Annotated in this window: 43 protein-coding genes; 29 read left to right on the top strand and 14 right to left on the bottom strand. The window is 68.8% G+C overall.

Annotation, left to right across the window (positions count from 1 at the left end):
- Nucleotides 1-3: 3 nt before the first annotated feature.
- The 3 genes from VGF12_RS01605 to VGF12_RS01595 form a co-directional block, all read right to left on the bottom strand.
- Nucleotides 4-1,095 carry a sn-glycerol-3-phosphate ABC transporter ATP-binding protein UgpC gene (locus VGF12_RS01605; RefSeq protein ID WP_331174297.1) on the bottom strand — a complete coding sequence of 364 codons (1,092 nt, stop codon included), beginning with the start codon at nucleotides 1,093-1,095 and terminating at the stop codon, nucleotides 4-6.
- A 16-nt stretch (nucleotides 1,096-1,111) separates the two neighbouring features.
- The gene (locus tag VGF12_RS01600) at nucleotides 1,112-2,035 is read right to left on the bottom strand and encodes an arabinan endo-1,5-alpha-L-arabinosidase (protein WP_331174296.1); all 924 of its coding nucleotides are present in this window, start codon (nucleotides 2,033-2,035) and stop codon (nucleotides 1,112-1,114) included.
- A gap of 130 nt (nucleotides 2,036-2,165) precedes the next feature.
- The gene (locus VGF12_RS01595) at nucleotides 2,166-3,095 is read right to left on the bottom strand and encodes a dihydrodipicolinate synthase family protein (protein ID WP_331174295.1); all 930 of its coding nucleotides are present in this window, start codon (nucleotides 3,093-3,095) and stop codon (nucleotides 2,166-2,168) included.
- Between the two features lie 218 nt (nucleotides 3,096-3,313).
- Here VGF12_RS01595 and VGF12_RS01590 point away from each other — a divergent pair, with 218 nt between their 5' ends.
- The 4 genes from VGF12_RS01590 to VGF12_RS01575 are packed head-to-tail and all read left to right on the top strand — an operon-like array spanning nucleotide 3,314 to nucleotide 7,775.
- The gene (locus VGF12_RS01590) at nucleotides 3,314-4,081 is read left to right on the top strand and encodes an SDR family oxidoreductase (RefSeq protein ID WP_331174294.1); all 768 of its coding nucleotides are present in this window, start codon (nucleotides 3,314-3,316) and stop codon (nucleotides 4,079-4,081) included.
- Nucleotides 4,078-5,145: an aldose epimerase family protein gene (locus VGF12_RS01585; RefSeq protein WP_331174293.1), complete on the top strand. Its 1,068-nt coding sequence runs from the start codon at nucleotides 4,078-4,080 to the stop codon at nucleotides 5,143-5,145. Before VGF12_RS01590 ends, VGF12_RS01585 begins: the two co-directional genes overlap by 4 nt.
- A gap of 3 nt (nucleotides 5,146-5,148) precedes the next feature.
- Nucleotides 5,149-6,066: an SMP-30/gluconolactonase/LRE family protein gene (locus VGF12_RS01580; protein ID WP_331174292.1), complete on the top strand. Its 918-nt coding sequence runs from the start codon at nucleotides 5,149-5,151 to the stop codon at nucleotides 6,064-6,066.
- 41 nt (nucleotides 6,067-6,107) lie between these two features.
- Nucleotides 6,108-7,775: a serine hydrolase domain-containing protein gene (locus VGF12_RS01575; RefSeq protein WP_331174291.1), complete on the top strand. Its 1,668-nt coding sequence runs from the start codon at nucleotides 6,108-6,110 to the stop codon at nucleotides 7,773-7,775.
- A 12-nt stretch (nucleotides 7,776-7,787) separates the two neighbouring features.
- Here the strand turns inward: VGF12_RS01575 and VGF12_RS01570 are convergent, their stop codons facing one another.
- Nucleotides 7,788-9,152: a kelch repeat-containing protein gene (locus tag VGF12_RS01570; RefSeq protein WP_331174290.1), complete on the bottom strand. Its 1,365-nt coding sequence runs from the start codon at nucleotides 9,150-9,152 to the stop codon at nucleotides 7,788-7,790.
- A gap of 86 nt (nucleotides 9,153-9,238) precedes the next feature.
- On the opposite strand from VGF12_RS01570, the gene VGF12_RS01565 reads away from it, so the two are divergent.
- Nucleotides 9,239-10,147: a LysR family transcriptional regulator gene (locus VGF12_RS01565; RefSeq protein ID WP_331174289.1), complete on the top strand. Its 909-nt coding sequence runs from the start codon at nucleotides 9,239-9,241 to the stop codon at nucleotides 10,145-10,147.
- Nucleotides 10,148-10,370: 223 nt separating this feature from the next.
- On the opposite strand, the gene VGF12_RS01560 is transcribed toward VGF12_RS01565, so the two are convergent.
- Genes VGF12_RS01560 through VGF12_RS01530 form a run of 7 tightly spaced genes read right to left on the bottom strand, consistent with a single transcriptional unit; the run spans nucleotide 10,371 to nucleotide 19,328 of the window.
- The gene (locus tag VGF12_RS01560) at nucleotides 10,371-11,834 is read right to left on the bottom strand and encodes an NAD-dependent succinate-semialdehyde dehydrogenase (RefSeq protein ID WP_331174288.1); all 1,464 of its coding nucleotides are present in this window, start codon (nucleotides 11,832-11,834) and stop codon (nucleotides 10,371-10,373) included.
- Nucleotides 11,835-11,842: 8 nt separating this feature from the next.
- Complete coding sequence (locus VGF12_RS01555) at nucleotides 11,843-12,919, bottom strand: tartrate dehydrogenase (protein WP_331174287.1); 1,077 nt, start codon at nucleotides 12,917-12,919, stop codon at nucleotides 11,843-11,845.
- 17 nt (nucleotides 12,920-12,936) lie between these two features.
- Nucleotides 12,937-14,568 carry an ABC transporter ATP-binding protein gene (locus VGF12_RS01550; protein WP_331174286.1) on the bottom strand — a complete coding sequence of 544 codons (1,632 nt, stop codon included), beginning with the start codon at nucleotides 14,566-14,568 and terminating at the stop codon, nucleotides 12,937-12,939.
- Entirely contained in the window at nucleotides 14,568-15,416 is an 849-nt protein-coding gene (locus VGF12_RS01545; protein WP_331174285.1) for an ABC transporter permease, read from the bottom strand. Before VGF12_RS01545 ends, VGF12_RS01550 begins: the two co-directional genes overlap by 1 nt.
- 14 nt (nucleotides 15,417-15,430) lie before the next feature.
- Nucleotides 15,431-16,387, bottom strand: coding sequence for an ABC transporter permease (locus tag VGF12_RS01540; RefSeq protein ID WP_331174284.1), 957 nt, complete (start codon nucleotides 16,385-16,387; stop codon nucleotides 15,431-15,433).
- A gap of 4 nt (nucleotides 16,388-16,391) precedes the next feature.
- Entirely contained in the window at nucleotides 16,392-18,011 is a 1,620-nt protein-coding gene (locus tag VGF12_RS01535; RefSeq protein WP_331174283.1) for an ABC transporter substrate-binding protein, read from the bottom strand.
- A gap of 27 nt (nucleotides 18,012-18,038) precedes the next feature.
- Complete coding sequence (locus VGF12_RS01530; RefSeq protein ID WP_331174282.1) at nucleotides 18,039-19,328, bottom strand: FAD-binding oxidoreductase; 1,290 nt, start codon at nucleotides 19,326-19,328, stop codon at nucleotides 18,039-18,041.
- A gap of 470 nt (nucleotides 19,329-19,798) precedes the next feature.
- Between VGF12_RS01530 and VGF12_RS01525 the strand changes: the two genes are divergently transcribed.
- The 8 genes from VGF12_RS01525 to VGF12_RS01490 all read left to right on the top strand — a co-directional run bounded on the left by VGF12_RS01525 (nucleotide 19,799) and on the right by VGF12_RS01490 (nucleotide 26,553).
- A complete protein-coding gene (locus VGF12_RS01525; protein WP_331174300.1) occupies nucleotides 19,799-20,677 on the top strand; it encodes a GNAT family N-acetyltransferase in 879 nt (292 codons plus the stop codon).
- A 144-nt stretch (nucleotides 20,678-20,821) separates the two neighbouring features.
- Nucleotides 20,822-21,487: a haloacid dehalogenase type II gene (locus tag VGF12_RS01520; protein ID WP_331174299.1), complete on the top strand. Its 666-nt coding sequence runs from the start codon at nucleotides 20,822-20,824 to the stop codon at nucleotides 21,485-21,487.
- A gap of 83 nt (nucleotides 21,488-21,570) precedes the next feature.
- Complete coding sequence (locus VGF12_RS01515; RefSeq protein WP_331174281.1) at nucleotides 21,571-22,482, top strand: glyoxylate/hydroxypyruvate reductase A; 912 nt, start codon at nucleotides 21,571-21,573, stop codon at nucleotides 22,480-22,482.
- 160 nt (nucleotides 22,483-22,642) lie between these two features.
- Nucleotides 22,643-24,040, top strand: a complete 1,398-nt coding sequence (locus VGF12_RS01510) for an aspartate aminotransferase family protein (RefSeq protein ID WP_331174280.1) — start codon at nucleotides 22,643-22,645, stop codon at nucleotides 24,038-24,040.
- Between the two features lie 49 nt (nucleotides 24,041-24,089).
- Nucleotides 24,090-24,584 carry an Lrp/AsnC family transcriptional regulator gene (locus VGF12_RS01505; RefSeq protein WP_331174279.1) on the top strand — a complete coding sequence of 165 codons (495 nt, stop codon included), beginning with the start codon at nucleotides 24,090-24,092 and terminating at the stop codon, nucleotides 24,582-24,584.
- 145 nt (nucleotides 24,585-24,729) lie between these two features.
- A complete protein-coding gene (locus VGF12_RS01500; protein WP_331174278.1) occupies nucleotides 24,730-25,473 on the top strand; it encodes a DUF4198 domain-containing protein in 744 nt (247 codons plus the stop codon).
- Nucleotides 25,474-25,504: 31 nt separating this feature from the next.
- On the top strand, nucleotides 25,505-25,873 hold the full coding sequence (locus VGF12_RS01495) for a hypothetical protein (RefSeq protein ID WP_331174277.1): 369 nt from the start codon (nucleotides 25,505-25,507) through the stop codon (nucleotides 25,871-25,873).
- A 68-nt stretch (nucleotides 25,874-25,941) separates the two neighbouring features.
- Entirely contained in the window at nucleotides 25,942-26,553 is a 612-nt protein-coding gene (locus VGF12_RS01490; protein ID WP_331174276.1) for a YdeI/OmpD-associated family protein, read from the top strand.
- A 28-nt stretch (nucleotides 26,554-26,581) separates the two neighbouring features.
- On the opposite strand, the gene VGF12_RS01485 is transcribed toward VGF12_RS01490, so the two are convergent.
- A complete protein-coding gene (locus tag VGF12_RS01485; RefSeq protein ID WP_331174275.1) occupies nucleotides 26,582-27,907 on the bottom strand; it encodes an FAD-binding oxidoreductase in 1,326 nt (441 codons plus the stop codon).
- A 327-nt stretch (nucleotides 27,908-28,234) separates the two neighbouring features.
- Between VGF12_RS01485 and VGF12_RS01480 the strand changes: the two genes are divergently transcribed.
- The 9 genes from VGF12_RS01480 (at nucleotide 28,235) to VGF12_RS01440 (ending at nucleotide 40,180) form a co-directional block, all read left to right on the top strand.
- Nucleotides 28,235-28,672, top strand: coding sequence for a hypothetical protein (locus VGF12_RS01480; protein ID WP_331174274.1), 438 nt, complete (start codon nucleotides 28,235-28,237; stop codon nucleotides 28,670-28,672).
- 197 nt (nucleotides 28,673-28,869) lie between these two features.
- Complete coding sequence (locus VGF12_RS01475) at nucleotides 28,870-30,045, top strand: TolC family protein (protein ID WP_331174273.1); 1,176 nt, start codon at nucleotides 28,870-28,872, stop codon at nucleotides 30,043-30,045.
- On the top strand, nucleotides 30,042-30,626 hold the full coding sequence (locus tag VGF12_RS01470; RefSeq protein ID WP_331174272.1) for a hypothetical protein: 585 nt from the start codon (nucleotides 30,042-30,044) through the stop codon (nucleotides 30,624-30,626). Before VGF12_RS01475 ends, VGF12_RS01470 begins: the two co-directional genes overlap by 4 nt.
- Entirely contained in the window at nucleotides 30,623-31,750 is a 1,128-nt protein-coding gene (locus VGF12_RS01465) for an efflux RND transporter periplasmic adaptor subunit (protein ID WP_331174271.1), read from the top strand. Before VGF12_RS01470 ends, VGF12_RS01465 begins: the two co-directional genes overlap by 4 nt.
- A gap of 16 nt (nucleotides 31,751-31,766) precedes the next feature.
- On the top strand, nucleotides 31,767-34,913 hold the full coding sequence (locus tag VGF12_RS01460) for an efflux RND transporter permease subunit (protein WP_331174270.1): 3,147 nt from the start codon (nucleotides 31,767-31,769) through the stop codon (nucleotides 34,911-34,913).
- Nucleotides 34,913-35,299, top strand: a complete 387-nt coding sequence (locus VGF12_RS01455) for a hypothetical protein (protein ID WP_331174269.1) — start codon at nucleotides 34,913-34,915, stop codon at nucleotides 35,297-35,299. The genes VGF12_RS01460 and VGF12_RS01455 overlap by 1 nt, the downstream gene beginning before the upstream one ends.
- A 61-nt stretch (nucleotides 35,300-35,360) precedes the next feature.
- The gene (locus VGF12_RS01450; RefSeq protein WP_331174268.1) at nucleotides 35,361-37,505 is read left to right on the top strand and encodes a TonB-dependent siderophore receptor; all 2,145 of its coding nucleotides are present in this window, start codon (nucleotides 35,361-35,363) and stop codon (nucleotides 37,503-37,505) included.
- 50 nt (nucleotides 37,506-37,555) lie between these two features.
- Nucleotides 37,556-38,719: a DUF1624 domain-containing protein gene (locus VGF12_RS01445; RefSeq protein WP_331174267.1), complete on the top strand. Its 1,164-nt coding sequence runs from the start codon at nucleotides 37,556-37,558 to the stop codon at nucleotides 38,717-38,719.
- A gap of 39 nt (nucleotides 38,720-38,758) precedes the next feature.
- On the top strand, nucleotides 38,759-40,180 hold the full coding sequence (locus VGF12_RS01440) for an aldehyde dehydrogenase family protein (protein ID WP_331174266.1): 1,422 nt from the start codon (nucleotides 38,759-38,761) through the stop codon (nucleotides 40,178-40,180).
- Here VGF12_RS01440 and VGF12_RS01435 read toward each other — a convergent pair.
- A complete protein-coding gene (locus VGF12_RS01435; RefSeq protein ID WP_331174265.1) occupies nucleotides 40,177-41,085 on the bottom strand; it encodes a LysR family transcriptional regulator in 909 nt (302 codons plus the stop codon). The two genes, VGF12_RS01440 and VGF12_RS01435, sit on opposite strands and share 4 nt — an antisense overlap.
- A 196-nt stretch (nucleotides 41,086-41,281) precedes the next feature.
- Here VGF12_RS01435 and VGF12_RS01430 point away from each other — a divergent pair, with 196 nt between their 5' ends.
- The 7 genes from VGF12_RS01430 to VGF12_RS01400 all read left to right on the top strand — a co-directional run bounded on the left by VGF12_RS01430 (nucleotide 41,282) and on the right by VGF12_RS01400 (nucleotide 47,363).
- Nucleotides 41,282-42,364 carry an alanine racemase gene (locus tag VGF12_RS01430; protein WP_331174298.1) on the top strand — a complete coding sequence of 361 codons (1,083 nt, stop codon included), beginning with the start codon at nucleotides 41,282-41,284 and terminating at the stop codon, nucleotides 42,362-42,364.
- Nucleotides 42,364-43,689, top strand: a complete 1,326-nt coding sequence (locus tag VGF12_RS01425) for an FAD-binding oxidoreductase (RefSeq protein WP_331174264.1) — start codon at nucleotides 42,364-42,366, stop codon at nucleotides 43,687-43,689. The genes VGF12_RS01430 and VGF12_RS01425 overlap by 1 nt, the downstream gene beginning before the upstream one ends.
- 8 nt (nucleotides 43,690-43,697) lie before the next feature.
- Entirely contained in the window at nucleotides 43,698-44,078 is a 381-nt protein-coding gene (locus tag VGF12_RS01420) for a RidA family protein (protein ID WP_331174263.1), read from the top strand.
- 121 nt (nucleotides 44,079-44,199) lie between these two features.
- On the top strand, nucleotides 44,200-44,562 hold the full coding sequence (locus tag VGF12_RS01415; protein ID WP_331174262.1) for an AraC family transcriptional regulator: 363 nt from the start codon (nucleotides 44,200-44,202) through the stop codon (nucleotides 44,560-44,562).
- Nucleotides 44,556-45,734, top strand: a complete 1,179-nt coding sequence (locus VGF12_RS01410) for a M20 aminoacylase family protein (protein WP_331174261.1) — start codon at nucleotides 44,556-44,558, stop codon at nucleotides 45,732-45,734. Before VGF12_RS01415 ends, VGF12_RS01410 begins: the two co-directional genes overlap by 7 nt.
- Before the next feature lie 137 nt (nucleotides 45,735-45,871).
- Complete coding sequence (locus VGF12_RS01405; RefSeq protein WP_331174260.1) at nucleotides 45,872-46,225, top strand: cupin domain-containing protein; 354 nt, start codon at nucleotides 45,872-45,874, stop codon at nucleotides 46,223-46,225.
- A 79-nt stretch (nucleotides 46,226-46,304) separates the two neighbouring features.
- Nucleotides 46,305-47,363 carry a DMT family transporter gene (locus tag VGF12_RS01400; protein ID WP_331174259.1) on the top strand — a complete coding sequence of 353 codons (1,059 nt, stop codon included), beginning with the start codon at nucleotides 46,305-46,307 and terminating at the stop codon, nucleotides 47,361-47,363.
- Between the two features lie 277 nt (nucleotides 47,364-47,640).
- On the opposite strand, the gene VGF12_RS01395 is transcribed toward VGF12_RS01400, so the two are convergent.
- On the bottom strand, nucleotides 47,641-48,325 hold a 685-nt coding region (locus tag VGF12_RS01395; RefSeq protein ID WP_331174258.1), incomplete at its 5' end, for a tRNA modification GTPase.

The following is a 48,325-nucleotide window of genomic DNA, read 5'->3' as shown; positions in this document are numbered from 1 at the left end:
CGCTCATGCCAGCGACTCCTGTGCATGGTGGGCCAGGCCGCCCTCGTCGAAGAGGTGGGCCTCGGCCATGTCGATGCTGACGGCGACGTGGGTTCCCAATCTGGGCGAACTGCCGGGTGGCACGGTGACGATGATCGGGCTGCCGCCATCCAGCGCCAGATGAGCCAGCGTGCGCTCGCCGAGGAACTCGACCAGCTCGACGCGCCCGCGCAGAGGTCCTTGTTCGGCGACGCGCAGGTTCTCGGGCCGCACGCCCAGGACCAAGCCCGTGGCCGGCAGACCCGGCACGCCAACACAGGTCGTCACCGTCGCACCACCCGGCACCGTGACGACGGCGCGCCCGCCGTCGTCCGCTGCGCGGTGGACCGGCACAAAGCCCATCCCCGGCGTGCCGATGAAGCTGGCGACGAACCGCGTCGCTGGCCGCCGGTACAGCTCGGCCGGCGTGGCCACCTGCTCGATGGCCCCGCCCCTCATGACGACGATGCGCGTCGCCAGCGTCATGGCCTCGATCTGGTCGTGCGTGACGAACACCATCGTGGCGCCGAGTCGCTGGTGCAGCTGCGCCAGCTCCAGCCGCGTACGGCCGCGCAGTGCTGCGTCAAGGTTCGACAGGGGTTCGTCGAACAGGAAGATGCCCGGCTCCTTCACCACCGCGCGTCCGATGGCCACGCGTTGGCGCTGGCCGCCCGAGAGCTGCCCCGGCTTGCGGTCCAGCAACGCGTCCAGCTCCAGCATGCGGGCCGACTCGGTGATGCGCTTGGCGATCTCGTCCGCGGGAATGCCGATGTTCTTGAGGCCGAAGGCCAGGTTGTCGCGCACCGTCATGTGCGGATACAGCGCATAGTGCTGGAACACCATGGCCAGGTTGCGTTGTCCCGGCGGCGCGACGGTCACGTCCCGGTCACCGATGAGGATGCGGCCGCCGCTGACCTCCTCCAGCCCCGCGACCATGCGCAGCAGGCTGGTCTTGCCGCAGCCCGAAGGCCCCAGGAAGACGACGAACTCGCCCTGTGCGACGTCCAGCGACAGGTTCTCGATGACCTGCACCGCGCCGTAGCGCTTGCAGACGTTCTCCAAAGTCAAGCCAGCCACGGTGGAGGTCTCCGGTTCATTCTTCTTGGGGGATCACGGGCCAGCCATCTGCGGACCAGCTCAGGCGCTTGATGCGCAGGTGCGGCTTGCCGCCGCGTTGGGTGTCATAGGCGTGGTGGACGAGCCAGTCGCCGACGACGTCCTGGTGCCCCGGGCCCTTCCAGCGCATGCCGCCGCCCAGCAGTGGCGTGGCGCCCGCGTCCATGAGGTCCTTGCCATCGCGGTCGAGGTAGGGGCCTTCGGCGCTGCGCGCGCGACCGACGCGGATGTTGTAGGTGCTCTGCGCGCCCTTGCAGCACAGGTCGTAGGAAGCGAACAGGTAGACCCAGTCGCCATGGCGGACGATGGTGGGGGCTTCGATGCCGCCCTTGCGGCGTGCGATGAACCGCGTCTGGCCGATGGGACGCAGTGTCTTGGCGTCGAGCTCGGTGAGGCGCAGGCCGCCCCAGAACGAGCCATAGCTCAGCCACAGCCGGCCGTCGGTCTCGACGAAGAGATCGGGGTCGATGGCGTTGAAATCGTCTTCGGGCCGGCTCTGCACGACGAGGCCTTCGTCGCGCCAGTCACCGTCGGGCCTGTCGCTGCTGGCGAGGCCGATGGCCGAGCGGTTCTTGCCGAAGGTGGAGATGGAATACAGCACCCAGACACGGCCCCGGTGTTCGAAGAGCTTGGGCGCCCAAACATCCACGCCCTTGTGGTCGGGCACGGCATCGGCCCACCAGGCCGGTGCTTCGCTGAACACCGGCGCGAGGCGCCGCCACGTCTTGCCTGCGTCGGAGGACTCCAGCCGCTGCAGCCCCTTGCCCGTCGTGAAGACGAACCAGCGGTCGGCCTGAATGAGCAGCGTCGGGTCGTGGGCCCCCGGATCGGTCTCTGGCTCGACGGCCCGCGCGGCCGTACACAGCCAGCAGGCCAACAGAAAGGTCAACAGCAATCGCATCGCATGTACCTCGCGGCGCGCCGGGTTCCCGGCGACGAAGGACGTCGGTCATCGCGCAGCCGCTGTGTGCCCGGCTCGGCCGGGCCACCAGCGGCGCCCCCGCGAGGGCGCCTGCGCAGCCGGTCGGGGACTACTTGCTCCAGCGCAGGACCAGGGGGTCGAGGCGCCGTGCGGCGTCCAACAGACCGGCGCGTGTCTCGGGGCTCATCTCGGGGAAAGGGTGGCGCGGCGCATCGCTCTCGATGATGCCGCCGGCCTTCATCAGCGCCTTGGCGGTCAGGATGCCGCCCTGGCGGTTCTCGTAGTTGATCAGCGGCAGCCAGCGGCCGTACTGCACCACTGCCTCTTCGCGGTTACCAGCGTGGAAGGCGTCGAAGATCATGCGGATGCCGTCGGGGAACGCGCCCCCCGTCATCGCGCCGGTGGCGCCGGCATCCAGGTCGGCCAGCAACGTGATGGCCTCCTCGCCGTCCCACGGTCCTTCGATGGCAGCGCCGCCGACGCGGATCAGCTCGCGCATCTTGGCGGCCGCCTGCGGCATCTCCAGCTTGAAGTACTTCACGTTGGCGATGCTGTTCGCCATGCGAGCCAGGAATGGCACCGACAGCGGTGTGCCGGCCACCGGGGCGTCCTGGATCATGATGGGGATATTGATCGCGTCGGACAGGCGCTGGTAGAAGCCCTCGATCTGAGCTTCAGACACACGGTAGGTGGCGCCGTGGTACGGCGGCATCACCATCACCATCGCCGCACCCAGTTCCTGCGCCAGCCGGCTGCGCTCGATGCAGATCTGCGTGGCGTAGTGCGTCGTCGTCACGATCACCGGCACGCGGCCGGACACATGGCCCAGGATGGCGCGGGTCAGCGTCTCGCGCTCCGCGTCCGACAGCACGAACTGCTCGGAGAAGTTGGCGAGGATGCACAGGCCATGGGAGCCTGCGTCGATCATGAAGTCGACGCAGCGCAGCTGGCCGGGCAGGTCCAACGTGCCGTCGGCGTGGAAGATGGTCGGAACGACGGGGAAGACGCCGCGATACGGTCGGGTGGCGGAGGCGCTCATGGTGCGGTCTCTTGTCTCTCGGAAAGGTGGATCCAGCGCCGCCATGCGGCGCGCGGCCGGCTGTGACCGCCGGTTGCACTCATTAAAGTATGACTATTTGATAGTGATCATCGGGGTTAACCCGAGATTTGGCGACTTTGAAAACAAAAAAGTATGACTAATAATCCTGCCATCGTCAGGCCGGAGAAGCCTGGCCGCATCCGACCGGAGACCGCCTGATGAGTTCCCCTGCGCACTACCCCAGCCTCCAGGACCGGGGTGTCCTGATCACGGGTGGGGCCACCGGCATCGGCGAGACGCTGGTGGAAGCCTTTGCCGCGCAGGGCGCCAGGGTCGCCTTCATCGACCTGGCCGAGGACGAGGGCAATGTGCTGGCCGCACGTCTGGCTGCCACGTCGCGCCACGCACCGCAGTTCCTGTCGGCGGACCTGAGCCAGGTCGACTCGCTGCGCGGAACAATTGCCGCCCTGCGCCAGCGCTGCGGTCCGTTCACCGTGCTGCTGAACAACGCCGCCAACGACAAGCGTCACGCCGTGGAAGACACGACCTCCGAACTCTGGGACGCCAGCGTCGGCGTCAACCTCAAGCACCAGTTCTTCACCGCCCAGGCTGTGCAGGCCGACATGAAGGCGGCCGGTGGCGGCAGCATCGTCAACTTCGGCTCCATCAGCTGGATGCTCAAGCAGGGCGGCATGCCGGCCTACACCGCCAGCAAGGCCGCGGTGCAAGGCCTGACACGCTGCCTGGCGCGCGACTTCGGTCCGCACAACATCCGCGTCAACACGCTGGTGCCGGGCTGGGTCATGACCGAGAAGCAGCTCAAGCTCTGGGTTACCGAAGAGACCAAGCAAGAGATCGCCAAGGGTCAGTGCATCAACCAGCCCTTGATGCCGAAACACATCGCCAGCATGGCGCTGTTCCTCGCAGCGGATGACTCCGCCATGTGCACCGCGCAGGAGTTCATCGTCGATGGAGGCTGGGTTTGAACACGGTCTGCCGCGACTACGGCCGCCTGCCCGATGGCCGGGTGGTGCATGAGTACACACTGGACAATGGCCTGGGCCTGAAGCTGACCGCCATCACGCTGGGTGGCATCGTCACCGGTCTGTGGACGCCCGATGCGCAAGGCCGAAGTGGCAACGTGGTGCTGGGCTTCGACAATCTCGACGACTACGTGAACCGCAACCCGTCCTTCGGCATCATCGTCGGCCGCTATGGCAACCGCATCGCCGGCGCCCGCTTCGAGCTGGACGGCGAGACCCACACGCTCGCCCGCAATGACGGGCCCAACTGCCTGCACGGCGGGACCGAGGGTTTCGGCCATCGCCTGTGGCAGGCCGTGCCCGCCGAGCCCCTCGCTGGTGAGGCAGCGGCGCTGGTGTTCACCTACACCAGCCCGCATGGCGAGCAGGGCTTTCCGGGCGAGTTGAGCGTTCGCGTGCGCTACGCGTTGAGCGCCACCGACAACAGCTGGTTCATAGCCTACGAGGCCAAGACCGACCGCGCCACCGTCGTCAACCTGACCCACCATGACTACTTCAACCTCGCCGGGGAGGGCAGCGTGCTGCGCCACCGGCTGACGATTCCCGCATCGCGCTACAGCGAGGTCGACGAGCACTTGATCCCGCAGCGGCATGCGTCGGTCGAAGGGACTCCCTTCGACTTTCGCCAGTCCACCGCCATCGTCGCCCGCATCCGCCGTGCCCACCCGCAGCTGCTACGAGCCAAGGGCTACGACCACAACTTCCTGCTCGACGGCGAACTCGACATCGATGGCCTGCGCCTCGCTGCCATGCTGGAGGATCCGCACTCCGGTCGCCGCATGCAGGTGCTGACCAGCGAGCCCGCCGTGCAGTTCTACTCCGGCAACTTCCTCGATGGCAGCTTGGCCGGTCCCGGGGGGCGCATCTATCGCCAGGGCGACGGACTGTGTCTGGAAACCCAACACAACCCCGATTCGCCGCACCACGACGCCAGCGCGGACTGGCCGTCCACCGTACTCAGGCCCGGCGCCGTGTGGCGCAGTACCACCGTCCACCGTTTCGGCTGAACCATGCGCACCCAACACCCCTTCGCCCTCGCCCTGGCCCAGGCCAACCACCTCGGTGAAGGCCTGCAATGGCATGGACCCAGCGGCCGCTGGTGGTGGACCGACATCCAGGGTGCCTGCATCCATGCCTGGACGCCCGGCGCCAGCGCGACGCTGCAGCTGCGCCTGCCTGAGCGCGTCGGCTGCTTCGTGCATGCCCGTTCGGGTGCCCTCGTTTTGGCCATGGCCAAGCGCGTCGCGCGGCTGAAGCTGCCCGACCTGCAGGCCACCGGCAGCATCGCCGTGCAGCCCGAGGAGATCGTGCCTTTGGAAGCCCACCTGCCCACCACGCGCGCCAACGACGGCCGCTGTGACCGCAGCGGCGCCTTCGTCTTCGGCACGCTGGACGAGTCCGAGCCGCGCCATCCGCTGGGCGGCTTCTATCAGTACACGTCGGCCCAGGGGCTTCGCCGCCTGGCATTGGACGGCGTGGCCATCGCCAACAGCATCTGCTTCAGCCCAAATGGCCGCCGGATGTACTTCTGCGATACGACGACCCGCCGCATCATGGTGTGCGACTACGACTCGGCCAGCGCCCGCGTCAGCGAACCGCGTCTTTTCGTGAAGAAGGAGCTGGACGAGGCCTGGCCCGACGGCTCCACCATCGATGCGCAAGGCTGCCTGTGGAACGCCGAATGGGGCAATGCCGCCGTCGCCCGCTATGCGCCGGATGGCCGGCTGCTGGCGCGCTACTCGGTGCCGGTCGGCCACGTCACCTGCCCCGCCTTCGGCGGGCCGACGGGGGACCAGCTCCTCGTCACCACGGCCCGCGAGGGGCTGAGCAGCGCCGATCTGATGGCCCGACCGTTGTCCGGCAGCTTGTTCGGCATGACGGTCCAGCCCGGCCTCGCGCTGCCGGAGTCTTTGTTCAACGACGGCTGAACGCCACGCAGAATGGGCGACCCACCGTACCTGGAGTCCCCATGCCGCCGCCCCTCGCCCTGGCCCGCACGCTGACCGCGCTGTCGCTGGGCTCCGCCCTGCTGTCGGCCTTCGCCGCGCCGCTGCCCGACAGCTCGACCGCGCTGGAGCAGCGTTTGGCCGAGCGCTTTTCCGGCGACCGCAGCGGCGCCTGCGTGCAGGCCGCCGTCATCGAGGGAGACCGTGTCGTTCGCGGCAGTGGCTGCGCGGGCACGCGCGGCGACCGCGCACCGGCGGCCGACGCGGCCTTCGAGATCGGCTCTGTCAGCAAGACCATGACGGCCTTTCTCGTGGCCGGTCTCATCCAGCGCGGCGCCTGGTCGCTGGACGACCCCATCGCCCGCCACCTGCCCCAGGGCACGGCCGTGCCGCGCCAGGGCGAGCGTCAGATCCTCGTGCGTGACCTGCTGACCCACAGTGCCGGCCTGCCAGCCCTGCCGCCCGGCATGCCCATGCCCAAGCCCGACGATCCCTATGCCGCGCTGACCGAGGCCCAGCTGTTGACCGCGCTGGGCCGCGTGACGCTGACCCGCCCCATCGGCAGCCAGGCCGAGTACTCCAACTTCGGCATGATGCTGGTCTCCCTGGCTGCCGCGCACACCCTGGGCGGCGATCTGGAGGCGGCGCTGCGCGAGCGCCTGTTCGCGCCGCTGGGCATGGGCAGCGCCTACGTCACCCGGCCGCTGGCGGCCCGGCCCGCCGCCGGCCATCTGCCCGGCGGCGCGGCCACGCCGGCCTGGACCATCACGCCCAACCTGGCTGGCGTCGGCATGGTGAAGGCCACGCTGGACGACATGGTGCGCTACGCCCGCGCCGAGCTGGGCAGCCTGCCCGACGTCCCCGCCGCGTTGACTGACGCGCTGCGCCTCACGCAGCAGCCGCTGGCCCATGGCTTTGCGATGAACTGGGTGGTCCGTCGCCAGCAGGGGCACGAGCTGCGCCTGCACGAAGGGGGCACGGGGGGCTTCTCGTCGCTGGTCGTGCTGGAGCCCGGTGCGCAGCGCGCTGTCGTGCTGCTGGCCGATACGGCGCTGACCGATCTCGGGGGCCTGGGCGACCTGGGCCTGGCGCTGCTGGGCCTGGACGTGCCGCTGCAGCCGCGCCGCGAGGTCGCCATGCCGTCTGCGCTGCGGCGAGCGCTGGCGGGCGACTGGGAGGTGGGCGGCGTGACGTTGCACATCCGCGAGGCCGATGACGGCCGGCTGCTGGCTCAGGCGCGGGGCCAGAGCGAGTTCGAGCTGCGGCAGGACAGCCGCGGCGACCTCTACCCGACCAGCTTCTCCGCACTGCTGCGCCTCGAGCCACCCGAGGCCGAGGGCCGGCCGCTGCAGCGCCTGAGCTGGCATCAGGGCGGCGGCATGATGCAGGGCCGCCGTGTCGGCGCCGTCGACCCGGTGCCCACCATCACGAATCCCGCCTGGCGCGACTGGGCGGGTGAATACCAGCTCGCGCCGCAGTTCAGCCTGCGCGTGTTCGAGCGCGACGGCCGGCTGATGGTGCAGGGCAGCGGTCAGCCAGCCATCGCAGCCGAGCCGGTGGGACCGGACCGAGTGGAGATCAAGGCCGTGGGTGCCATCGTCGAGTTTGAGCGCGATGCGTCCGGCCAGGTCGCCGCGGCGGTGCTGCGCCAGGGCGGCCAGGTGTTGCGTGGCGCGGCGCTGAAGCGTTAAGCAAGCCCCGCGCTACTCGTACAGCAGCGCACCCGGCACACTGCCGCCGCCTTCGTTGTCGCCGCCGACGATGAGGACACGGCCTTCGGGCAGCGCCGACACGGTCTGCCAGGCCCGGCCGGCCGGCATCGCCGCGAGTGCAGTGACGGCGCCGGTGCCCGGCGAGTAGCTGCTGGCCGTGCGCGCGGAGATCTCGGCATCGGTCTGGCCGCCGAACAGGCGCAGCTGGCCGTCCGGCAGCAGCAGGCTGCGCACCAGGCTGCGTGGCATGTCGAGCCGGCCGTGCAGCGTTAACGCCTGCGTGGCTGGGTCGTAGATCAACACCGTGTCCAGCGGCTCCAGCCCGGTGCTGGTGCGCACTTCGCCGCCAACCACCAACACCCGGCCGTCGGGCAGCGCATGGGCCTCGTGCATGGTGCGGCGCTGCTCGTTCAGCGGGGACGCCACGGGGGTGAAGCGTTCGGTCTGCGGGTCGAAGATCTCGGCTAGGCGCTGCGTCGGGCTTTCGTGGTCGCCGCCGACGATGAGGACGCGGCCGTCCGCCAGCCGCGTCGCCGTCGGGAACTCGCGAACGTTGTTCATGCGGGCCGCGACGAGGCGGAAGCGCCGCGTCGCCGGGTCCCACAGCTCCACGCTGTCGCTCTGCATGCCTCCGATCACGAGCACGCGACCATCCGCCAGCGCGACGCTCGCGTGTCGGGCGCGCGGACGCATCGGCCAGCCGGCCGGCTCGACGCTGCCGAAGCGCTCGTCGATCAGCTCCGCGAAGCCGCCGTTGCTCAGGCCCACCGTGCCGCCGACGACGAGCACGCGCCCCTCGGCCAGTGGCGTCGCCGTGTGCATGGTCCGGCCCGTGTACATGCTGGCGATACGCGTGAAGCGTCGCGTCGCCGGTTCGTAGCGCTCGACGGCCTCGGAGGGCGCCGACAGGCCGCGGGAGCCGCCGATGACCAGCACGCGCCCGTCCGACGTCGTGGCGGCGGCGTGGTATTGCCGCGGCGTCGCGTCGTCCAGCGTGACGTAGTGATCGCGGTAGACCGGCCGCATGTCCAGCGACCGGCGCGCGCTCGGCCGGCCTTCGGCCTCGACGACCAGCGTGTAGCGCCGCGGCGCGATGACCGGCGGCACGCTGAAAGGCACGCCGCTCTGCACCGTGCCCACGTCCGGCTCGATGCGTCCGGAGCCTCCGCTGAAGGTGGCCGTCACGGTCACCGCCTCGCCCACCCGAGCCACGCCGGCCTCCAGGCCGTGCACGGTCGGCCCATTCTGCGTCTGCTCACTACTACCGCCGCCACAGGCCGCGAGGCCCCAGCCCAGCCCCGCGCCCCAGCCGGCCCTCAGCACCGCACGGCGCGTGGTGGCTTGCACTCCTGTCATGTCTGCTCTCCCAGTGATCCGAGGGCCGGCATGCTGGGCCTTGGCGGCGGTGGCGTGAATTGCCGATTTGGTGATACCTTTTCGGCATGACGCCGCCCGGCCTTCGCAGCATCGATATCCGCCAGCTGCGCTATTTCCTCGTGCTGGCCGAGGAGCTGAATTTCCGCCGCGCGGCGGAGCGCCTGCACCTGACACAGCCACCGCTGTCGCGCCAGATCGCGGCACTGGAGTCGGCGCTGGGCGTCACACTGTTGGATCGAGACGGCCCGGCGACACGGCTGACCACAGCGGGCCAGCGCGCCCGGATGGCCTTCCAGGCTGCCGTACAGGCTTTCGACGCTGCGCTCGCCGAGGCCGCCGCCGGCGGCTTGCGTGGCACCCTGCGGCTGGGCCTGCCCTGGTGGATGGACATGAGCGCCTTCCAGGCGCTGGACGCGGGCTGGCGCGCCACGGCCGGGCGCATGCCGCTGGAGCCCGTGCTCGAGACCGGCCCGCAGCTGCTCGATGGCCTGCGCCGGCAGTCGCTGGATGCCGCCTTGATCGCGATGCCGCACGAACTGCATGGCTTGCGGCATGCGCCCGTGGCGAGCCTGCACCATGTCGCGCTGCTGCCCAGCGGCAGCGCGCTGGCGCGCAAGCGGGCGTTGCGACTGCGTGAGCTGGAAGCGCTGCCGCCCTTCCTGCGTTTCCCCAAGCGTCAGAACCCGGCACTGTGGATGCATTACCAGCGCCAGTACGAGGCGGTGGGCTTTCGCCCCACGGCTGAGGCTGCGGCGCCTGGCACCACGGCCACCATCGCGCAGATCGCCGCCGGCCGAGGCTGCACGCTGATGCCGGTCGCGCTGGCGCGTCAGCGTTATCGCGGCGTCGTCGCCCGCCGGCTGCTCGACGACATCAGCGTCGAGGTCCACCTTGTCTTCAGCGATGGGCTCGAGGCCGAGCTCGTGGCAGCGCTCACGGCCGAGCGCGCGCTGTTCGAGGCTGCATTGCGCTGAACCACGGGCACTCGTCGATGCAGAACACGTGAACTTGTTCTGAACCCAGCAGGCAAATGGTTAGCGATTCGAGCCATCCGAGCTTGGGCTCAGGCAGGTGCGGCCGGGCGAACCTCGGGTGACGCGGAGGGCGGTCGCCGATAGGTTGGAATCGCGCAGGAGTCCGATGCCGCGGCGCCGCTGCAGTGCCACCGGGTATTTTTCAAGAACGCGGGTGCCGCCCTCAAAGCGTCTGGCAGAGGTACTTCGTGTGCAGGTAGTCGTCGAGACCGTAGCGGGAGCCCTCGCGGCCGTAGCCTGACTCCTTCACGCCGCCGAACGGCGCGGCTTCTGCCGCCAGAGCACCTTCGTTGATGCCGACGATGCCGGTCTCCAGCGCCTCGGCAACGCGCCAGATGCGCTGCACGTCGCGCGAGAAATAGTAGGCAGCTAGGCCAAAGGGTGTGTCATTGGCAGCGGCCACAACCTCGGCCTCGTCGGCGAAGCGCGTGATCGGGACAACCGGACCGAAGGTCTCCTCGCAGCTGCACGCCATGCTGGGTGTGACGCCGACCAGCACCGTGGGGGCGAAGTAGTTGGGGCCCAGTTCCAGGCGCATGCCGCCGACGACGATGCGCGCGCCACCTGCCACTGCGTCCTGCACATGGCGCTCGATCTTGTCCGCGGCGCGCCGGTTGATCATCGGGCCGATCTGCGAGGCGGGGTCGCTGGCCGGACCCACCTTGAGTGCGCCGACGCGGGCGGCCAGCTTGTCCACAAAGGCGTCGTGCACACGCTCATGCACGAAGACGCGATTGGGGCTGACGCAGGTCTGCCCGCCGTTGCGGAACTTGGCGGCCATGAGGCCGTCCACCGCCTTGTCCAGGTCGGCGTCGTCGAAAACGATGAACGGCGCATTGCCGCCCAGCTCCAGTGACAGCTTCTTCAGCGTCCCGGCCGACTCGCGGGCCAGGTGCTTGCCGACCGGCGTCGAGCCGGTGAAAGTGATCTTGCGCACGCGTCCGTCGGCCAGCCAGACGTCCACCACCTCGGCCGCCCGCTCGCGGGAGGCGACGACGAGGTTCAGCACGCCCGCGGGCACGCCGGCCTCCTCGGCGAGCCTGGCCAGCGCCAGCGAGGTCAGCGGCGTGTCCTCAGCCGGCTTGGCGACGACGGTGCAGCCGGCCGCCAAGGCTGGCGCGATCTTGCGGGCGATCATCGCGGCCGGGAAGTTCCATGGCGTGATCGCCGCGACGACGCCCACTGGCTCCTTCAGCACCATCATGCGGCGCCCGCTGACCGGCGCCGGGATGATGTCGCCGTAGGCGCGCACGGCTTCCTCCGCGAACCATTCGACATAGCTGGCCGCATAGGCCACTTCGCCGCGCCCCTCGGCTAGCGGCTTGCCCTGCTCGCGCGAGATCAGGCGGCCGAGGTCCTCCTGGTGGGCCAGGATCAGTGCGTTCCAGCGCTTCAGGATCTGGGCACGCTGCTTGGCTGGCATGGCACGCCAGGCCGGGCCTGCGGCGAAGGCTGCGTCCACGGCCGCGCAAGCGTCGGCGGCGCCGCTGTCGGGCACGCTGGCAAAGGCGGCGTCCGAGGCCGGGTCAGTGACCGGCAGCGAGCGGCCGTCCTGGCTGTCGCACCAGCGGGCGTTGATGAAGTTCTGCGTGCGCAGCAGGTCGGGGCGGACAAGGGTCAGGGGCATGGTGCTTCTCAGGCTTCGGCCACGAGGCGGGCGATCGCTTCGCCCATGTCGGTCGTCGAGGCGGTGCCGCCGAGGTCGCGGCTGCGCGGGCCCTCGCGCAGCACCGTCTCGATGGCGGCCAGGATGGCGTCGTGCGCCTTGGCGGCGCCGAGGAACTGCAGCATCAGCGCTGCCGACCAGATCATCGCGACCGGGTTGGCGATGTTCTGGCCGTAGATGTCGGGCGCGGAGCCGTGCACGGGCTCGAACAGCGACGGAAAGCTGCGCTCCGGGTTCAGGTTGGCCGAGGGCGCCAGGCCGATGGTGCCGGTCGTCGCCGGGCCGAGGTCGGACAGGATGTCGCCGAACAGGTTGGACGCGACGACGACGTCGAAGCGCGTGGGCTGCATGACGAAGCGGGCGCTGAGGATGTCGATGTGCTGTTTGTCGACGGTGACTGCAGGGTAGTCCGCGCCGACTGCGTCCGCGCGGCCGTCCCACCATGGCATGCTGATGGCGATGCCGTTGCTCTTGGTCGCGACCGTCAGGTGCCTTCGCGGGCGTGCCTGGGCCAACTCGAAGGCATAGCGCAGCACGCGGTCGGCGCCGAAGCGCGAGTAGACCGACTCCTGGATGTCGATCTCGCGTTCGGTGCCGGCATACATGATGCCGCCGAGGTTGGTGTACTCGCCCTCGGTGTTCTCGCGCACGACGAGGTAGTCGATGTCGCCCGGCTTGCGGCCCGCCAGGGGGCAGGGAACGCCCTCGAACAGACGTACCGGGCGCAGATTGATGTACTGGTCGAACTCGCGGCGGAACTTCAGCAGCGAACCCCACAGCGAGATGTGGTCGGGCACGGTGGCCGGCCAGCCGACGGCGCCGAACAGCAGCGCGTCCTGGCCTTGCAGCTGGGCCTTCCAGTCGTCGGGCATCATCTGGCCGTGGGCTTGGTAGTAGTCACAACTGGCCCAGTCGATGTGGGTCAGCTGCAATCCGATGCCGAAGCGTTCGGCCGCGGCTTGCAGCACGCGCAGGCCCTCAGGCATCACTTCCTTGCCGATGCCGTCGCCGGGAATGACGGCGATCTTGAATGTTCTCTGGGTCATGGGAGCTTTCGGTAGGTTCAGGCAGCAGCGGCCTGCTCGTCGAGCCAGCCTTGGCGCAGTTCGGGCACCGAGCGGGCCAGCAGTTCGTAGTAGGGGTGATGCGGACCACGCTCGTAGTCGGCACGTGCCACCTGGTCCAGCTTGCGGCCGTGCTGCATGACGACGATCTCGTCGCAGACCGATCGAACCGTGTGCAGGTCGTGGCTGATGAAGAGGTAGGACAGGCCCAGCTCGCGGCGCAGCTCCGCGATCAGGTCCAGCACGGCGGCACCGACGACGGTGTCCAGTGCCGACGTGACTTCGTCGCAGAGGATGAGCTCGGGCTCGGCGGCCAGCGCCCGCGCCAGGTTGACGCGCTGCTTTTGTCCGCCCGACAGGCCGGCCGGCAGCCGTCCCGCCACCGTGGCGGGTAGCTTGACGAGGTCCAGCAGCTCGCGGATCCGGCGCTTCAGCGCCTCGCCGGACAAGCCGCGGTAGAACTGCAGCGGCCGGGCCAGGATGCGCTCGATGGACTGCGACGGGTTCAGCGCCGTGTCTGCCATCTGGAAGACGATTTGCACACGCCGCAGATCGTCCTTGCTGCGCTGTTCCAATGTCGACGGCATCGGCCGGCCGTCGAACAGCATTTCGCCGCGGCAGGGCGCGATCAGACCGGCGATGGCGCGAGCGAGCGTGGTCTTGCCGGAGCCGGACTCGCCGATGACGCCGATGGCCTGGCCGCGGTAGAGCTTGAGGTTGATGTCCTCCAGGATCAGAGACTTGGGCTGGCCCTGCTTGTCGCGTGGGCCGTAGCCGGCCGAGAGCTGGCGCACTTCCAGCAGCGGCGTCTCGGCTGCCGCAGTGCCGACGGCGGCGCCCTCGCGTGCCTTGGGCCGGGCGGCAGCCAGCAGGCTCTGCGTGTAGTCATGCGCCGGCGCGGCCAGGATCTGCGCGGTGGCGCCCAGTTCGCGCATCTGGCCGTCGCGCAGCACGAGGATGTGGTCGGCCATCTGCGCGACGACGGCGAGATCGTGGCTGACGTAGACGGCCGTGGTGCGGCGCTCGCGCACGACGCGGCGGAAGGCGCGCAGCACCTCGATCTGTGTCGTCACATCCAGCGCTGTGGTCGGCTCGTCGAGGATGACCAGCTCGGGATCCGTGATCAGTGCCATCGCGGCCATCAGGCGCTGAAGCTGGCCGCCCGAGACCTGGTGCGGGTAGCGCGCGCCGATGGTGTCGGGGCTGGGCAAGGCCAGCTCGCGGAACAGCGCCACCGCCTTGGCCTCGGCCTCGGGGCGGGTCGAGGTGGCGTGGATCAGTGCCGGCTCGACCACCTGGTCCATGATGGTCCGGGACGGGTTGAACGAGGCCGCTGCGCTCTGCGCGATGTAGGCCACGCGGCGGCCGCGCAGCGCGCGCTGGCCGGGGGCATCCAGCTGCAACACCTCGGTGTCGCCGATGCGCACGCTGCCGCTGGCGATGCGGCAGCCGCTGCGCGCATAGCCCATCATGGCCAGCGCGGTGGTGGTCTTGCCGGAGCCGGACTCTCCGATCAGGGCCAGCACTTCACCGGGAGCGATGGAGAAGCTGAGGTCGTGGACGATGGTCTGCTCGGCATCGCGCGCGCCCGCGACGATGCGCAGGCTTTGGACTTGCACCTGTGCACCCATCAATGGTCTCCGCGGGCGGCGCGGCCCGGCAGGTTGTCGATCAGCAGGTTGACCGCGATGGTCAGGCTGGCGATGGCCAGGGCTGGCGCGATGATGGCCGCACTGCCGTCGGCCAGCGCGCCGATGTTCTCGCGCACCAGCGAGCCCCAGTCCGCGTCCGGCGGCTGCACGCCGAGGCCCAGGAAGCTCAGCGAGGCCAGCAGCAGCACAACGTAGACGAAGCGCAAGCCCAGGTCGGCCAGCATGGGGTTGACGATGTTGGGCAGGATCTCGTGCAGCATGATGTAGAGCCGCCCTTCGCCGCGGGTGCGGGCGACCGTCACGTAGTCCATCGCGTTGATGTTGACGGCCAGCGAGCGCGCGATGCGGAAGGCGCCCGGCACGTAGATCAGCGCGGCGGTCGGGATCAGTACGGGCAGCGTGGACCCGAAAGCGGCCACCATGATCAGCGCCAGCATCTTGGAAGGGATGGAGGTCATCGTGTCGATGCCCCGGCTCAGCACGGCGTCCACCCAGGGAGCGCTGGCTGCGGCCAGCAACGCCAGCAGCGTGCCGATGCTGCTGGCCAGCAACGTGGCCATCAGCGCGATGCCGACTGTGTAGCGCGCACCCTGGATGACGCGGGCCAGCATGTCCCGACCCAGGTAGTCGGTGCCCAGCCAGTGCTGGGCACCCATGGGTGCGAACACGTCGCCATTGCCCATGTCGGCGCCGTCGCGCCCGAGCAGCATGGGGCCGAAGACGGCCACCAGCAGCCAAGCCAGCAGGACGGCCAGGCCCAGCAGGCCGGGCCAGGGCATGGCGAGCCGGCGGCGGCGCGGAGAAGTAGCGAAGGAAGCGGAGCTCATGGACGTCTTCTCGATCAGCGATGGCGCAGCCGCGGGTTGGCGACGATGCTGCACAGGTCGGCCAGCGTCACCAGCAGCAGGTAGACGGCGCAGAACAGCATCGCGCAGGTCTGCACGAGAGGCATGTCGCGCTGCGACACGCCATCCACCATCAGGCTGGCGATTCCGGGGTAGTTGAAGATGGTCTCGACGATGATGACGCCGCCCAGCAGGTAGGACAGGGATAGCGCCACTGCGTTGGCGATCGGACCGATGGCGTTGGGCAGCGCATGGGCCAGAACCATGCGCGTCGGTGACGCGCCCTTGAGCTGCACCATCTCGATGTAGGGCGCCTTCAACTGGTCGACGACGGCAGCGCGAGTCATGCGCATCATTTGCGCGACGGTCACGCAGCACAGTGTCAGCACCGGCATCGCGAAGACGCGCAGCATCTGACCGATCGAGTCGACGCTACTGGCGGAGGACAGTGCCGGCAGCCAGCGCAGCTGCACGGCGAAGATCAGCACGGCCAGCGTCGCGACAAGGAACTCTGGCACCGACACGACGGCCACGGCGCCGGAGCTGGCCATGCGGTCGAACCAGCTGCCGCGCCACATCGCCGACGCGATGCCCAGCATCAGCGCCAGCGGCACCGAGATGGCGGCAGTGATGCCGGCCAGGAGCAGCGAGTTGGGCAGACGACTGGCGATCATGTCCGCCACTGGCACTCCGCTGACAACAGAGGTGCCCGGCTGGCCCGCCAGCATGCCGCGCAGCCACTGCCAGTAGCGCACCGCTGCCGGCACGTCCAGTCCCATCTGGTGGCGCAGTGCGGCCAGCGACTCGGGCGTCGCTTCCTGGCCCAGCTGCGCCTCGGCGGCGTCACCCGGCAGCACGGCTGTGATCGCGAACACGACGGCCGAGACGACGAGCAATGACATCAAAGCCAGCGCGATGCGGCTGGCCAGCAGACGCAAGATCAGCAGGTTCACGGCTTCAGGCTTCCAGCCAGACGTTTTCGGCGAATGAGTAGCCCATCAGGCCGCCCAGCGGGATGGGCTTCAGGCCCTTGAGCTTGGTCGAGTGGCCGTCAATGCTCGCCAGGAACATCGGGATCCCGACGCCGCACTCCTCGTGGATCAGCACCTGCATGTCGGCATACATCTGCTTGCGCTTGGCCGCGTCGGTCTCGGCGCGGGCGCCCAGCAGCAGCTGGTCGAACTTGTCGCTCTTCCAGCGCGAGCCGTTCCAGGTTGCATCGGATTTGAAGAACTGCGTCAGCAGCGCGTCGGCGCTGGGCCGCGGGTTGACGTTGCCGAAGCCCACCGGGCTGTTCAGCCAATGGTTGGACCAATAGCCGTCGGCAGGCATGCGCTTGACATCGAGGTTCAGGCCGATGCGTGCCGCCGACTGCTGCAGCACCAGCGCCATCTCGACCGAGTAAGTTGCCGCGGGCGAGGTCACGATCGGGATGCGCGCGCTGCCCACCTTGGCCTTGGCCAGGTGGAACTTGGCCTTCTCGGGGTCATAGGGGCGCTTGGGAAGACCGGCGAAGAAGAAGCGGTTGGTCGGATCGATGGGCTGGTCATTGGCGACCACAGCGTGGCCCAGTGCGATGGACTTGCGCATCTGCTCGCGGTCGAACAGGTACTTCATGGCCAGCACGAAGTCCGGGTTGGCGCCGGGCCCCATGTCCTTGCGCATGATCAGGTCGGAGTACTGACCCGATTGCGTGCCGAAGATCGTGTAGCCCGGGGTCGAGCGCACGCGTTCCACGGAGCGCGGGTTGACGGCGGCCACCAGATCCAGGTCGCCCGACAACAGCGCATTGACGCGCGCGCCCTCGTCGCCGATGCCAACGAACGAGATCTCGTCGAGGTAGGGCTGGCCGGGCTTCCAGTAGGCGTCATTGCGCACGACGATGGAGCGCACGCCGGGCTTGAACTCCTTGAGCTTGAACGGTCCGGTGCCGATGCCGGTGGTGAAGTCGGTGGTGCCGTCCTTGACGATCAGGAAGTTGAAGGTGCCGAGGATGACAGGCAGGTCGGCATTGGGCTGGGTCAGCGTGACCGTGACTTCGTTGGGGCCGCTGGCCTTCACGCTGTCGATCTGGTCGGCCAACGCCTTGGCCTTGGAGGCGGTCGCCGCGTCCTTGTGGCGCAGCAGCGAGAACACGACGTCGGCCGGCTGCAATGCCTTGCCGTCATGGAAGCTGACGCCCTTGCGCAGCTTGAAGACCCAGGTCTTCGCATCCTTGGTCGTGAACGACTCGGCCAGTGCCGGCTGCGGCGTCAGGCTGCCGTCCAGCGCGGTCAGCCCGTTGTAGAGCATGGTGCCGCGCGAATAGTCGGTTTGGTTGGCCATCTTGGCCGGGTCCAGCGTGTCACTGATGGCCGCGGTGGCACCGGCCACGCGGATGCGGCCGCCGCGCCGCGGGGTCTGCGCATGGGCCGACATCGCCGTGCCGGCCACGCCTGCGGCGAGAGCCAGCTGCATTCCACCCCCGCTCAGCATGGCCAGCAGGTCGCGCCGTGTCGCACCACGCTTGAGCGCACTGAGCAGCTCCAGGCTCTCCTGCGGGCCGACCATGTCTTGCAGCTTGCTTTTTCCGTTCATGTGAGTCTCCTGACGCAAGATCTGTTCTCAGGACATCCTGTCCTTGAGGCGGTAATAGAGGCCGACAGCCGGCAGGAACCAGGGCGGGCCGACATGGCCAGGAATGGCGGGCCAGGGCCGGTCGCGCCAGGGGTTGGCGGCAGCGTTGCCGAGCAGCGTCTCGGCCATGCGCTGGCCCATGTGCACTGACATCTGCGTGCCGTGGCCGCTGTAGCCCAGCGAATAGAACACGCCGTCGCGCTCGCCGGCATGCGGCAGCCGATCGCGGCTCATGTCGACCAGGCCACCCCAGCAGTAGTCGATGCCGACCCCCTTGAGCTGTGGGAAGGTCTGCTCCAGGCCTTCGCGCAGGATGTCGCCGCTCTTGCGGTCCGAGGTCGGGCTGGAGATCGCGAAGCGCGCCCGCCCGCCCCAGACCAGGCGGTGGTCGGGCGTGAGCCGGAAGTAGTGATGGATGTTGGCGATGGTGACGTAGGTGCGCCGGCCGGCCAGCAGGGCCTGGGCCCGCTCGGCACCGAGAGGCTCGGTGACGATGATGAAGCTGCCGATGCCGACGATGCGTCGGCGCAGCCAGCCAAAGCTGCCGTAGCCGCCGTGCAGGCTGGCACCCGTCGCCAGCAGCACTTGGCGGGCACGGATGGTGCCGCGCGGCGTGTGCACGATGTGCTCGTTGCCGCGCCCTTGACGCTGCAGACGCAGCACCGGCGTATCCAGGTGGATCTGCGCGCCGCGCCTCTCGGCCGCCGCTGCCAGGCCGCTGGCGAACCGGCCCATGTGCATCTGCGCGCTCTTGCGCTGCAGCAGCCCGCCGACGAAGCGGTCGCTGTCGATCTCGTCGCGCACGGCGCGGGCGTCCAGCAGCTCGACGTCGCGGTCCACCTCGCGCACCATGCGTTCGCGACTGCGCGCCAGCGCCTCATAGTGCGCGGGCCGGGTGGCCAGCTTGAGCTTGCCGTTGCGCTGGAAGTCGCAGTCAATGCGCTCCTCCCGGACGACCGTCTCGACCGAGTCAACGGCGGCGTCGAACTCGTGATACCAGGCACGGGCCTGCTCGATGCCGTACTGCTCGGAGGCGGCGACATAGTCCACTGCCAGGCCATTGTTGACATGGCCGCCGTTGCGGCCAGAGGCCTCCTTGGCCACGCGGTCGCAGGCCTCCAGCACGACGACGCTACGGCCGCGCTGTGCCAGCGTTCGCGCCGCGGACAGGCCCGTGAAGCCAGCGCCGACGATGACGACGTCGGCCTGTGCAGGCAGCTCCGCGGCTTGCGGCTGGAAGGCCTGGGCTGAGTCGGTCCAATAGGAGTCGAGTTTCACGGCGGATTCACCTGGGTCACGAAGCGTGTCAGAAGGATTTCATTGAAGCATGTAGGTCCAGCGAATATGCGGGCTTGTGGGCGCCGGCCGCACATGAAACTGTCTTTTTGACCCCTTGCTGCGGCATAGGCTGCGGCCTGCACCGCAGCGAGGCGACCCTGCACCTCGTGCCGGCACGGCGCCCCGGCGGTGGGCACGGGGCGTGGCTCATGTGCCGCCGGGCACCTCTCGCGGGTCGAGGTCTGGAACTTGCACGAGTCAGCCTTGCGTCGAAAGTCGCAAGGCGGGGGTCGATGCTAGGGAGGGCCCCCCGGGATTTGGCTTCGTTGGTGCCGCTTGCGGCGCAGAACATTGCGAGTTGGGCGGCGCTGGCGGTGCAAGCTGCGGTTCTTCGAAAACAGCAAGATCGTCCTAGCGTTGGCCGCTGCGGATGGCCAGGATGGCGTCGAGAATCCCGCCCCCCGGAGCCCATCTTGAAGACCGTGATCCCCGCCCTGGCGCCGTCGACCGACGGCATTGTTCTGCGCGACATGCAGGAGGCCGACCTCGATGCCGCCCTGGGCCTGGCGCAGGCGGTGCACTGGCCGCACAGGGCGGCGGACCTGCAATTCGCCTTCCGTTTCGGCAGCGGTCTGGTGGCAGAGCGTGACGGCGAAGTGGTGGGGTGTGCCATGAGCTGGCTCTGGGGCGCAGCGCATGCCACCTTGGGCCTGGTCATCGTCGACCCGAAATGCCAGGGCAGGCGTGTCGGCTTCCGGCTCGTGCAGGCCTTGCTGACCGGGCTGGATGGTCGCAGTGTGCTGCTGTATGCCACAGACGAGGGGCGCGGCTTGTACGAACGGCTGGGCTATGTGCGCACCGGCGAGGTCAGGCAGCATCAGGGTACCGCCCAGTCGGCGCCGCTGGTGGCGTTGGATCCCGGCTGGCGATTGCGGCCTTCGGATCATGCGGATGTGGCGGCGCTGGTCGAGCTCGATGCCGCCGCACGAGGCATGCCGCGCGAGGCGCTGATGCGCGAACTGATGTCCTTGTCGGACACCGTTGTGCTGGATCAGGAGGGCGAGTGCCGCGGCTTCGCAATGCTTCGGCGCTTCGGTCGCGGCCTTGTCATCGGTCCGGTTGTGGCGCCGGACGCGCTGGGCGCCAAGGCATTGATCGCGCATCTCGTCGGGATCAGTGCAGGCAAGTTCGTGCGCATCGACATCGATTTCGAAAGTGGCCTGACCGAGTGGCTGGAGAGCCTGGGCCTGATGCGCGTCGGCGCCGGGACTGAGATGGTGCGCGGTCCGGTTTCAGAGGTCGTTCCTGGCGTGCGCCGCTTCGCGCTGGTGACGCAGGCACTGGGCTGACGTCGCCGGCGCAGGGCCGCGTGGCCACCCGCGCCAATTCACGATTTCATCCTGCTGCGCGGGGCGACAAGCACAGATCATTCTGCGGGTCGCTCACTACACTTTTTCGCAGGTTCAAGGCTTCATGAAAGGCCCCCCGTGTCCATCGTCTTCCGTCCCAAGTACATCAGCTTCGACTGCTACGGCACCCTGATCTATTTTCAGATGGCGCCCTGGGCGCGCCGGCTGTTCGCCGACCGCATCGCGCCGGAGCAGATGGATGCCTTCTGCGCTGACTTCGCTGCCTTCCGCCTGGACGAGGTGCTGGGCGACTGGAAGCCCTATTACGACGTCGTCTACAACGCGGTGCTGCGCACGGCAAACAAGTGGCGCGTTCCCTTCCGCGAGGCCGACGTGGCCGAGATCTATGCGGCCGTGCCGACCTGGGGCCCGCACCCCGACACCGTGGCCGGCCTCAGCAAGATCGCCGGCAAGATCCCGCTCGTGATCCTTTCCAATGCCATGGACCACCAGCTCGTGCACAACGTGGCCAAGCTGGAGGTGCCCTTCCATCGTGTCTACACCGCGCAGCAGGCGAAGGCCTACAAGCCGCGGCTGCGTGCCTTCGAGTACATGATCCAGCAGCTCGACGCCAAGCCCGAGGACTTCCTGCACGTTTCGTCCAGCATGCGCTACGACCTGATGTCGGCGACCGACATGGGCATCAAGGACAAGGCCTTCGTCAACCGCCGGCATGAGCCGGGCGCGCCCGGCTACGGCTACGCCGAGATCACCGACATCGGTGGTCTGGCGGCACTCGTGGGCCTCTGAGCCGGGGCGCCGCGAGTCGCGTCGCCTTGGATGAATCATCCGGTGACGACCTCGGAGCCAAGGCCATCGTGGGCGGCTGACTGATGGCGCTGTTACTGCTCTCCACGGCGGAGCGCGGCGAGGTCTGGCCGCGCGTGTTTGCCGAAGCGGGGGAGCCCATCGTCGTTGGCGAGACGTCGGTGATGGATCCAGCCGCTATCGACCACATCGCCTGCTGGGTGCCGCCGCATGATCTGTCGGCCTACACCGGGCTCAGGACCGTCATTTCCGTCGGAGCGGGTGTAGACCACCTGCCGCCGCTGCCGGCAGATGTCGCACTGTCGCGCACGATCGCGCCAGGCATCGAAGCCATGGTGCGCGACTGGGTCGTGATGGCGACGCTGATGGCACACCGGGACATGCCCACCTACCTCGCACAGGCGCGCGAGCACTTGTGGAAGGCGGGCAGGGTCATGGATGCTCGTGCGCGTACGGTGGGTATTCTTGGCATGGGTCGGATCGGACGACTGGCCGCCGCCAGCCTGGGCAACCTGGGCTTTCGAGTTCGTGGATGGAGCTTGTCGGGCCGGCCGGTCGATGGCATCGACGTGTTTTCTGCCGCCGAACTCGACGCATTCCTCGGCGGCGTCGACATCCTCGTCTGCCTGCTGCCGCTCACGAAGGCCACGCACGGCATCCTCGGTAAGGCCGTGTTCGCGAAGCTGCCACGCGGCGCGCGCCTGGTGCACGCGGGTCGTGGTGCGCACCTCGACATGGCGGCGCTGTTGAACGCGCTCGACGCGGGATGGCTCGCTTCAGCCATCCTCGACGTGACCGACCCGGAGCCGCTGCCCAAGGGGCATCCGCTTTGGAACGATCCACGCGTGATCGTCACGCCCCACGTCGCCGCACAGACGGACGCCCGTGAAGGGGCCTTGCATGCACTGGCCGTGATCCGCGCGGTGCGTGAAGGTTTGCCCATCCCGGGACTCGTCGCGCGCGAGCGCGGCTACTGAATGCACCGGCACCGCTCCGCATTCACTCGGCGGCCGCATCTTCTGCCGTGAGCGCTCGAACAACGCAGCTTCATCGCTGCTGCCGTCGGCCATTCAGCACCACTCGTCGCGACGTCGAACCTAAGCTGACTGCGTATCAACGAAGCCTGTTCAGTGCGCCATGCAGCATCCCGCCAACCCCCATCTCGATGAACTTCTCGCGCTGGATCGCGGGCATCTGATTCACCCGGTCGCGCCCTGGCGCAAGCACGAGCAGCGCGGTGCTACGGTGCTGGAGTCGGGCCGGGGCGCCTGGCTGCGCGACGCCAGCGGCCATGAACTGCTGGACGCCTTCGCGGGCCTGTGGTGCGTCAACGTCGGCTACGGCCACGAAAGCATCGTGGCCGCCGCGGCCGAGCAGATGCGCAAGCTGCCGTATGCAACGGGCTATTTCCATTTCGGCAGCGAGCCGGCCATCCGCCTCGCGGCGAAGCTGGTCGAGATCACGCCGGCCTCGCTGACCCGCGTCTACCTGACGCTGGGCGGGTCCGAGGCGGTCGACGCGGCCATCCGACTCATCACGCAGTACTACAACAACACGGGCCGGGCGCAGAAGAAGCACTTCATCGCGCTGCAGCGCGGCTATCACGGCTCGTCGTCGATGGGTTCGGGTCTGACCGCGTTGCCGCTGTTCCACCGCGGCTTCGACGTGCCGCTGCCCAACCAGCACCACATTCCCTCGCCCTACGCCTACCGCAGCGCCGACGGCGGCGATGACCAGGCTGTCATTGCGGCGTCCGTCGCGGCCTTGCGTGCCAAAGTGGCCGAGCTGGGTGCCGAGCAGGTGGCGGCCTTCTTCTGCGAACCTATCCAAGGCTCGGGTGGCGTCGTCGTGCCGCCCAAGGGCTGGCTGAAGGCCATGCGCGACGCTGCGCGAGAGTTGGACATCCTGTTCGTCGTCGACGAGGTCATCACCGGTTTTGGCCGCACCGGTCCGATGTTCGCCTGCGAGGCGGAGGGTGTGGAGCCCGACCTGATGACGCTGGCCAAGGGTCTGACAGCGGGTTACGCGCCGATGGGCGCGATGTTGATGTCCGAGCAAGTCTTTGCCGGCATCGCCGACGGCGCCCCCGTCGGCGCAGCCATCGGCCATGGCGCCACCTACTCGGCCCACCCGGTCAGCGCGGCGGTGGCACTTGAAGTGTTGCGGCTGTACGAGGAGGGTGGCATCCTGGCCAACGGCCAGCAGGTCGCCCCGCATTTCGCGGCGGTGCTGGACGGCCTGGCAGACCACCCGCTGGTGGGCGACGTGCGCTACCGCGGCCTGCTCGGTGCTCTGGAGCTGGTCAGTGACAAGGCCAGCAAGCGCGGCTTCGACGCCAGTCTCGGTCTGGCCGACCGGCTCTTCGACACCGGCTACCGCAACGGGCTGGTATTCCGCTCCTTCGGCGACCACATCCTGGGCTTCGCGCCGGCGTTGTGCTTCACACCGGACGAGTTCGCCCAGATGGGCCAGCGCCTGAAGAAGACATTGGACGACGTGTTGGCGGCGCCCGACGTGCGCGCTGCACTCAAGTGACGCCGGCGCGCGGAGAATCGGCACTCCTGCGTTCACCCAGCCAAGCATCGTGGTAGCCCCTCTCAAGCTCGACCGCCTCGACCTGCGCATCCTCAGCCAGCTGCAGAAGAACGGCCGCATCACCAACGTCGACCTGGCCGACGCCGTCGGCCTGTCGCCGAGCCCCTGCCTGATCCGCGTCAAGCGGCTGGAGCAGGCCGGCTACATCTCCGGCTACGGCGCGCAGCTGCGGCTGGAGAAGCTGGGTGACACACTGACCGTGTTCACCGAGGTGACGCTGTCCGACCACCACCGCGAGGACTTCGCGCGCTTCGAGGCCGCCATCCGCGAGGTCGACGAGATCCTCGAGTGTCATCTGGTCAGCGGCGGATACGACTATCTGCTGCGCTTCATGACCCGCGGCGTGAATCACTACCAGTCCATCATCGAGGGCCTGCTCGAGCGCAATATTGGCATCGAGAAGTACTTCAGCTTCATCGTCATCAAGTCGCCCTTCATCAAGACGCACTACCCGATCGAGCGCCTGTTTCCGCAGGACCCCTGAGCCGCGGTTCAACGCACTCGTCCTCGCGCGGCTTTTGCAGCTTCCTCCTTCGGGGCCGGCCGTAAACGGCAGATTCGTCTCCGCGTTCTGACCAACACTTGCCGTTGTTCGTTGGACTTTTCGCCCCCGTTTTCAAGGAGCATTGATGAAGGCAATCGGCAAGGTATTGACATCGGCGGCCCTCGCGGCCGGCCTCCTGTTCGCCAGCGGCGCCCAGGCGCACGGTTTCTGGTTCGCGCAGCGCGCCAACTCACTCGCAATGGTCTTCGGTGTTGGTGCCGACGACCTGGACGTGGTGAAGCGCCTGCCCAAGATCACGAAGTTCGGCGCCTATGACGACGACGGCCAGGAGGTGCCGTCCAAGCTCGTCACCAATGGCGCTCTCGTCACGGTTGACGTCGAGAACCAGCCCGCATTCGTCGCGGCCGTGATGGACTACGGCATGTGGAGCAAGACATCCGACGGCAAGTGGCACAGCAAGGGCAAGGACGAGGTGCCCGGCGCCATCATCAGCGAGAAGAACTACAAGTACGGCGTACACCTGCGCCGCGAGCTGACCGGACCGATGCCACTGCTGCCTGGGCAGACGCTGCAGATCGTGCCGGTCAAGACGCCGTTGCCCATCAAGGCCGGCCAGCCGCTGAAGCTGCGCGTGCTCTATCAGGGCAAGCCGGTGGCCGGTGCGCGCGTGCTGTCCGACTTCGTCAACGATCCGGACGAAAAAGGCGCGACCTCGGGCAAGGACGGCAGCGTGACGATCAAGGTGCGCAACCAGGGCTTGAACGTCATCGTCGCCGTCTTCAAGTCGGCGCCCGAGGACGCCGCCAAGACCAACGCGGTCGAGAATCTCGCCTCGCTCTCCTTCGTCCTGCCGCATGAACCGGAATGAAGCGGTTCGGTCTCTGTCAAAAGGAATTGCCATGAAGAAGCTGTCTTCCTTCCTCGTGCTCGCCGCCGCGCTGACGGCCAGCACTGCCTGGGCCCATGGCGACGGCGTCGCCCGCCATGGCGGCATCGTGCAGATGGCCGGCGAGATCAAGTTCGAACTCGTCGCCAAGGGCGAGGCGGCCGAGCTCTATCTCGACGACCACGGCGAGGCCGTGGCGACGGCCAAGCTCAGCGGCAAACTCACCGTGCTGAGCGGCACCAACAAGACCGAAGCCAAACTGGAGCCGGCAGGCGACAAGCTCGTCGCCAAGGGCGTGAAGCTGGTCAAGGGCGACAAGGTCATCGCCATCGTGACCACCGAGGACAAGCAGAACAACAGCGCGCGCTTCGTCATCAAATGACGTGAACGGTTGTCCGCTGCCCCCTGGCGGCGCATCGCGGCGGGCATTGTTGCCGCACACTGCATGTCATGCCCGCCGCTCAACCCACCACTCCGCCCGAGGCTTCGCCGAGGCTGTTCAAGAGCGCCAAGGCGTTCGAGACCTGGCTGAAGAAGCATCACGCCAGCTGTGACGGTCTTTGGCTCAAGATCGCCAAGCGAGGCGCCGTCGAGCCCAGCGTCACCTACGCCGAGGCGGTGGACATCGCGCTCTGCTGGGGCTGGATCGATGGCCAGAAGAAGGCCCTCGACGACCAGCACTTCCTGCAGCGCTTCACGCCGCGGCGAGCGCGCAGCATCTGGTCCAAGATCAATGTCGCCAAAGTTGCGACGCTCATCGAGGCCGGCCGGATGCAGGCCCCGGGCCACCAGCAGATCGAGGCTGCCAAGGCCGACGGCCGCTGGGCGCGAGCCTACGACGGCGCTCGCAGTTCCGCGGTGCCCGACGACTTCTTGGCTGCACTGGAGGCCGAGCCGAAGGCCAAGGCCTTCTTCGCGACGCTTAACGCCTCCAATCGCTACGCGATGCTGTGGCGCATCCAGACCGCGGTGAAGGCCGAGACACGCAGCAGGCGCATTGCCCAGCTGGTGGAGAGGCTGGTGCGCGGTGAGGTCATCCACGTCGTCAAGCCCAAGGCGTGACGGTCGGCCCGACTGACCGCGGCTCGCCCTAAAACTCCGACACTTTGCCCCACTGCGCCTTGTCGAAGCGCGCCAGCCTGTACTGTGCGATCTCCGCGATCGGCGGGCGGCCGAGCAGAATGTCGGCCACCAGATGGCCCGCGCCGGGGCCGATGCCGAAGCCGTGGCCCGAGAAGCCCGCGGCCAGCAGCAGGCCCGGCACGCCGATGTTGCCGTCGATGACGGGCACGCCGTCAGGCGTGGAGTCGATGTAGCCGGCCCATTCCGCCTGTACGTCAACCTCCCGCAGGGCGGGCAGCAGCGCACGGGCGCTCTGGAGCGTCAGGTCCAGCGTCGCGCGCGCCGGCTTGGGGTCGAGCACGCGCACAGCCTCCATCGGCGTGGGCCGGTCCATGGCCCAGCGGCTGCGGGTTTCGAAACCCGCCCGCCAGGCCTGAAGGCCGCCCGGCGACAGCATGCGCCAGCGCTTGGCGAACATCGGCACGAAATGCCGGGCACCGTAGATCATGCCGGGCGTGGGATCCACCTTGCCGAATCCCGAGATGGCCAGTGTGTAGCCGCCGTCACCGCGGCGCGTGACCGAGGCGCCGGCGGTGTGTAGCGCCGCCGGCAGGCCCTGGGCGCCGGGGCCCACGGACAGGATGGAGCTGCGGATGGCGGCCTGCGGGAAGGAGATACCCAGTTGGTGCAGGAAGCTCGCGGCCCAGGCGCCGCCGGCCAGCACCACCTGGCGTGTGCGGATGACCCCGCGCTCGGTAATGACGCCGCTGACCGCGCCGGCTTCGCGTTCGATGCCGCGCGCCGCGCAGCCCTGCACGACGAAGCCGCCGTGCTTGAGCACGCCCTGGGCGATGACCGGCGCTGCGCGCGCCGGGTCCGCGATGCCGTCGCTGGGCGACCACACGCCACCCTTCCAGGCCTGACCGGTGGCTGCACCCCGCTCCGCGGCCTCGGTGGCGGTCAGCATGCGCGTGTCGATGCCGACGCCGCGGGCGAATCGCCCCCAGGCGGCCCAGGTGTCGATCTCCTTGTCATCATTGGACAGATAGAGCAAGCCGCAGCGCGAGAAGCCCATGTCATCACCGATATCGGCGGCCATGTCTTCCCACAGCGTGAGGCTCTTGGTCGACAGCGGCAGTTCGCGCGCGTCGCGGTTCTGCTGGCGGCACCAGCCCCAGTTGCGGCTGGACTGCTCTGCGCCGACGCGGCCCTTCTCAAGCAGCACCACGCGCTGGCCGGCGCGCGCCAGCCAATAGGCGGCACTGACGCCGACGATGCCGGCGCCAATGATGACGCAGTCGGCGTCAGCAGGCAGGGTGTCGGAGGTGGCGATGGACTTCAGGGGTGCGGGCATCGGATCTCGGGTGGTTGGCTGCCATGCGCCTGCAACCGTGGAGGCGCGCAGCGCCGAATCAGTCTAGGAGTAAACCCGCGGCATAGGGCTGCGCATCATGCGTCGCGCGCGACATATCCCGACTCCATGGACGGGGTCGTGCCGCAGGATGTGCCGCCCGCATCACAGGCCTTATTGGGGCAAACGCGCACCAAGGCGCGCGCTTCCCGCACCAGCTTTCGGCATGCAGCAGACTGTGCTGTGGCTGGCCCGGCAAATCGACAGGACATTGCGTGCACAGGGGCCTAAACAACAGGTGGCATGAGGGGCAACTTACATAATTGCTTCATGAACCGCCCGGTCGTCATTGCTGCCCTACTGATGTCGATGCTGCTGCAAGCAGTCTCGCTGGGCGGCCACTGGTCTGGCGCGACAAACCCCGCCGAAGCGCTGCATGCGGTGCTGCACTGGTCGGGCCTGTCGCACCACCATGACCATGCCATCACCGAGGCCGCGGCGGACGACGATGCCGGCTTCGAGGCCTTTGCTGCCGAGCTGGCCTCGGTCACGCTGAAGCCCCACCAGAGCTACCACCAAGATCAGTCGGCGGACTCCAACCACCACATGGGCCAGGATGTTTGCGTCGGCGCCATGGGGCCGCTTCCCGCCAGCCTGGGCGGGGCGTTCGTCGCGGCGCGCAGTCCCCGACCACTGGTACTGCCGGACGCCGAGCCGGTGGATCCCTTCCTCGCCGGCCCGCGGCGACCGCCCAAACACCTCGCCTGACTCTGAGCGGGCTCCCGCGCCGATGCCAAAAGGCATGCGCGCCGCGGTGAGCGTTGTCCATGCAGCAGCCAGATCCATGCACTGCGCGCCAGCGGCGCGCGGCTGGATCGTGGCGGCTCGAGATTGGCAGGAAGAACTTGAAACCCTTTCACAGGATCAGCTCACGCACCGTCGCCGCAGGAATGGCCTGCTGCACGATGCTGCTTGGCGCCGCGTCCTCGGTGGCGGCGCCGGTCACGCTGGCGCAGGCCGTCGAGGCGGCCTGGCAACGCACCCAGGCCGGCGCAGCAGCGCAGGCGCAGCAGCTGCGGGCCGACGCGGAGCGCAGAGCCGCGGCCAGCTATCTGGTCGCGTCGCCCGCGTTGTCGCTGTCGCAGCGCAGCGACCGCTGGCAGAAAAACAGCGGCGTACAGGAAAACGAGGTGGGCATCGCCCTGCCACTGTGGCGGCCCGGCCAGCGCGATGCGCGCAGGGCCGCCGCCGAAAGCGAGCACGGCCTTGCCATGCAGGGCGTCCAGGTCGCCCGCCTGCGCCTGGCCGGCCAGCTGCGCGACCTGGCCTGGAGCCTCGCCGGACTCAAGGCCGAGGTGGCCAATGCCCGTGCCCAGCAGACCTATCTGCAGGCCCTGGCCGCCGACGTCGAGCGGCGCGTCAAGGCGGGCGACCTGGCGCGCAGCGACGCGCTGGCAGCCCAGGGAGAAAGCTTGGCTGCGGGCGCCGAGCTCGATGCAGCCGAGCAGCGCTTCGGTGCCGAGCGCCAGCGCTGGACGGCGCTGACGGGGCTGGATGCCGACATCGAAGCCGTCGAGCCCGCGCCGCCCGAGGGCGACCCGCTCGACCAGGACCGCCACCCGTTGCTGGCCCAGCAGTCGCTCGCCGTGGACGCGGCTCGGCGCCAGCTCGACGTCTCGCGCGGCGACGTGGCCGAGGCCCCGGAGCTGAGCGTGACCTACCGCAACGAGCGCGGTGCGCGCGGCGAACCCAGCCAGGGCAGCATGGTGCTCGCTCTGCGCCTGCCTTTCGGCACGGCCGCACGCAACGAGCCGCTGCGCGCGGCGGCGCTGGGCGCTCTCGACCAGGCCCTGGCCGAGCAGACCCGCACGCGACTGGAGCTCGCTGCCGAGCTGGCCATCGCCCGCGATGCCCAGCAGGCGGCCGACCGGCAAGCCGCGCTGCAGCGTGATCGCGCGGCCCTGCTGCGCCAGCGCGCCGCGTTGCTCGACAAGTCCTTCCGCGCTGGCGAGACCGCGCTGCCCGAGCTGTTGCTGGCCGTTCAGGCCGCCGCCCAGGCCGATGCCGCACTCGCCCGCCAACAGGCCGCCCAGGGCAATGCCCGCGCGCGCCTCCTCCAAGCTTCAGGTGTCCTGCCATGAACCCCTTTTCCTTTCAGAGCCGTCTGGCGCTGGCCGCCGGCATGTGCCTGCTGCCGCTGTGCCTGGCCATCGCCTCGCCGGGCGCCCATGGTCCCAACGGCGAGCACCTCGACGGCCCGGCGGCCGTGTCCGCAGGCTCCGGCCTGCCTCGCATCGAAGCGCATTCCGAGCAGTTCGAAATCGTCGGGCGTCTCGACGCCAGCAGCCTCGTGCTCTACGTCAGCCGCTACGAAACCAATGAGGCCGTGCTGGGTGCCCAGCTCGACGTCGAGCTCGGTAACCTGAAGGCGCGCACCGCCTTCGAGGCCGAGCCTGGCAGCTACCGCCTGAGCGACAAGAAGCTCGTCGATGCGCTGCATCGGGCGGGCAACCATTCCCTCGTCTTCACCCTCACCGCGGGTGCCGACAGTGATCTGCTGGATGGCACGCTGGCCGTCGCCGCGCACGACGAGAACGACCATGCCGAAGGTTCCGGCAGCGGGATGCGTCGCGGCGCTGCGATCGTCGCGGGCGTCGTCGTGCTGGTCATGGGCGCGGTGCTGCTGCGCCGCCGCCGCCACAACTTCGGAGCCGCACGATGAAGAAGACGCTGACCCTGTTCACGCTGGGCCTGCTGATGGGTGCAGCTCAGGCCTCGCCGGGCGCCCATGGCCCCAACGGCGAACATCTCGATGGCCCGGCCGTCGCCAAGGTTGATGGCCTGGCCCGATTGCCCGATGGCAGTGTGCAGGTGCCCGTGCCGGCCCAGCGCCGCATGGGCCTGCTGACCCGCATGGTGCCGCTGACCGACGCGCCCGCCGCGCTGCAGCTGCCAGCCCGCGTCGTCGTCGACCCCAACGCCAGCGGCCGCGTGCAGACCGTACAAGGCGGTCGCATCGAGGCCGGCCCCAAGGGCCTGCCGATGGCAGGCCAGACGGTGCGTCGGGGCGAGGTGCTGGCCTATGTGCGCTTTCACGCCGAGCCTTTCGCCAAGGCCAACCAGCAGTCCTCGCTGAGCGAACTGCACGCCGCCCGCGCCACCGCGGCCCAGCGTGTGCAGCGCCTGCGGTCGCTGGAAGGCAGCGTGCCGCGCAAGGAGATCGAGGCGGCCGAGGCCGAGTTGGCCAGCCTGACGGCGCGCGAGCGCGACGTCGGTGCCAGCCTGCAGGCCCGCGAAGCCCTGGTGGCACCGGTCGACGGCGTCATCGCCAGCACTTCGGCGCTGGCCGGCCAGGTGGTTGAGCCGCGCGACGTGCTGTTCGAGGTCGTGGACCCGACCCGCGTGCTCATCGAGGCCACCACGGCGGACCCCAGTGTGGCCCGGCGCACCACCGGTGCCCGGCTGCAGGAGCAGGCCGGCGTGAAGCTCAGCCTGGTCGGCGCTGGCCGCGTGCTGCGCGACGGCGTTCTTCCCCTGACCTTCCGCGCCCAGGCCGAGAAGGGCGACAAGGGCAGTGCCCCGCTGCCGCTCGCCATCGGCCAGGCGCTGAGCATCATCGTCACGCTGGACCTGCAGCTCAAGGGCTTCGTGCTGCCCGCCCAGGCCGTCGTGCGCAACCCGGCCAACGAGCCCATCGTCTGGATCAAGTCCGGCGCCGAGCGCTACATCCCGCAGCCCGTGCAATACCGGCCGCTGGACAGCAACTCGGTCGTCGTGACCCAGGGCCTGGGCGAGGCGAACCGTGTCGTCGTGCATGGCGCGTCGCTGATCGCGCAGATCCGCTGAACGGACGGTCCACATCATGTTCAACTGGATCGTCCGCTACAGCCTCCACAACCGGCTCTTCGTGCTGGCCTTCGCCGCCATGCTGCTGGTGTACGGCGCCATCACGGCCTGGCGCACGCCGGTCGACGTCTTCCCCGACCTCAACAAGCCGCTGATCACCATCCTCACCGAGGCCGGCGGCATGGCGCCGGAGGAAGTGGAGCAGTTGGTCACCGTGCCCATCGAGACGGCGCTCAACGGCATGCCCGGCGTGACGCGCGTGCGCTCGACCTCGGGCGTGGGCCTTGCCATCCATTACGCCGAGTTCGACTGGGGCACCGACGTCTACCGCAACCGTCAGATCGTTGGCGAGCGTCTGGCGCTGGTGCGCGAGCAATTGCCCGCCGGCATCTCGCCGGTCATGGGGCCGGTGTCCTCCATCATGGGTGAGGTCATGCTGATCGCGCTGCCGCTGAAGGCGGGCGACCCCAAGGCCGCCACGCCGATGCAGGTGCGCGAGTACGCCAACTTCGTTTTGCGGCCGCGGCTGCTGTCGATCGTTGGCGTGTCACAGGTCATTCCCATCGGAGGCGAGGTGCGCACGCTGCGCGTTGAGCCGGACACAGTGCGCATGGCCCAGGCCGGGGTGTCGCTGTCGCAGGTGCAGGCGGCGCTGACCGGCTTCGCCAGCAACGCCGGCGGCGGCTTCATCGACCTGAACAGCCGCGAGTACCTGATCCGCCACATGGCGCGCACCAACCGCATCGAGGACCTGCAGGGCCTGGCGGTGGCCTGGAAGGACGGCCGCGCCGTGCTGCTGGAGCAGGTGGCTGCGGTGCGCGTGGCGCCGGCCATGAAGCGCGGCGACGCCGGCTACAACGGCCTGCCCGCCGTCATCGTCAGCGTGCAGAAGCAGCCTGGCGCCGACACGGTGAAGTTGACCGGCCAGATCGAGGCCGCGCTCAAGGAGCTGCAGGCCGGCCTGCCGGCGGGCGTGGCGGCGCCCAGGGTGCTGTTCCGGCAGGCCGATTTCATCGAGGCCTCGATCGGCAACGTCACCGAGGCGTTGCGCGACGGCGCCATCATGGTGGCCATCGTGCTGTTCGCCTTCTTGCTGTCGGCGCGCACGACGCTGATCTCGCTGACGGCCATCCCGCTGTCGCTGGCGGTCACGGCGCTGGTGTTCGAGCTGCTGGGCCAGTCCATCAACGTGATGACGCTGGGCGGCATCGCCATCGCCATCGGCGAGCTGGTGGACGACGCGGTCGTCGACGTCGAGAACATCCTGCGTCGCCTGAAGCAGAACCGCGCCGCAGGCAACCCGCTGCCAGTGCGCGAGGTCGTGCGCCAGGCCAGCGTGGAGGTGCGCTCGGGCATCGTCTACGCGACGACCATCGTCGTGCTCGTGTTCGTGCCGCTGTTCGCGTTGCCGGGCATCGAGGGGCGGCTGTTCTCGCCGCTGGGCATTGCGTATATCGCATCGGTGCTGGCCTCGATGGCCGTGTCCATGACGCTGACCCCGGTGCTGTGCGCCTGGCTGCTGCCGCGCATGAAGCGGCTGGACCACGAGGACAGCCCGCTGGTGCGATGGCTCAAGGCCCGCGATGCGAAGCTGCTGGCCTGGTCCTTCCCGCGCGCCCGCGGGCTGGTGGGCCTGGCCGCCCTCGCCGTGTTGGTGGCGGCTGCCAGCGTGCCCTTCATGCCGCGGGCCTTCCTGCCGGCCTTCAACGAGGGTTCGCTGGTGCTGGGCATGATGTTCAACCCCGGCACCTCGCTGGACGAGGCCAATCGCCTGGGCCGCCTGGCCGAACAGCTGATCCGTGAAGTGCCGGAGGTGACACAGGTCGGGCGCCGCACCGGTCGTGCCGAGCTGGACGAGCATGCCGAGGGCGTGCACGCGTCCGAGATCGACGTCGACCTGAAGAAGAGCGAGCGCGGCCGCGAGGCGGTCATGGCGGCCATCCGCGAGAAGCTGTCGGTGCTGCCTGCCCAGGTGGCCATCGGCCAGCCCATCTCGCACCGGCTGGACCACCTGCTGTCCGGCGTGCGAGCGCAGATCGCGCTGAAGATCTTCGGTGACGACATCGACACGCTGCGCGGCCTGGCCGAGCAGATGCGGGGCAAGCTCAGCGCGGTGCCGGGGCTGGTGGACCTGACCGTCGAGAAGCAGGTGTTGATCCCGCAGATCACCGTGCGACTGGACCCGCGCAAGGCGGCCCAAGCGGGCCTCTCCCCGGGCGAGGCCATGCGCACACTGCAGGCGCTCACGGATGGCGCCCACGGCGCCGAGATCGTCGACGGCCAGCGTCGCTATGACCTGGTGCTGCGCCTGCCCGACGACCAGCGCAGCCCGCAGGACCTGGCGCGCACGCTGATCGACACGCCGGCCGGCCGGCTGCCGGTCTCGTCCATCGCGACGGTGGAGGAGAGCGACGGTCCCAACCAGATCGGTCGAGAGAACAGCCGCCGCCGCATCGTGGTGTATGCCAACACGGACGGACGTGACATGAGCCAGGTCATCGCAGGCATTCGCAAGGTCATCGCCGACACGCCGCTGCCGGAGGGTAACTTCATCAGCCTGGAGGGCCAGTTCCAGGCCCAGGAGCAGGCCACGCGCCTCATCGTCGTGCTCTCCATGCTCTCGCTGACCATGGTGTTCCTGGTGCTGTATTCGCGCTACCGCTCGGCCGTGCTGGCCTGCGTCATCATGGCCAACATCCCGCTCGCGCTGATCGGCAGCGTGGTGGCCATGTGGCTGGCCGGCGTGACGCTGTCGGTCGCGTCGATGGTCGGCTTCATCACTCTGGCCGGCATTGCGACGCGCAACGGCATCCTGAAGGTCAGCCACTACATCAACCTGTGCCGCTTCGAGAACGAGCGCTTCGGCCAGGACATGATCGTGCGCGGCTCGCTGGAGCGGCTCACCCCCGTGCTGATGACGGCCCTGGTCGCCGCTTTCGCGCTGACACCGCTGCTGCTGGCGGCCGACGCTCCCGGCAAGGAGATCCTGCACCCGGTCGCCGTCGTGATCTTCGGTGGCCTGATCAGCTCGACGCTGCTGGACACGCTGCTGACGCCTGTTGTCTTCTGGCTGGTCGGCGAGCGACCCACGGCGCGCCTCATCGACGAGCAGCAAGCCGCCGAGAGCGAAGCCCAGCAACTCCCCACCCGAGAGGCCTTCTGATGATTGCCCTGCGACGACTCCTGAGCCTGTGGACCCTCGCCCTGGCGGCGCTGCTGCCGGCGCCCGCGGCGGTCGCGCACGGCGGCGGCACGCCTCGGCACGGTGGCATCGTGCAGTTGGCCAACGACCTCAGCTTCGAACTGGTGGCCGGCAGCGACGGCGCCACGATCTATCTCGAGGACCACGACAAGCCGCTGGCCACGGCCGGGTTCAGCGGCAAGCTGGGTGTGTTGCTGGCGGGCGTGAAGACCGACGCGCCGTTGAAGGCCGTAGCGCCCAACACGCTGATCGCCACCGGTCTCAGATTCGCGCCCGGCGCCAAGGTCGTCGCCGTCATCACCACGCCCGAGAACCAGATCCTCGCCGTGCGCTTCACGTTGCGCTGACGGCCCTATTTCCCGTTCCCTTCCCGCTTTTCAAGCTCGAACCTTTCCAGGAGTTTTCGCGATGTCCCACAAGTGCCATTCCCGCGCCGCGATTCCCGCGGCTGTCCTTTTCGTGTGCAGCCCGGCCCTGTGGGCCGCGGAGGGCGGTGCAGCATCCACTGCCGACGCCGCCAACAAGCTCGAAGTTGTCAAGGTGGAGGGTACCCGGCAGCCCTACAAGACCCTGTCGGCCACCGGTGCCATGAAAACCGACACCCCGGTGCGCGACATGGCGCAAAGCGTGCGTGTGCTGTCCGCCGACATCCTGGAGGATGCCGGCATCACCAAGCTGGCCGACGCGCTGGACCTGGGCAGTGGCATCTCGAAGCAGAGCAACCTGGGGGGCCTGTGGGACAGCTATGCGATGCGCGGCTTCACCGGCGACCCCAACTTCGGCTCGGACTACATGGTCAACGGCTTCAACTACAGCCGCGGCTACAACGGCGTACGTGACTCCGCCAACACAGCCTCGGTCGAGGTTCTGAAGGGCCCGGCCTCGGCCCTGTACGGCCGCGGCGAGCCCGGCGGCACGGTCAACATCACGACCAAGAAGCCGCTGTTCGTACCCGAGTACACGCTGGGACTGTCGGGGGGCAGCTATTCCACCTTCCGCCAGACGGCCGACCTGACCGGCCCGATCAGCTCCGAGATCGCCTACCGCCTCAACGCCGCCCACGAAAAGGGCGACAGCTACCGCGACTACGTCAAGTCCGAGCGAACGCTGGTGTCGCCATCCTTCCTTTGGATGCTGGGCCAGGACACCACGGTGTCCTACGAGCTCGAGTACTCCAAGCAGGAGGCGAGCTTCGACCGCGGCGTGGTCGCCATCAACGGCAAGCTGGACGTGGTGCCGCGCTCGCGTTATTTCGGTGAGCCCAACGACGGCCTGCACACCATCAAGACCACGGGCAACCAGCTCTTCGTGCAGCACTACTTCAACGACGACTGGTCCATCCAGACTGGCGTGAGCTACCGTGAGAGCTCGATCAAGGGCATCTCGACCGAGGTGGGTGCGTTCAAGAGCGGCAGCACCAGCATCGTCAACCGCATGCGCCGCACCCGCGACAACCACGCGCTGGACGTGTCGGGCCGCTTCGAGCTGCTGGGCAAGGTGCGTGCCGCCGGCATGCAGCACAACTTGCTGTTCGGTGTCGATGCTTACAAGTTCAGCGACAACCGCCTGCAGTTCCGCGTGCGCAACGTGCCCGCGCTTGAACTGGACATCTACAACCCCGTCTACGGCAACCCGCCACCGGCCTTCCCGGCCACGCCGCTGACCTGGACTCACGAGGAGCAACGCTCCAAGTCGGTCTACGCCCAGGACCAGATCGACTTGTCCGCGCAGTGGAAGCTGCTGCTGGGCGTGCGCTACGACAAGTACGACCAGTCGATGCTGAATCACAACAGCAGCAAGACCGTGGAGCAGTCGCTGAGCGCCACCTCGCCTCGCGCCGGCCTGGTCTACCAGCCCAGCAAGACGGTGTCGCTGTACGTCACTGCTTCCAAGAGCTTCCGCCCGAACAGCGGCGTGAGCCGGGCCTTCGAGTCCTTCCCGGCGGAGAAGGGCAAGTCCGCCGAAGTCGGCGCCAAGTACGACTCGGCCGACGGCAAGATCAGTGGCACGCTGGCGATCTACAACATCTCCAAGAACAATGTGCTGACGCCGGACCCCTTGGACCCGAACAACTTCTCCGTCGCCGCCGGCGAGGTGCAGAGCAAGGGCGTGGAGCTGGACCTGGGCGGCGAGATCGCGGCAGGCCTGCGCCTGTCAGCAGCCTATGCCTTCACCGATGCCAAGGTCACGCAGGACAACAACAACTTCCTGGTCGGCCGCCAGCTCGCCAACGTGCCGCGCCACAGCGCCAACCTGATGCTGGTGCAGGCATTCAAGCTGGGCGGCAATGCGGCAACGGCGGGCGTGGGCCTGAACTACATTGGCGAGCGCGAGGGTGCCGTGGCGCCGTTGGTGGCCACCGACGACTTCAAGCTGCCGGCGTACACCAGCGTCAAGCTGATCGGCAGCTACGCCATCGGCAAGGCCTGGAAGTTCTCGCTGGACGTCGACAACCTGTTCGACAAGACCTTCTACAGCAGCTCCTACAGCCAGATGTGGGTCTTCCCCGGCAATGGCCGCAAGTTCACGTTGTCGGGACAGTACAAGTTCTGAGATAGGCCGCTTGCGCCGGGGGCCGGCGCAAGCAGAGATGAGGAGACCCCATGTCCAGCCCCACCCAACTCGCAACGCACACCAAGCGCATCACCTCCATCGACGCGCTGCGCGGTTTCGTGATGATCGTGATGATGCTCGACCATGTGCGCGAGCACCTGTACCTGCACCTGAACGTCACCGACCCGATGACGGTGCCCGGCACACCGTCTGACCTGTACTTCTCGCGGTTGGCGGCGCATTTCTGCGCGCCAGTGTTCGTGTTCCTGACGGGTCTGTCGGCCTGGCTCTACGGCAACCCGCCGAGCGGAGCGCCGCGCAATGTGCGCGAGTTCCTGCTCAAGCGCGGCCTGCTGCTGATCGCGCTGGAGCTGACCGTCGTGAACTTCGCCTGGCAGGGCAAGTACGAAGTGATCTACCTGCAGGTGATGTGGGCGATCGGCTTCAGCATGGTGGTGCTGGCCTTCTTGTCGGGGCTGCCACGCTGGCTGCTCGCGACGCTGGGCTTCGTCATCGTCTGCGGCCATAACGCGGTGGCCGGCTACACGGTGCCGGACGACAGCCCCTGGTATCCGCTGTGGACGCTGATGCTGCACCGAGGCTGGCTGGTGGCAGAAGGGGTGGTGAAGGTCAAGCTCAGCTATCCGGCCCTGCCCTGGGTCGGCGTCATCTTGCTGGGCTACACCTTCGCGCCTCTGTTCTCGTCCGTCGTCGACGCGCTGAAGCGCCGGCGCACGCTCATCATCACCGGCCTGGCCTGCTGGGCGCTGCTGCTGGTGCTGCGCGGCTTCAACATCTACGGCGAGAACGCGCCATGGACACCGCAGGCGACGACGCTGGAGACGGTCAAGGTCTGGCTGAACTTCACCAAGTACCCGCCGTCTCTGGACTTCCTGCTGATGACGCTGGGCGGCGGCCTGCTGATGCTGGCGGCGCTGGAGTTCGCCGACAACGGCTTCACCAAGGTCTGCACGACCTTCGGCGGCGCGCCGATGTTCTATTACATCGTCCATCTCTACGTGCTGATGGTCAGCTATCGCATCGCCTTCGCCATCGCCGGCCCCAACCAGGGCACGCGCTTTGGCGTAGATGCCGATTCGTTCTGGATCGTCTGGGTGGTCTGGCTGGTCGTGACGGCCCTGCTGTACTACCCGGTCAAGGCCTACGGCGACTTCAAGCGGCGCACCAGCATTGGCTGGGTGAAGTACTTCTGAGCCCCAAGCTCGATCAGGACAAGACTTGAGATGGCAGTAATGAACGACACCCGCTTCTACATCGATGGCCGATGGGTCGATCGCCCCGATGCGCCCCGGCTTGCCGTGGTCGACCCAGTCTCCGAGCGCATCGTCGGCCATGTCGCCGCGGGTTCGGTGGAAGACGTCGACCTGGCCGTGCAGGCGGCCCGCCGGGCCTTCGACGGCTTCTCGCGCAGCAGCGTCGAGGACAGGCTGGCCCTGCTGCAGCGCATCCTGGCGCTGCTGGAGGAGCGTGCCGAGCTGTTCGCCCAGGCCATCGTCGCGGAGATGGGCGCGGCCATCAGCTTCGCGCGAGCCTCGCATGTGCCCTTCGGCATCGCTCATGTGCGCGCGCAGATCGAGGTCCTGCAGCGCTACGCCTTTCTGTCGAACGCGGGCGGCACGGCCACGGCCAAAGAGGCGATCGGCGTCTGCGCGCTGATCACGCCCTGGAACTGGCCGCTCTACCAGGTCACCGCCAAGGTGGCGCCGGCGCTTGCGGCGGGCTGCACGATCGTGCTCAAGCCCAGCGAACTGTCGCCCTTCAGCGCTCAGCTGTTCGCCCAGGTCCTGCATGATGCCGGCGTGCCGGCCGGCGTGTTCAACCTCGTCGGCGGCACCGGCGAGGTGGTGGGTGCGGCGTTGTCATCGCACCCCGAGGTCGACATGATCTCGATCACCGGGTCCACGCGAGCCGGCGTGCTGGTCGCGCAGGCCGCGGCCGTCACCGTCAAGCGCGTGGTGCAGGAACTGGGCGGCAAATCGCCCAATGTCTTCCTCGACGATGCCGACTTCGAGCAGGGCATCGCCAAGGGTGTGCTGGCCGGCATGCGCAACGTCGGCCAGTCCTGCAGTGCGCCGACGCGCCTGGTGGTGCCGGCCTCACGCCTGGCCGAGGCCGAGGCACTGGCGATCCGGACGGTGGCCGGCATCCGGGTCGGCGACCCGCGCGACGAGCAGACGACGATGGGGCCGATCGCCAACGCGGCGCAGTTCAGGCGCGTGCAGGAGATGATCGCCGTCGGCCTCGACGAAGGCGCTCGGCTGATCTGCGGCGGCCCGGGGCGTCCGGACGGACTCGACGCGGGCTACTTCGTGCGGCCGACCATCTTCTCGGACGTGAGGACCGACATGCGTGTGGCCCAGGAGGAGATCTTCGGCCCGGTGCTGGTCATCCTGCCCTATCGCGACGAGGAGGAGGCCATCGCCATCGCCAACGACACCATCTACGGCCTCGGGGCTCATGTGCAGTCGGGAGACATCGAGCGTGCACGTCGCGTGGCGGGCCGCATTCGTGCCGGCCAGGTGCTGATCAACTACCCCGCCTGGAACCCTCATGCCCCTTTCGGTGGCTACAAGCGTTCCGGCAACGGTCGCGAATACGGTGTTCACGGTCTGGAGGAATACCTCGAGACCAAGGCCATCATCGGCTACGCCTAGACGCGCCACGGCACGGGGTTGAGCGCCTGACGCAGCATGGCGAGGAAGGCCGTGGTTCGGGCGCTGCGGCCATGCCGCGAGCCGAGCAGCGCCACGACGTCGGCCGCCGGGGCTTCCCAGTCCGGCAGCGCGATGGCCAGGCGACCCCGCGCCAGGTCCTCGGCCACATGCCATTCGGAGCGGATGGCGATGCCCATGCCAGCCAGCGCCCAGTCGCGCACGACGGCGCCGTCGTTGCTCGACATCGCGGGGTGGATACGTACGGTCTCGGTGTCTCGGCCGTGTCGCTGCCTGAAGCGCCACAGCGTGACGTCCTCGTCGTTCTCCCGCACCACCAGGCAGCGCTGGCGGGCCAAGTCGGCCGGGGACTTGATGGCCTCGTTCTGAGCAAGATAGGCCGGGCTGGCGCACAGGAGGCGCCTGTTGGGTGCCAGCGTCGTGACGACCTGGTTCAGCGGCCCGGGCGGCCCGATGTGGATGGCCACGTCGCAGCTGTCCACCAGCCCCGCACCGGGATGGTCGGAGAGGTCGAGCGAGATCGTCACGCCCTCATGTGCACGGGCAAAGGTTTCCGCTACCGGCGCGACATGCAGCCGGCCGAAGCCATGCGGGGCCGTCACGCGCAGGTGGCCGCTGACCGTGCGGGTCCGGTCTGCCAGCGCCTCCGCGAGCGCCTCCATGGTCTGCGCCACCTCGCGCCCGTGTGCCGCCACCAGCGCACCCTCGTCGGTCAGGCTCGTGCGGCGCCCCGTCCGGTCGATCAAGCGCACACCGGCCCGCGCCTCGAGCGCCTGCAGCCGTTGCGAGACGGCGGGTGGCGTGACGTTGAGCTTGCGTGCGGCTTCGGCCAGCGACGCCGAATCGGCCAGCACGGCGAAGAAGGCGAGGTCGTCGGAGGTAATCATTCAGCTCTGCCTTATCTGTGGATGTACGAATCGTAAATTGCCTCCTTATGTTTCGGCGCCCAGAATGGCCTCATCCCGTTATCCCAACCATGCCGTGACCGAAGCCACCCTCGACCGACGCGACAACCTGAAGCCCGCCGCCAAGCCGACGCTGCAGGATCTGGAAACCCCCTGCCTCGTGCTCGACGCCGATCGCATGGAGCGCAACGTCGCGCGACTGCGTGCGCGGCTGACCGCGTTGGGCGTCGGGCTGCGGCCCCATCTGAAGACTTGCAAGTCGGTGGACGTGGCTCGCCGAGTCATGGCGTCACCGCAGGGCCCGGCCACCGTTTCGACGCTGAAGGAGGCCGCGCATTTCGCGGCAGCTGGCGTTCGCGACATGATTTATGCGGTGGGCATTGCGCCGGCCAAGCTGGACCAGGTGGTGGCCCTGCGCGCCGAGGGGGTCGACCTCGCGGTGCTGCTCGACACCGTGGCGCAGGCCGAGGCCGTGGCGGCCGCCTCGCGCGCGGTGGGGCAGCGCATCCCCGCGTTGATTGAGATCGATTGCGACGGCCATCGCTCGGGGGTGAAGCCCGGCGACACCGAGCGCCTGCTGGCCATTGGCCACGCACTGGCGCAGGGCGCGGAGCTGCGTGGCGTGCTGACCCACGCCGGCGGCAGCTACGCCGCGCGCGGCGAGCAGGCGCTACGGCAATGTGCCGAGGATGAGCGCCGCGGCGTCGTCGAGGCGGCCACGGCGCTGCGTGCGGCGGGCCTGCCGTGCCCGGTGGTCAGCCTGGGCTCCACCCCGACCGCACACAGCGCGACCGACCTGACCGGCGTGACCGAGGTACGTGCCGGCGTCTTCGTCTTCTTTGACCTCGTGATGGCCGGCATCGGCGTTTGCCAGGTCGAGGACATCGCGCTGTCGGTGCTGGCGACGGTGATCGGCCACCAGCCCGACAAAGGCTGGTTGCTGATCGACGCTGGCTGGATGGCGATGTCGCAGGACCGCGGCACCGCCAAGCAGGCCGTCAACCAGGGCTACGGCGTGGTCTGCGACCTGGCCGGCCGGCCCTACCCGGACCTGGTCGTGGCCGATGCCAACCAGGAGCATGGCATCGTGACTTTGCGCCCCGGGTCGGCAGGCGTGATGCCCGATCTGGCCATCGGCGACCGTGTCCGCGTGCTGCCCAACCACGCCTGCGCCACCGGCGCTCAGCACCGCAGCTATCACGTGGTGCGCGGCACCCAGGTCGCGATCGAGGCTGAATGGCCCCGCTTCGGAGGCTGGTGATGCCCGCGCCGCTGACTCTCGTGGAATCCACGCCCGAGCTGCCGGAACGGGCTGACGTGGTGGTCATCGGCGCCGGCATCGTCGGCGTCTTCACGGCCTACTACCTGGCGCGCCGGGGCCTGCAGGTCGCCCTCATCGAGAAGGGCCGCGTGGGCGCCGAGCAGTCCAGCCGCAACTGGGGATGGTGCCGCCAGCAGAACCGCGATGCCCGCGAGCTGCCGATGGCGACGCTGGCGCTGGATCTGTGGGAGCGCTTCGCCGCCGAGACCGGCGAGGACACCGGCTTTTCCCGCTGCGGGCTGCTCTACCTGAGCAATGACGATGCGGAACTGGCCGGCTGGGCGCGCTGGGGCAATTTCGCCCGCGGCGTCGGCGTGAAGACGCAGATGCTGACCGCAGCGGCGGCGGCCGAGCATGGCCGCGTGACCGGTCGCCCCTGGAAGGGCGGCGTCTTCTCGCCGACAGACGGCACGGCCGACCCGTCGCGCGCGGCCCCGGCGGTGGCGCGGGCGGTGATACGGCTCGGGGGCACCGTGCACCAGGGGTGCGCTGCGCGCGGCGTCGAGACCGAGGGCGGCCGGCTGTCGGCCGTCGTCACGGAGCGGGGCACGATACGCACCCGGGCCGCCGTGCTGTCGGGCGGCGCCTGGGCCTCGTCCTTCTGCCGCCAACTGGGCATCCGCTTCCCGCAGGCCACCATCCGCCAGACCGTGATGTCGGTGGGGCCGGGTGCTGCTGAGCTGCCGGCCACGCTGCACACGGCCGGCGTCTCGCTGACGCGGCGAGGCGATGGCGGCTATCTGCTGGCGATCAGCGGCCGGGCCCGTGTCGATCCGACGCCGCAGTTCCTGCGCTTTGCGCCGCAGTTCATGCCGATGTTCCTGCGCCGCTGGCGCAGCCTGTCGCCGGGCGGTCTGGAGGGGCTGCGCTCCGGCCACGAGCGCCTGGCGCGATGGCGCCTCGATGCGCCGACGCCGATGGAGCGCATGCGCATTCTGGATCCCAAGGTCGACGCGACAACCGTGCGCCTGACCCATCGTCGCGCGCTGGAGCTCGTCCCGGCACTGAAGGCCCGTGCGGTGACCGCAGCCTGGGCCGGCTACATCGACAGCACGCCCGACGGCGTCCCTGGCATTGGCGAGTCCGCCAGCCTGCCGGGCCTGCTGCTGGCGGCGGGTTTCAGCGGGCACGGCTTCGGCATCGGCCCGGGTGCCGGCCACCTGATCGCCGACATCGTCAGCGGCGCCACCCCCATCGTCGACCCACGCCCCTACCACCCGGACCGCTTTCAGGCTTCGGCGTGGGGCCAGGTCGCCGAGTTTTGAGGACTGCTATGAACACTCCCCTTCCCACCCTGGCCCCTCCCGGCGGCCACTATCGCCATGCGGTCTGCCACGGCGATCTGGTCTTCGTCTCCGGCCAGCTCGGCGCGCGGCCGGACGGCACGCACACGGCAGAACTGCCGTTCGAGGACCAGGTGCGCCAGGCATTGGCCAATCTGCGTGCCGCGCTGGCCTCGTCCGGCGCGGACCTGGACAGCGTGGTCAAGCTGACGGCCTACATCGTCGACGTGGCCCTCTGGCCGCGTTTCAATGCGGTCTATGCGTCGGTGATGGGCGAGGCCCGGCCCGCGCGCACCGTGGTGCCAGTGCCCGAGCTGCACTACGGCTATCTGGTGGAGCTGGACGCCATCGCTGTGCGGCGTGCGCCCTGAGCGCCGGGGCCGGCCGGCGCCACCGTTTTGGGGCCTGCTGCGCTGCAATACGCAATTCGCTGCCGTCCCGGTGGGGCGGAACGGTCGAATCGACGGCGCGCCCGGCCCTAAGCTGACGGGCATGCACGACCCAACCGCAGGCTCCGCCGCGAGCCCCCGGCGCCGCTCGCTGGAGCCGGCGCTGCAACACATCCGCGCCCACCTGGGCGAACCTCTGCGTCTGGAGGCGTTGGCAGCCCTGTGCGGCCTCAGCCTGTGGCGCTTCGCGACCGTGTTCCGCGAGCACGTTGGCATGTCGCCCTACCGCTATGTCAACGCGTTGCGCATCCAGCACGCCCAGACGCTGCTCAGCCAGGGCGTGCCGGCCGCACGCGCTGCCAGCGAGGTCGGCTTCTACGACCAGAGCCACCTGAACCGCCGCTTCAAGCGCCAGTGCGGCATGACACCGCGCGAGTTCCAGCAACGCGTGGGCGCGCCATGCTGACGCCCGACCCTGACATCGCGGATCTGCTGCCCGACCTGGTCGCGCTGCGCCGCGATCTGCATGCCCATCCCGAGCTGGCCTTCGCCGAGCACCGCACGGCCGGCATCGTGGCCGAGGCGCTGCGTGCGCTGGGCCTGGAAGTGCACGAGGGCATCGGCGGCACCGGCGTGGTCGGCGTGCTGCGCCACGCCGAAGGTCGCAGCGTCGGCCTGCGCGCCGACATGGATGCACTGCCCATGGCTGAGCAGAGCGGCCTGCCGCATCAGAGCCTGTTTGGCGGCGCTCATCACGCCTGCGGCCATGACGGCCACACGGCCATGCTGCTCGGTGCGGCCCGCCACCTCGCGCGCACGCGCCGCTTCGCCGGCACGGTCCACTTCATCTTCCAGCCCGCCGAGGAGGGTCGCGGCGGTGCGCGGGCCATGATCCAGGACGGGCTGTTCGAGCGCTTCCCCTGCGACAGCGTGTTTGCGCTCCACAACTGGCCCGACCTGCCGCTGGGCCAGGCCCAGACCCGCCCGGGTCCCATCATGGCGGCGGCGGATCGCTTCGACATCATCGTGCGGGGCCGCGGCGGTCACGCCGCCCAGCCCCATCGCACGCCCGATGCGGTGCTGGCCGCCAGCCAACTGGTCGGCCAGCTCAACACGCTGGTGGCGCGGCGCATAGACCCGGCCGAATCGGCCGTGCTGTCGGTGACGCGGATCCAGGGCGGCAGTTCCCACAACGTGATGCCCGCCGAGGTGCAGATCACCGGCACCGTGCGCAGCTTCGACGCGGCCAGCCAGGACCTCATCGAGGCGGCCCTGCGGGACTGCGCTGCGGGAGTCGGCTTGTCGTTCGGCTGCGAAGTGAACGTCGAGTACGTGCGCTATTACCCGGCCACGATCAACAGCGTGGCGCAGGCTCAGTTGGCGCTGCGGGCTGCCGCGACGGTGGGCCTGGAGGCTCGCGAGGCCCCCCGGCCCGCGTTCACGTCCGAGGACTTCGCCTTCATGCTGCGTGAGCGGCCGGGGGCGTATCTGTGGCTGGGTCAGGGGCCCAAGTCGGTGGGCGAGGGCGACTACCGGCCGTTGCATCACCCCTGCTATGACTTCAACGACCGGCTGCTGCCGCTCGGCCTGAAATGGTTCACCGAGGTCGCCGAGCTGGCGCTGGCGCAGACGTCTTGAGCTGACGGCGGCAGATTGCGTTGCGAGGGCCGGCAAATCGCGCATTTGCCGCCACGACGGGGGCAGGCTTCGGCACCCGCCCGCATGGGTCTATGCATAGCATGGAGTTCCATCTGACTTTCCCGGAGCGCCCCGTCATGTCCCGTCTTCTCGTCACCTTCGAGCTCGACCAACTGGGCGAGCCGCGCGAGTACCGGCCGCCTGCCGACCGTGTCCTCGAAGGCGACATCGTGTGCCGCAACTGGGATGTCGACAGTGCCAAGGATGGCAAGGTGCGCGCTGGCGTCTTCGAGTCGACGCCGGGCACAAATCGCTCCATCAAGGGCGAGACCTGGGAGTTCTGCCTGATCCTGTCGGGCGTGGCGGAGATCACCGAAGACGGGCACCCGCCGGTGACCTACAAGGCCGGCGACTGCTTCATCATGAAGCCCGGCTACACCGGCACGTGGCGCACGCTGGAGACGGTCCGCAAGGTGTGGGTCACGGCCTAGCGCTTCGCGCCAGGCGCGCGCAGGGCCAGAATGGTCACGGACGCCGCGAAGGTGTCTCTGCAGAGGACCGATCGCCGCCATGAATGACGCTCCTGCCCCCATGCGACCGGCGCTGCGGGGTGGCCTGCTGGCCCTGCTGGCCGCCATCCTGTTCGGCGTCAGCACGCCGCTGGTCCAGCAACTGGGACGAGGCCTCGGGCCGTTCGAGACGGCCGCCCTCCTTTACTTCGGCGCCGCGGTCGTAGGTGTGCTGCTGCGACGCAGGGTGGAGGTGGAGGCGCGCGTGCTGCGCTCGGACGCGCCGCGGCTGTTGGCGGTCGCCTTGCTCGGCGCCGTGCTCGGCCCTGTGTTCCTGTCCTGGGGCCTGCAGCGCGCGAGTGGCACGGGTGCCTCGCTGATGCTCACGCTGGAAGCGCTGTTCACTGCCCTCTTCGCCTGGCGCCTTTATGGCGAGACCATGGACCGTCGGGTCTGGGGTGCCCTCTTGATGCTGCTTGCCGGGGGCGTGCTGCTGATCCTTGATGGGGGCCTGGCGCCGGTGGGGCAGTGGGTCGGCCTGCTGGCTGTGCTGGCTGCCACGGTGGCCTGGGGCATGGACAACACGCTGTCGCGCGCGCTGGCCGAGCGCGACCCGGCCCAGGTGGTGTTGGTCAAGGCTGTGCTGGGTGCCGCGGCCACGACGACCCTTGCCGCTGCCGTGGGAGAGCCGCTGCCATCGGTCCCTGCCGCTCTGGGCCTGATGGCGGTGGGTGGGACAGGCTATGGCCTGAGCCTGCGTTTCTACCTGCTGGCGCAGCGTGAGTTCGGGGCGGCGCGCACGGGGTCGGTGTTTGCGTTCGCGCCCTTTATCGGCGCAGCATTGGCCTTCGCCCTGGGCGACCACACAGCCGGCTGGGGGGCGGTGCTTGGCGGCGGACTGATGCTGTTGGGCGTCGTGCTGCACCTCGCCGAGTCTCATGCGCACGAGCATGAGCATGAGGCGTTGTCGCATGAGCATGCCCACCGGCACGACGACGGCCACCACGATCATCACCACGATGTCATGCCCGTCGGCGCTCACAGCCACCCGCATCGGCACGAGCCCATGCGCCACAGCCACGCGCATGTGCCCGACGCTCACCATGCACATGACCACTAGTCGGTGTCGACGTTCAAGCCTTGTCAAGGCCGACGGCGGCCGTCTGAGCGAAGCTGAAGAGGCCCTCTTCCACGGTGGGTAGGTCTGTGTTTAGGACGCAAAGACAGGGTTCGGGAGCCTGCTCGTTGGCGGCTAGCTACCGCCTGCCGAAATGCTCGCCGGCATTGGTTCAACGCAACTGGGCGCTGCTGAAGCACCTTCCCGGGGGCGCCGATTGGCAGAGGTGCCACGGAATGCGCGCACACGCTGACTGACCACCCTGCCCCGGGAAGCAGCTCTACTTTCCGATGCAGAAGCTGCTGAAGATGACGCCAAGCAGCTCATCGGCGGAAAAGGCACCGGTGATCTCGCCGAGCGCATCGTGGGCCAGGCGCAGCTCCTCGGCCAGCAGGTCCAGCGCGGCGTCGCGCTGCTCGGCGATGGCCCGTGCCAGCGCCAGGTGCTCGGCCGTGCGGGCCAGCGCCTGCACATGGCGTTCGCGAGCGATGAAGAGCCCTTCGGGCACAGCCTGCCAGCCGGCCGTCTGCAGCAGGCGCTGGCGCAGCGCCTCCAGGCCGGCGCCGGTCTTCAGGCTCAGCGCGATCTCGCCGGCCGGCGCGGCGGCCAGGTCGGCCTTGTTGAAGACCTGCACGATGCGGCTGGCGTCCACGCCCGCCAGCCTCGCGCGGATGCGTTCGTCCTCGGCCTCGTAGTCTGGCTGACCCACGCGGTCCAGGTCATGCAGGAACAGGACGACATCGGCGTCGGCAATCGCATCCCAGCTGCGCGACACGCCGATGCGCTCGACCTCGTCGGCCGCGTCGTCGCGCAGGCCGGCCGTGTCGGTGATGTGCAGCGGCACGCCTTCGATCTGGATGGTCTGGCTGACCTTGTCACGCGTCGTGCCCGGGATGGGGGTCACGATGGCCAGCTCGGCGCCGGCCAGCGCGTTCAGCAGGGAACTTTTGCCGACGTTTGGCTGG

The sequence above is a fragment of the Roseateles sp. genome (assembly GCF_036404855.1).
GTDB lineage: Bacteria > Pseudomonadota > Gammaproteobacteria > Burkholderiales > Burkholderiaceae_C > Pelomonas.
Note: the sequence above shows the minus strand (reverse complement) of the source record. Positions and strands in the feature narration are given on the sequence as shown.

What these genes read in the sequence shown, in the direction of transcription:
- VGF12_RS01535 (WP_331174283.1), bottom strand. Translation starts at nt 18,011, where the DNA reads ATGAACGGAAAAAGCAAGCTGCAAGACATGGTCGGCCCGCAGGAGAGC.
- VGF12_RS01580 (WP_331174292.1), top strand. Translation starts at nt 5,149, where the DNA reads ATGCGCACCCAACACCCCTTCGCCCTCGCCCTGGCCCAGGCCAACCAC.
- VGF12_RS01545 (WP_331174285.1), bottom strand. Translation starts at nt 15,416, where the DNA reads ATGAGCTCCGCTTCCTTCGCTACTTCTCCGCGCCGCCGCCGGCTCGCC.
- VGF12_RS01455 (WP_331174269.1), top strand. Translation starts at nt 34,913, where the DNA reads ATGATTGCCCTGCGACGACTCCTGAGCCTGTGGACCCTCGCCCTGGCG.
- VGF12_RS01555 (WP_331174287.1), bottom strand. Translation starts at nt 12,919, where the DNA reads ATGACCCAGAGAACATTCAAGATCGCCGTCATTCCCGGCGACGGCATC.
- VGF12_RS01405 (WP_331174260.1), top strand. Translation starts at nt 45,872, where the DNA reads ATGTCCCGTCTTCTCGTCACCTTCGAGCTCGACCAACTGGGCGAGCCG.
- VGF12_RS01475 (WP_331174273.1), top strand. Translation starts at nt 28,870, where the DNA reads ATGCTGCTTGGCGCCGCGTCCTCGGTGGCGGCGCCGGTCACGCTGGCG.
- VGF12_RS01510 (WP_331174280.1), top strand. Translation starts at nt 22,643, where the DNA reads ATGCAGCATCCCGCCAACCCCCATCTCGATGAACTTCTCGCGCTGGAT.
- VGF12_RS01415 (WP_331174262.1), top strand. Translation starts at nt 44,200, where the DNA reads ATGCACGACCCAACCGCAGGCTCCGCCGCGAGCCCCCGGCGCCGCTCG.
- VGF12_RS01565 (WP_331174289.1), top strand. Translation starts at nt 9,239, where the DNA reads ATGACGCCGCCCGGCCTTCGCAGCATCGATATCCGCCAGCTGCGCTAT.
- VGF12_RS01490 (WP_331174276.1), top strand. Translation starts at nt 25,942, where the DNA reads ATGCCCGCCGCTCAACCCACCACTCCGCCCGAGGCTTCGCCGAGGCTG.
- VGF12_RS01460 (WP_331174270.1), top strand. Translation starts at nt 31,767, where the DNA reads ATGTTCAACTGGATCGTCCGCTACAGCCTCCACAACCGGCTCTTCGTG.
- VGF12_RS01435 (WP_331174265.1), bottom strand. Translation starts at nt 41,085, where the DNA reads ATGATTACCTCCGACGACCTCGCCTTCTTCGCCGTGCTGGCCGATTCG.
- VGF12_RS01570 (WP_331174290.1), bottom strand. Translation starts at nt 9,152, where the DNA reads ATGACAGGAGTGCAAGCCACCACGCGCCGTGCGGTGCTGAGGGCCGGC.
- VGF12_RS01450 (WP_331174268.1), top strand. Translation starts at nt 35,361, where the DNA reads ATGTCCCACAAGTGCCATTCCCGCGCCGCGATTCCCGCGGCTGTCCTT.
- VGF12_RS01445 (WP_331174267.1), top strand. Translation starts at nt 37,556, where the DNA reads ATGTCCAGCCCCACCCAACTCGCAACGCACACCAAGCGCATCACCTCC.
- VGF12_RS01440 (WP_331174266.1), top strand. Translation starts at nt 38,759, where the DNA reads ATGAACGACACCCGCTTCTACATCGATGGCCGATGGGTCGATCGCCCC.
- VGF12_RS01485 (WP_331174275.1), bottom strand. Translation starts at nt 27,907, where the DNA reads ATGCCCGCACCCCTGAAGTCCATCGCCACCTCCGACACCCTGCCTGCT.
- VGF12_RS01575 (WP_331174291.1), top strand. Translation starts at nt 6,108, where the DNA reads ATGCCGCCGCCCCTCGCCCTGGCCCGCACGCTGACCGCGCTGTCGCTG.
- VGF12_RS01480 (WP_331174274.1), top strand. Translation starts at nt 28,235, where the DNA reads ATGAACCGCCCGGTCGTCATTGCTGCCCTACTGATGTCGATGCTGCTG.
- VGF12_RS01410 (WP_331174261.1), top strand. Translation starts at nt 44,556, where the DNA reads ATGCTGACGCCCGACCCTGACATCGCGGATCTGCTGCCCGACCTGGTC.
- VGF12_RS01550 (WP_331174286.1), bottom strand. Translation starts at nt 14,568, where the DNA reads ATGGGTGCACAGGTGCAAGTCCAAAGCCTGCGCATCGTCGCGGGCGCG.
- VGF12_RS01430 (WP_331174298.1), top strand. Translation starts at nt 41,282, where the DNA reads ATGGAGCGCAACGTCGCGCGACTGCGTGCGCGGCTGACCGCGTTGGGC.
- VGF12_RS01515 (WP_331174281.1), top strand. Translation starts at nt 21,571, where the DNA reads ATGGCGCTGTTACTGCTCTCCACGGCGGAGCGCGGCGAGGTCTGGCCG.
- VGF12_RS01600 (WP_331174296.1), bottom strand. Translation starts at nt 2,035, where the DNA reads ATGCGATTGCTGTTGACCTTTCTGTTGGCCTGCTGGCTGTGTACGGCC.
- VGF12_RS01425 (WP_331174264.1), top strand. Translation starts at nt 42,364, where the DNA reads ATGCCCGCGCCGCTGACTCTCGTGGAATCCACGCCCGAGCTGCCGGAA.
- VGF12_RS01595 (WP_331174295.1), bottom strand. Translation starts at nt 3,095, where the DNA reads ATGAGCGCCTCCGCCACCCGACCGTATCGCGGCGTCTTCCCCGTCGTT.
- VGF12_RS01500 (WP_331174278.1), top strand. Translation starts at nt 24,730, where the DNA reads ATGAAGGCAATCGGCAAGGTATTGACATCGGCGGCCCTCGCGGCCGGC.
- VGF12_RS01560 (WP_331174288.1), bottom strand. Translation starts at nt 11,834, where the DNA reads ATGCCCCTGACCCTTGTCCGCCCCGACCTGCTGCGCACGCAGAACTTC.
- VGF12_RS01400 (WP_331174259.1), top strand. Translation starts at nt 46,305, where the DNA reads ATGAATGACGCTCCTGCCCCCATGCGACCGGCGCTGCGGGGTGGCCTG.
- VGF12_RS01590 (WP_331174294.1), top strand. Translation starts at nt 3,314, where the DNA reads ATGAGTTCCCCTGCGCACTACCCCAGCCTCCAGGACCGGGGTGTCCTG.
- VGF12_RS01470 (WP_331174272.1), top strand. Translation starts at nt 30,042, where the DNA reads ATGAACCCCTTTTCCTTTCAGAGCCGTCTGGCGCTGGCCGCCGGCATG.
- VGF12_RS01495 (WP_331174277.1), top strand. Translation starts at nt 25,505, where the DNA reads ATGAAGAAGCTGTCTTCCTTCCTCGTGCTCGCCGCCGCGCTGACGGCC.
- VGF12_RS01420 (WP_331174263.1), top strand. Translation starts at nt 43,698, where the DNA reads ATGAACACTCCCCTTCCCACCCTGGCCCCTCCCGGCGGCCACTATCGC.
- VGF12_RS01465 (WP_331174271.1), top strand. Translation starts at nt 30,623, where the DNA reads ATGAAGAAGACGCTGACCCTGTTCACGCTGGGCCTGCTGATGGGTGCA.